Annotated in this window: 53 protein-coding genes and 1 tRNA gene (2 of these 54 running past the window's edge); 3 read left to right on the forward strand and 51 right to left on the reverse strand. The window is 70.2% G+C overall.

What is annotated here, in order from left to right; all coding sequences use genetic code 11:
• Both FY549_RS12540 and polA read right to left on the reverse strand, forming a co-directional pair.
• Positions 1-461, reverse strand: partial view of a DUF885 domain-containing protein gene (locus tag FY549_RS12540; RefSeq protein ID WP_149085314.1) — the 5' end (the start) only. It extends 1,216 nt beyond the left edge of the window; 461 of the gene's 1,677 nt are visible here — the first part of the coding sequence; it begins with the start codon at positions 459-461; the stop codon falls past the left edge of the window.
• 39 nt (positions 462-500) lie between these two features.
• Positions 501-3,134 (reverse strand): DNA polymerase I, encoded by a 2,634-nt coding sequence (polA, locus tag FY549_RS12545; protein ID WP_187614866.1) that lies wholly within the window; start codon positions 3,132-3,134, stop codon positions 501-503.
• Between the two features lie 45 nt (positions 3,135-3,179).
• On the opposite strand from polA, the gene FY549_RS12550 reads away from it, so the two are divergent.
• Positions 3,180-3,608, forward strand: a complete 429-nt coding sequence (locus tag FY549_RS12550) for a hotdog fold thioesterase (protein WP_149085315.1) — start codon at positions 3,180-3,182, stop codon at positions 3,606-3,608.
• Here the strand turns inward: FY549_RS12550 and FY549_RS12555 are convergent.
• Together FY549_RS12555 and FY549_RS12560 are read right to left on the reverse strand one after the other, a co-directional pair.
• Positions 3,583-4,146 (reverse strand): GNAT family N-acetyltransferase, encoded by a 564-nt coding sequence (locus FY549_RS12555; RefSeq protein ID WP_149085316.1) that lies wholly within the window; start codon positions 4,144-4,146, stop codon positions 3,583-3,585. The two genes, FY549_RS12550 and FY549_RS12555, sit on opposite strands and share 26 nt — an antisense overlap.
• 11 nt (positions 4,147-4,157) lie before the next feature.
• The gene (locus tag FY549_RS12560; protein WP_025103469.1) at positions 4,158-4,775 is read right to left on the reverse strand and encodes an ANTAR domain-containing response regulator; all 618 of its coding nucleotides are present in this window, start codon (positions 4,773-4,775) and stop codon (positions 4,158-4,160) included.
• Positions 4,776-4,875: 100 nt separating this feature from the next.
• On the opposite strand from FY549_RS12560, the gene FY549_RS12565 reads away from it, so the two are divergent.
• A tRNA-Leu gene (locus FY549_RS12565) sits at positions 4,876-4,961 on the forward strand.
• 22 nt (positions 4,962-4,983) lie between these two features.
• Here FY549_RS12565 and FY549_RS12570 read toward each other — a convergent pair.
• The 33 genes from FY549_RS12570 to efp form a co-directional block, all read right to left on the reverse strand.
• Positions 4,984-5,628, reverse strand: a complete 645-nt coding sequence (locus FY549_RS12570) for an esterase/lipase family protein (protein WP_200838594.1) — start codon at positions 5,626-5,628, stop codon at positions 4,984-4,986.
• A gap of 5 nt (positions 5,629-5,633) precedes the next feature.
• Complete coding sequence (locus tag FY549_RS12575) at positions 5,634-6,440, reverse strand: alpha/beta fold hydrolase (protein WP_149085318.1); 807 nt, start codon at positions 6,438-6,440, stop codon at positions 5,634-5,636.
• Between the two features lie 111 nt (positions 6,441-6,551).
• Complete coding sequence (gene pyk / locus FY549_RS12580; RefSeq protein ID WP_025103472.1) at positions 6,552-8,000, reverse strand: pyruvate kinase; 1,449 nt, start codon at positions 7,998-8,000, stop codon at positions 6,552-6,554.
• A 56-nt stretch (positions 8,001-8,056) separates the two neighbouring features.
• The gene (locus tag FY549_RS12585; protein ID WP_149085319.1) at positions 8,057-9,523 is read right to left on the reverse strand and encodes a glutamate synthase subunit beta; all 1,467 of its coding nucleotides are present in this window, start codon (positions 9,521-9,523) and stop codon (positions 8,057-8,059) included.
• Positions 9,516-14,039, reverse strand: coding sequence for a glutamate synthase large subunit (gene gltB, locus FY549_RS12590; RefSeq protein WP_149086108.1), 4,524 nt, complete (start codon positions 14,037-14,039; stop codon positions 9,516-9,518). Before gltB ends, FY549_RS12585 begins: the two co-directional genes overlap by 8 nt.
• 142 nt (positions 14,040-14,181) lie before the next feature.
• Positions 14,182-15,207 carry a prolipoprotein diacylglyceryl transferase gene (lgt, locus tag FY549_RS12595; protein ID WP_149085320.1) on the reverse strand — a complete coding sequence of 342 codons (1,026 nt, stop codon included), beginning with the start codon at positions 15,205-15,207 and terminating at the stop codon, positions 14,182-14,184.
• A 10-nt stretch (positions 15,208-15,217) separates the two neighbouring features.
• Positions 15,218-16,021 (reverse strand): tryptophan synthase subunit alpha, encoded by an 804-nt coding sequence (gene trpA / locus FY549_RS12600; RefSeq protein WP_149085321.1) that lies wholly within the window; start codon positions 16,019-16,021, stop codon positions 15,218-15,220.
• Positions 16,018-17,286 carry a tryptophan synthase subunit beta gene (trpB, locus tag FY549_RS12605; protein ID WP_149085322.1) on the reverse strand — a complete coding sequence of 423 codons (1,269 nt, stop codon included), beginning with the start codon at positions 17,284-17,286 and terminating at the stop codon, positions 16,018-16,020. Before trpB ends, trpA begins: the two co-directional genes overlap by 4 nt.
• Entirely contained in the window at positions 17,283-18,059 is a 777-nt protein-coding gene (gene trpC / locus FY549_RS12610; protein WP_149085323.1) for an indole-3-glycerol phosphate synthase TrpC, read from the reverse strand. The genes trpB and trpC overlap by 4 nt, the downstream gene beginning before the upstream one ends.
• The gene (locus FY549_RS12615) at positions 18,059-18,289 is read right to left on the reverse strand and encodes an HGxxPAAW family protein (RefSeq protein WP_149085324.1); all 231 of its coding nucleotides are present in this window, start codon (positions 18,287-18,289) and stop codon (positions 18,059-18,061) included. The genes trpC and FY549_RS12615 overlap by 1 nt, the downstream gene beginning before the upstream one ends.
• 46 nt (positions 18,290-18,335) lie before the next feature.
• Positions 18,336-18,926, reverse strand: a complete 591-nt coding sequence (locus tag FY549_RS12620) for a Trp biosynthesis-associated membrane protein (RefSeq protein ID WP_149085325.1) — start codon at positions 18,924-18,926, stop codon at positions 18,336-18,338.
• Positions 18,923-19,306 (reverse strand): phosphoribosyl-AMP cyclohydrolase, encoded by a 384-nt coding sequence (gene hisI, locus FY549_RS12625; protein WP_149085326.1) that lies wholly within the window; start codon positions 19,304-19,306, stop codon positions 18,923-18,925. The genes FY549_RS12620 and hisI overlap by 4 nt, the downstream gene beginning before the upstream one ends.
• Entirely contained in the window at positions 19,303-20,064 is a 762-nt protein-coding gene (gene hisF, locus FY549_RS12630; protein ID WP_149085327.1) for an imidazole glycerol phosphate synthase subunit HisF, read from the reverse strand. The genes hisI and hisF overlap by 4 nt, the downstream gene beginning before the upstream one ends.
• The gene (hisG, locus tag FY549_RS12635) at positions 20,064-20,903 is read right to left on the reverse strand and encodes an ATP phosphoribosyltransferase (RefSeq protein WP_149085328.1); all 840 of its coding nucleotides are present in this window, start codon (positions 20,901-20,903) and stop codon (positions 20,064-20,066) included. Before hisG ends, hisF begins: the two co-directional genes overlap by 1 nt.
• Before the next feature lie 38 nt (positions 20,904-20,941).
• Positions 20,942-21,205, reverse strand: a complete 264-nt coding sequence (locus FY549_RS12640) for a phosphoribosyl-ATP diphosphatase (protein ID WP_149085329.1) — start codon at positions 21,203-21,205, stop codon at positions 20,942-20,944.
• Positions 21,202-21,882, reverse strand: coding sequence for a ribulose-phosphate 3-epimerase (rpe, locus tag FY549_RS12645; RefSeq protein WP_149085330.1), 681 nt, complete (start codon positions 21,880-21,882; stop codon positions 21,202-21,204). Before rpe ends, FY549_RS12640 begins: the two co-directional genes overlap by 4 nt.
• 4 nt (positions 21,883-21,886) lie before the next feature.
• Positions 21,887-23,344 carry an RsmB/NOP family class I SAM-dependent RNA methyltransferase gene (locus FY549_RS12650; protein WP_149085331.1) on the reverse strand — a complete coding sequence of 486 codons (1,458 nt, stop codon included), beginning with the start codon at positions 23,342-23,344 and terminating at the stop codon, positions 21,887-21,889.
• The gene (fmt, locus tag FY549_RS12655) at positions 23,341-24,264 is read right to left on the reverse strand and encodes a methionyl-tRNA formyltransferase (RefSeq protein WP_149085332.1); all 924 of its coding nucleotides are present in this window, start codon (positions 24,262-24,264) and stop codon (positions 23,341-23,343) included. Before fmt ends, FY549_RS12650 begins: the two co-directional genes overlap by 4 nt.
• An 18-nt stretch (positions 24,265-24,282) precedes the next feature.
• Positions 24,283-26,241 (reverse strand): primosomal protein N', encoded by a 1,959-nt coding sequence (locus tag FY549_RS12660; RefSeq protein WP_149085333.1) that lies wholly within the window; start codon positions 26,239-26,241, stop codon positions 24,283-24,285.
• Between the two features lie 16 nt (positions 26,242-26,257).
• Positions 26,258-27,451, reverse strand: coding sequence for a methionine adenosyltransferase (gene metK, locus FY549_RS12665; RefSeq protein ID WP_149085334.1), 1,194 nt, complete (start codon positions 27,449-27,451; stop codon positions 26,258-26,260).
• Positions 27,452-27,539: 88 nt separating this feature from the next.
• Positions 27,540-27,794 carry a DNA-directed RNA polymerase subunit omega gene (gene rpoZ / locus FY549_RS12670; RefSeq protein WP_025103490.1) on the reverse strand — a complete coding sequence of 85 codons (255 nt, stop codon included), beginning with the start codon at positions 27,792-27,794 and terminating at the stop codon, positions 27,540-27,542.
• 109 nt (positions 27,795-27,903) lie between these two features.
• Complete coding sequence (gene gmk, locus FY549_RS12675; protein ID WP_149085335.1) at positions 27,904-28,815, reverse strand: guanylate kinase; 912 nt, start codon at positions 28,813-28,815, stop codon at positions 27,904-27,906.
• The gene (pyrF, locus tag FY549_RS12680; RefSeq protein ID WP_149085336.1) at positions 28,808-29,653 is read right to left on the reverse strand and encodes an orotidine-5'-phosphate decarboxylase; all 846 of its coding nucleotides are present in this window, start codon (positions 29,651-29,653) and stop codon (positions 28,808-28,810) included. The genes gmk and pyrF overlap by 8 nt, the downstream gene beginning before the upstream one ends.
• Positions 29,650-32,937, reverse strand: coding sequence for a carbamoyl-phosphate synthase large subunit (gene carB, locus FY549_RS12685; protein WP_149085337.1), 3,288 nt, complete (start codon positions 32,935-32,937; stop codon positions 29,650-29,652). The genes pyrF and carB overlap by 4 nt, the downstream gene beginning before the upstream one ends.
• Positions 32,937-34,115 (reverse strand): glutamine-hydrolyzing carbamoyl-phosphate synthase small subunit, encoded by a 1,179-nt coding sequence (carA, locus tag FY549_RS12690; RefSeq protein WP_149085338.1) that lies wholly within the window; start codon positions 34,113-34,115, stop codon positions 32,937-32,939. Before carA ends, carB begins: the two co-directional genes overlap by 1 nt.
• Positions 34,112-34,624: a hypothetical protein gene (locus FY549_RS12695; protein WP_149085339.1), complete on the reverse strand. Its 513-nt coding sequence runs from the start codon at positions 34,622-34,624 to the stop codon at positions 34,112-34,114. Before FY549_RS12695 ends, carA begins: the two co-directional genes overlap by 4 nt.
• Positions 34,621-35,925 (reverse strand): dihydroorotase, encoded by a 1,305-nt coding sequence (locus FY549_RS12700; protein ID WP_149085340.1) that lies wholly within the window; start codon positions 35,923-35,925, stop codon positions 34,621-34,623. The genes FY549_RS12695 and FY549_RS12700 overlap by 4 nt, the downstream gene beginning before the upstream one ends.
• Positions 35,922-36,887 carry an aspartate carbamoyltransferase catalytic subunit gene (locus FY549_RS12705; RefSeq protein ID WP_149085341.1) on the reverse strand — a complete coding sequence of 322 codons (966 nt, stop codon included), beginning with the start codon at positions 36,885-36,887 and terminating at the stop codon, positions 35,922-35,924. The genes FY549_RS12700 and FY549_RS12705 overlap by 4 nt, the downstream gene beginning before the upstream one ends.
• Positions 36,884-37,414: a bifunctional pyr operon transcriptional regulator/uracil phosphoribosyltransferase PyrR gene (gene pyrR / locus FY549_RS12710; RefSeq protein WP_149085342.1), complete on the reverse strand. Its 531-nt coding sequence runs from the start codon at positions 37,412-37,414 to the stop codon at positions 36,884-36,886. The genes FY549_RS12705 and pyrR overlap by 4 nt, the downstream gene beginning before the upstream one ends.
• 85 nt (positions 37,415-37,499) lie before the next feature.
• The gene (locus FY549_RS12715; RefSeq protein WP_149085343.1) at positions 37,500-39,077 is read right to left on the reverse strand and encodes a Rieske 2Fe-2S domain-containing protein; all 1,578 of its coding nucleotides are present in this window, start codon (positions 39,075-39,077) and stop codon (positions 37,500-37,502) included.
• An 80-nt stretch (positions 39,078-39,157) separates the two neighbouring features.
• Positions 39,158-42,118, reverse strand: a complete 2,961-nt coding sequence (locus FY549_RS12720) for a DEAD/DEAH box helicase (RefSeq protein WP_149085344.1) — start codon at positions 42,116-42,118, stop codon at positions 39,158-39,160.
• A gap of 43 nt (positions 42,119-42,161) precedes the next feature.
• Positions 42,162-42,572, reverse strand: a complete 411-nt coding sequence (nusB, locus tag FY549_RS12725; RefSeq protein ID WP_060922157.1) for a transcription antitermination factor NusB — start codon at positions 42,570-42,572, stop codon at positions 42,162-42,164.
• Positions 42,573-42,575: 3 nt separating this feature from the next.
• Positions 42,576-43,136: an elongation factor P gene (efp, locus tag FY549_RS12730; RefSeq protein WP_149085345.1), complete on the reverse strand. Its 561-nt coding sequence runs from the start codon at positions 43,134-43,136 to the stop codon at positions 42,576-42,578.
• A 175-nt stretch (positions 43,137-43,311) separates the two neighbouring features.
• Here efp and FY549_RS12735 point away from each other — a divergent pair, with 175 nt between their 5' ends.
• Positions 43,312-43,650, forward strand: a complete 339-nt coding sequence (locus FY549_RS12735; protein WP_149085346.1) for a hypothetical protein — start codon at positions 43,312-43,314, stop codon at positions 43,648-43,650.
• A 10-nt stretch (positions 43,651-43,660) separates the two neighbouring features.
• On the opposite strand, the gene aroQ is transcribed toward FY549_RS12735, so the two are convergent.
• The 14 genes from aroQ to FY549_RS12810 all read right to left on the reverse strand — a co-directional run.
• The gene (aroQ, locus tag FY549_RS12740; RefSeq protein ID WP_149085347.1) at positions 43,661-44,101 is read right to left on the reverse strand and encodes a type II 3-dehydroquinate dehydratase; all 441 of its coding nucleotides are present in this window, start codon (positions 44,099-44,101) and stop codon (positions 43,661-43,663) included.
• Positions 44,098-44,622 carry a GNAT family N-acetyltransferase gene (locus tag FY549_RS12745; protein ID WP_149085348.1) on the reverse strand — a complete coding sequence of 175 codons (525 nt, stop codon included), beginning with the start codon at positions 44,620-44,622 and terminating at the stop codon, positions 44,098-44,100. The genes aroQ and FY549_RS12745 overlap by 4 nt, the downstream gene beginning before the upstream one ends.
• Positions 44,619-45,707, reverse strand: a complete 1,089-nt coding sequence (gene aroB / locus FY549_RS12750; protein ID WP_149085349.1) for a 3-dehydroquinate synthase — start codon at positions 45,705-45,707, stop codon at positions 44,619-44,621. Before aroB ends, FY549_RS12745 begins: the two co-directional genes overlap by 4 nt.
• Entirely contained in the window at positions 45,704-46,222 is a 519-nt protein-coding gene (locus tag FY549_RS12755; protein ID WP_149085350.1) for a shikimate kinase, read from the reverse strand. Before FY549_RS12755 ends, aroB begins: the two co-directional genes overlap by 4 nt.
• Complete coding sequence (aroC, locus tag FY549_RS12760) at positions 46,206-47,435, reverse strand: chorismate synthase (RefSeq protein WP_149085351.1); 1,230 nt, start codon at positions 47,433-47,435, stop codon at positions 46,206-46,208. The genes FY549_RS12755 and aroC overlap by 17 nt, the downstream gene beginning before the upstream one ends.
• Positions 47,436-47,493: 58 nt before the next feature.
• A complete protein-coding gene (locus FY549_RS12765) occupies positions 47,494-48,306 on the reverse strand; it encodes a shikimate dehydrogenase (RefSeq protein WP_149085352.1) in 813 nt (270 codons plus the stop codon).
• A 4-nt stretch (positions 48,307-48,310) separates the two neighbouring features.
• Positions 48,311-49,843 (reverse strand): endolytic transglycosylase MltG, encoded by a 1,533-nt coding sequence (mltG, locus tag FY549_RS12770; protein ID WP_149085353.1) that lies wholly within the window; start codon positions 49,841-49,843, stop codon positions 48,311-48,313.
• A 2-nt stretch (positions 49,844-49,845) separates the two neighbouring features.
• Positions 49,846-50,319 carry a Holliday junction resolvase RuvX gene (gene ruvX / locus FY549_RS12775; RefSeq protein WP_149085354.1) on the reverse strand — a complete coding sequence of 158 codons (474 nt, stop codon included), beginning with the start codon at positions 50,317-50,319 and terminating at the stop codon, positions 49,846-49,848.
• Positions 50,316-52,976, reverse strand: a complete 2,661-nt coding sequence (gene alaS, locus FY549_RS12780) for an alanine--tRNA ligase (protein ID WP_149085355.1) — start codon at positions 52,974-52,976, stop codon at positions 50,316-50,318. Before alaS ends, ruvX begins: the two co-directional genes overlap by 4 nt.
• Before the next feature lie 55 nt (positions 52,977-53,031).
• The gene (locus FY549_RS12785; protein WP_149085356.1) at positions 53,032-53,220 is read right to left on the reverse strand and encodes a hypothetical protein; all 189 of its coding nucleotides are present in this window, start codon (positions 53,218-53,220) and stop codon (positions 53,032-53,034) included.
• Positions 53,221-53,330: 110 nt separating this feature from the next.
• Positions 53,331-53,960, reverse strand: a complete 630-nt coding sequence (gene rpsD, locus FY549_RS12790; protein ID WP_025103514.1) for a 30S ribosomal protein S4 — start codon at positions 53,958-53,960, stop codon at positions 53,331-53,333.
• 181 nt (positions 53,961-54,141) lie between these two features.
• The gene (locus tag FY549_RS12795; protein ID WP_149085357.1) at positions 54,142-55,506 is read right to left on the reverse strand and encodes a replication-associated recombination protein A; all 1,365 of its coding nucleotides are present in this window, start codon (positions 55,504-55,506) and stop codon (positions 54,142-54,144) included.
• Positions 55,507-55,920: 414 nt separating this feature from the next.
• Positions 55,921-56,679, reverse strand: a complete 759-nt coding sequence (locus tag FY549_RS12805) for a winged helix-turn-helix domain-containing protein (RefSeq protein ID WP_149085358.1) — start codon at positions 56,677-56,679, stop codon at positions 55,921-55,923.
• Positions 56,676-57,671, reverse strand: the 3' portion of a protein-coding gene (locus tag FY549_RS12810) for an FAD-dependent oxidoreductase (RefSeq protein WP_159463128.1). Its footprint extends 810 nt past the window's final position; only the last 996 of its 1,806 coding nucleotides appear in the window; the start codon falls outside the window, past its right edge; the stop codon is at positions 56,676-56,678. Before FY549_RS12810 ends, FY549_RS12805 begins: the two co-directional genes overlap by 4 nt.

The raw sequence follows: 57,671 nt of genomic DNA on the forward strand, positions 1-57,671 counted from the left end.
CCCTCGGCGATGCCCAGACGAAGCGTCTCGACGTACCCGCGGAGCGCCGCCGGCACCGTGGCGAGCCGGGTGGAGATGACCTCCCAGTCTTCGACCGTCGCGGTGGGCATCAGGTCGAACGCGGAGCGGACATCCTGTGCCGCGGACGCGATGACGTTCAGATCCCGCAGGTGCCACTTCGCCTCGTGGAGTTCGAGGTCGAGACGCAGCTCGGCGCTGAGATCGGTCTTGGTCACCTCGTCGACCGCATCGACGGGCTCGAGGGCGGAGAGCTTGTCGAGGGTCGCCCGCGTCGCCGCGGCGATCTCCTCATGGCCCTCAGGGCTCAGATCGCCGAACCGGTCATTGACTTCGGAACGGCCGATATACGTGCCGAGCGTCGGTGCCAGGACAGCGATCGTGTCGACCCATTCGTCAGCGACCCTGTCGATGGCGGAGGGGGTGCGGGGTGCAGAAGTCATGCCTTCCAGCCTAATCCCCGCCCCCTCCGGCCACCGGGATCAGTGCGCCGCTTCGTTCCAGTCCCGGCCGCGGCCGACCTGCACGTCGAGCGGAACGGAGAGCTGCGCGGCATCACCCATCCGGGTCCGGACGATCTGCTCCACGGTGTCCCACTCCCCTGCCGAGACCTCGACGACGAGCTCGTCGTGGATCTGCAGCAGCACGCGGGACTTCAACTCCGCCGCGTGGAGATCGTCGTGGATGTGGAACAGGGCGATCTTCATGATGTCGGCCGCACTGCCCTGGATCGGGGCGTTGAGCGCGGCACGCTCGGCGTTCTCGCGCAGCACGCGGTTGGGGCTCGCGAGGTCGGGGAACGGCCGCCGACGCCCGAAGATCGTCTCGGTGTACCCGACCTCCTTGGCCTTCATGACCGACGCCCGCAGGTAGTCTCGCACGGCGCCGAAACGCGCGAAGTACTCGACCATGAGCTGCTTGGCCTCGGACTGTTCGATGCGCAGCTGCTTGGACAGCCCGAACGCCGAGAGCCCGTAGACGAGCCCGTACGACATCGCCTTCACCTTGGTGCGCATGGCCGGCGTCACCTCGGCGGGGTCGACGCCGAACACCCGAGCGCCGACGAAGCGATGCAGGTCCTCGCCGCTGTTGAAGGCCTCGATCAGCCCCTCGTCGCCCGAGAGGTGCGCCATGATCCGCATCTCGATCTGCGAGTAGTCGGCCGTGAGCAGGGTCTCGTACCCCTCCCCGACCTCGAAGGCGCTGCGGATGCGCCGCGACTCCTCGGTACGGACGGGGATGTTCTGGAGGTTCGGGTCGGTGCTGGACAGGCGCCCGGTCTGGCTTCCCGTCTGAACGTACGTGGTGTGGACACGGTGGTCGTCGCCGATCGCGGTGTCGAGGGACTCGATGATCTGGCGTAGCTTCGTGGCCTCGCGGTGCTGCAGCAGCAGGCTGAGGAACGGGTGCGGGTGCGACTCCTGCAGGTCGGCGAGCACCGCGGCATCGGTCGAGTACCCGGTCTTCGTCTTGCGCGTTTTCGGGAGCTGCAGGTCCTCGAACAGGACCTCCTGAAGCTGCTTCGGCGAGCCGAGGTTGAACTCGCGGCCGACGACGGAGAACGCCTCCTGAGCCAGGGAATCAGCGCGGGTCGCGAGTTCGCCGGAGAACGTCGAGAGCACCTCGTGCGATACGGCGACGCCGGCGAGCTCCATGTCGGCGAGCGTGCGCAGCGTGGGGAGCTCGATGTCGCGGAGGACGGCGTCGACCGGCTCGGGCAGGTCGCTCCGCAGCGCCTCGGCCACTCGGAGGACGAACCAGGCTTCCTGCGAGGGCGTGGCACCCTCGATCTCCGGTACGAGCTGCGACGGGTCCGCTTCGGGCAGTTTCTCACCGAGGTAGCGCTGGACCAGATCCGACAGTGTCTTGTCCGGGAAGCTCGGGCGCAGCAGCCAGCCGGCGAGACTCGTGTCGTAGGCGAGCCCGCCGAGGCGGACCCCCTGGCGGAGCAGAGCCTTCACCTGCGGCTTGGCGTCGTGCAGCACCTTCGGGGCATCGGACTCCAGCCATGCGTGCAGCTCCTCGCCGCTGACAGCGGACCAGTCCATCTCACGCAGCTCGGTGACGGTCGCGGCCCCGATGCGGACAGGCACCCCGCCTTGGACGACGATACGGAGGGCGACGTCGCCGTCCTGCGCCGTCGCCCAAGCGGCGAGCTCCGCCGCGGACACCTGTGCAGGAGTCGGCATGTCGACGGTCGCGGCCGGATCGTCTGCCACCTCGCCGGCACCGACGGCCTCGAACACGCGCGGCAGAAGCGTGCGGAACTCGAGGCGGGCGAAGATGTCGCGGACGGCCTCGGCGTCGATCGGAGCGACCGCGAGATCCGCCGGTGCGACCGGCAGCTCCACATCGGTCAGGAGCCGGTTGAGCTTACGGTTGCGGCGGACGTCTTCGATGTGGTCCCGAAGGTTGCCACCGACGACGCCCTTGATCTCCCCGGCCCGGTCGAGCAGCTCGTCGAGGGACCCGAACTGCGTGAGCCACTTGACCGCCGTCTTCTCCCCTACCTTCGGCACGCCCGGGAGGTTGTCGCTGGTCTCGCCGACGAGCGCGGCGATGTCGGGATACTGCTCGGGACGGACACCGTACCGCTCCTGCACGGTCGTCGGGTCGTAGCGCTTGAGCTGGGAGACCCCCTGCACAGACGGATAGAGCAGCGTGATGTCGTCCGTGACGAGCTGGATGGTGTCGCGGTCGCCGGAGACGACGAGCACGTCGTACCCCTGGGCGGCGCCCTGGGTGGAGAGTGTGGCGAGGATGTCGTCGGCCTCGATACCCTCCTGCGTCAGCACCGGGATCGACATGGCCGCGAGGCAGTCCTGCAGCAGCGGGATCTGACCCTTGAATTCCTGCGGCGTCTCGGACCGCGTCGCCTTGTACTCGGGGTACTCGTCGGTGCGGAACGAATGGCGCGAGGTGTCGAACGCGATCGCGAGGTGCGTGGGCTGCTCGGCCTTGATGAGGTTGACCAGCATCGACAGGAAGCCGTAGATCGCGTTCGTGTGCTGGTTGTCCTTGGTGGTGAAGTTGTCGACCGGAAGGGCGAAGAAGGCCCGGTAGGCGAGCGAGTGGCCGTCGACGACCATGAGGGTAGGCTTTGCGGAGTCCGTCACCCTGTCAGCCTAACGAGGAGCACGGACACCCGCAGAGGAGGATGCATGAGCGAGGTCGCCACCAGCGAAGGACTCGAGTGGGCGGCCGCCCGCGGCATGGGAGCCCTGGCGGAAAAGATGGGCATGGAGTTCGTCAAGTTCGGGATCGAGCGCTGCGTGGCGACGATGCCGGTGGCGGGCAACACCCAGCCCGTCGGCCTGATGCACGGCGGAGCGTACGTGGTGCTCGGCGAATCGCTCGGCTCGATGGCGGCCAATCTGCATGCGGGAGCGGGCCGCCTGGCCGTCGGCGTCGACATCAACGCGACTCACACCCGCTCGGCCACCTCGGGCATCGTCACCGGCGTCTGCACGCCCGTGCATCTGGGCCGCAGCATCACCGTGCACGAGATCGTCGTGACCGACGATCAGGGCCGGCGCTGCTCGACGATCCGCATCACGAACATGATCAAGGACGCTCCCGCCGGGCGCTGAGCGGCTCTTCCAGCAGCAGCTGGAACAGGACGTGGTCCTGCCACTCCCCCGCGATCTGCAGATACTTCGGGGCCATGCCGATGCGCTCGAAGCCGGTGGCGGCGAGGACTCGCTGGGAGGCGGTGTTGTGCAGCAGCGTCGCCGCCTGCAGGCGGTGCAGTCGCAACTCGTCCCGCGCGTGCTCCGCGACGAGGGTCACGGCACGCGTCGCGAGACCGCGCCGCACCCGGCTGGAATCGATCCAGTACCCGAGATCGGCGCTCCAGAACGCGCCACGCACGATCGAGTTCAGGTTGACGCGGCCGCGGATCTCCCCGTCATCCGAGAGGATCACGAATCGTGAGCTGCGCCCGAGAGCGGCCTCGGCGACACACTGCTGCGCGTTCTGCTCCTGCCACTCCTCGGTGAAGAACGCCGCAGAGCGCGCGGGCTCCCAGGGGGCGAGGTGCTCCCTGTTCGCGAGGTACGCGCGCGCGAGCGCGGCACCGTCGCCCGTGCGGACCGGCCGCAGAACATGCTCGGCGTCGAGCCGGAGCACGGGGAGGCGCCCTACTTCTTGGGAGCGAGCTGCTCGATGATCGCCTTGGCGACGTCCTGCATCGTCAGGCGGCGATCCATCGACGCCTTCTGGATCCAGCGGAACGCCTCGGGCTCGCTCAGGCCCATCTTCTCGTTGAGCAGGCCCTTGGCCCGGTCGACGAGCTTGCGGGTCTCGAAGCGCTCGACCATGTCGGCGACCTCGGCCTCGAGCGTGATGATCTGCTCGTGGCGGGCAAGCGCGATCTCGATCGCGGGAAGGAGGTCGTTTGGAGTGAAGGGCTTCACCACGTAGGCCAGGGCTCCGGCCTCGCTCGCCCGCTCCACGAGCTCCTTCTGGCTGAACGCGGTCAGCAGCACGACAGGGGCGATGTTGCCCTTGTGGAGCTTCTCGGCCGCGCTGATGCCGTCGAGCTGGGGCATCTTCACGTCCATGATGACGAGGTCGGGACGCAGCTCGGTCGCGAGGGCGACCGCCGTCTCTCCGTCCCCGGCTTCACCGACGACATCGAAGCCGTTGTCGCGAAGGATCTCGACGATGTCGAGACGGATCAGCGATTCGTCTTCGGCGACGACGACGCGTCGGGGTGCGGATGCCGTGGGCTGCTCAGCCTGTTCTTGCTCGGTCACGCTTCCATCCTAACGGAGAGGTCCTCGGCACCGGCTGAAGACCGCGCGTGCGCAGGGAACCCTGTGTCGTCTGCGCTACAGTCGAAGTCGCGATACACGGGCCGGCGTGGCGGAATGGCAGACGCGGAGCACTCAAAATGCTTTGTCCGAGAGGGCGTGTGGGTTCGAGTCCCACCGCCGGCACCAGTTTCGCGAACGCTTCACCCGCTCACTCCGCGAGAGCGGCGACTTCGGCCATCACGCGCGGATGGGCGAGGACACGGAAGTGCCCGCCCGTCTCCAACACGACGTTCTTGGCGCCGGGTAGCTCGCTCCCCTCGGGGATGTGCGGGTCGAACGCGGCGTAGACCGAGACGATCCGCGCGTTCACATCGAGCTCATGGCTCAGCGCGACGATCGACGGGTCGTCGGGTGAGAACGCCCGCAGCACCCGGCCTGGAAGCAGCCGGGCGTAGCGGGAGCCGCCGAACGGCGTCGCGATGGCGAGCATGCCACGGATCCTTCGACCTTCCGGGCCCGTCATCACGAGCTTGCCGGCGAGACCCCCCTTGCTATGGGCGACGAGGACGACCCCGGACAGGTCGTGGGTGCGCAGGTAGTCCGCCACCTGGTGGGCTTCGTCCTGAACCGGGAACTGGTTGCGGCGCAGGGCGTCAACGACGTGCACCGGATGTCCGCGGCGGTGCAGCGCCGCGATGAGCGGCTCCAGGAACCGCCAGGTCTCGTAGACCCCGGCGAGGACGACGATCGGCGCGGCCTGTCCGCTGGCGAAGTCGTCGGCCTGATCGCGGCCGAAGAAGGACCGGACCTGCCAGAACCCCGCGTACGCGTAGTCCGCAGCCCACCAACCCAACTTCCTCAGGACGCCGATGCTGCCCTCCCCCGTCGGTTCGCCGTCGCCGGCACCGTCGTCGGCCAGACACCGGTGGTGTGGGCGAGGATGGCCGAAGCGACCGCTCGTGGCGAGGACTGCTGCGCGACGTGATGGTGACCGGGGATCTCCACGAGGCGGGACACGACCGCCGCGTCACGCAGGCGGCGACACCAGGCCCGCCCGGCGATCGGATCCTCGCTCCCCCGCACGATCAGCACCGGCATCGTGAGGGCGGCGACCTTCTCCTCCAGCGGATACGCGAGCATGTGCCGCACCTGTCGGAGATACCAGCGCACGCCGCAGCGGAGGTAGTCCGTGAAGACGACCGCGTTGATCGCCGGCGTCTCCCCCAGCGTGTCGACGGCCAGTGCCCGGGCTTGTGCCCCCAGCGTGCGGTGGGCGTCGTCCGTGACGGGCCCGATGGCGACGACGGCCCGGATGTACTCGGGATGGTGCAGGGCCGTCTCCACGGCCCACTGCACCCCCATCGAATGCCCGACGAGCACGACCCGGTCATCGTCCAGACTCGCCACCACCTGCGCGAGGCCCGCGGCCATCTGCGGGATCGTCACGTCGAACCGCGGTTTGGGAAGGCCCCCGAAGCCCGGCAGGTCCACGGAGACCACGCGGGTCGTGGCGGCCAGCTCGGCGTGCAGCCGAGACAGATACCGATGAGACATCCCGATCCCGTGCACGAGGACCACGGTCGGCGCGGTGGAGCCGGCCGGCCGAGGAGTCTCCAGGATCCGGAACGTCAGCCCGGACGTGAGGACGTGGCGTCGGAGGACCATGTCAGCACGCTATCCGAGGTGGTCGGCGCGACCGAGAGGCTTGACGCGTCGGCCCGGAGATGACAGAGAGGGGCGCAGCCGAAGCTCCGCCCCTCTCCGAAACGCCCTGCGTCAGACGCCGGCCTTGTAGATCGGAGCCGCACCGCGCAGCGCGTCGCCGACCTTGTGCACGCGCAGGTCGTTCGTGGAACCGATGATCCCGGGAGGGGAACCGGAGATCACGACGACCTTGTCGCCCTCGACGGCCAGACCGTTCCCGAGGAGATACTCGTCGACCTGGTGGTACATGAGGTCGGTGTGCTGCACCATGTCCACGAGCGTGGAGCGCAGGCCCCAGGTGAGCGCCATGCGGCGGCGGATACCCGGCTCCGGCGTGAAGGCCAGCATCGGGATGCGCGAGCGCAGCCGGGACAGCCGGCGGGCCGAGTCTCCGGACTGCGTGAAGACGCAGAGGAACTTCGCGTCGACGAACTCCGCGACCTCGAGGGCGGCGAGCGTGATGGCACCGCCCTGCGTGCGCGGCTTCGTGGTGAGCGGCAGGATCCGCTCCAGGCCGTGCTCCTCGGTCGACTCGATGATCCGGGCCATCGTCTCGACGACGACGACCGGGTAGTCGCCCACGCTGGTCTCGCCCGAGAGCATGACCGCGTCGGCGCCGTCGAGGACGGCGTTGGCGACGTCGGAGGTCTCGGCGCGGGTCGGCACCGGGCTGTTGATCATCGACTCGAGCATCTGCGTGGCCACGATGACGGGCTTCGCGTTGCGACGAGCCAGCTCGACGGCGCGCTTCTGGACGATGGGGACGGCCTCGAGCGGCAGCTCGACCCCGAGATCACCGCGAGCGACCATGATGCCGTCGAACGCGTCGACGATCTCCTCGAGCGCGTCAACAGCCTGCGGCTTCTCGATCTTGGCGATGACGGGGACGCGGACGCCCTCCTCCGCCATGATCTCGTGGACGCGGGTCACGTCGGAGGCGTTGCGGACGAACGAGAGCGCGATGAGGTCGGCACCCGTCCGGAGGCCCCAGCGGAGGTCCTCCTCGTCCTTCTCGCTGAGCGCGGGGACGTTGACGGCGACGCCGGGCAGGTTGATGCCCTTGTTGTTCGAGACGGCGCCGGCGACGACGACACGCGTGGTGACGGTCACGCCGTCGGTCTCAACGACCTCGACGCGCACCTTGCCGTCATCGATCAGCAGGAAGTCGCCGGGCTTGACGTCCTGAGGAAGGCCCTTGAACGTCGTGCCGCAGATCTCCTTGTTGCCGATGATGTCCTCGGTGGTGATCTTGAAGATGTCGCCCTTGGCGAGCTCGTACGGTCCGTCCTCGAAGCGGCCCAGACGGATCTTCGGGCCCTGGAGGTCGACGAGGATGGCGACGGCACGACCGGAGTCCTCCGCCGCACGGCGCACGTTCGCGTAGTTGTTCTCATGCACGGAGTAGTCACCGTGGCTGAGGTTCAGTCGGGCGACGTCCACACCCGCATCGATCAGTGCGCGCACCGTCTCATACGTGGAAGTGGCGGGGCCCAGGGTGGCGACGATTTTCGCGCGTCTCAACATGTCTCCAGGGTAGAAGTGGGGGATTACGAACAGGCGACACTGCCGGCCTCAGCCTACGCGGGCTGGAGGCCGATCGCGACATCGCTCGGGCGCACCGGCTCAGGCAACACGGTGGTGCCCATGAGGAACCGGTCGACGTTCGCCGCCGCCGCACGGCCCTCCGCGATCGCCCACACGATGAGCGACTGTCCGCGCCCTGCATCGCCGGCGACGAAGACGCCGGGGATCGACGACTCGTAGTTCGCGGCACGACGGAAGGCACCGCGCTCGCTCACCTCCGGTCGCGTATCCTCGGTGTAGCCGTCCTGCTCCGGCCCGGTGAAGCCCATCGCGATGAGCACCAGGTCGGCCGGGATCTCCCGCTCGGTCCCGCTCTTGGGTACGCGGCGGCCGTCGATGTACTCGGTCTCGGCCACACGCAGCGCCCGGACCTCGCCGACCTCGTTCGACAGGAACTCGACGGTGGAGGCGAGGAACACCCGCTCCCCACCCTCCTCGTGCGCGGAGGCGACCTCGAAGATCGTGGGCATCATCGGCCAGGGCTGGTGGTCCGGACGCGTCGCGCTCGGCTGCTTGCCGATGGCGAGGTTCGTCACGCTGAGCGCTCCCTGGCGGTGCGCGGTCCCGATGCAGTCGGCGCCGGTGTCGCCGCCGCCGATGACGATGACGTGCTTGCCCTCGGCCGTGATCTGGCCGGGGACGGTGTCTCCGGCGACCGCGTGGTTCGACTCGACGAGGTACTCCATGGCGAAGTGGACGCCGTCGAGGTCTCGGCCGGGGATCGGCAGGTCGCGCGGGACCGTAGCGCCGGTGGCGATCACGACCGCGTCGTACCGGGCGCGCAGGTCGGCCCAGGAGATGTCCTTGCCGATCTCCACGCCCGCGCGGAAGCGCGTGCCTTCCTCCTGCATCTGCCGCAGGCGGGCCTCGAGCTGGCTCTTCTCCATCTTGAAGTCCGGGATGCCGTAGCGCAGGAGCCCCCCGATGCGGTCGTCGCGCTCGAAGACGGCGACGGTGTGACCCGCGCGCGTGAGCTGCTGGGCGGCCGCCAAACCGGCGGGGCCCGAGCCCACGACCGCCACGGTCTTGCCCGTCAGGCGCTCCGGCGGCTCCGGCTCGACCCAGCCCTTCGCGAAGGCCTCATCGATGATGGAGACCTCGATCTGCTTGATGGTCACCGCAGGCTGATTGATGCCGAGGACGCACGAGCTCTCGCACGGCGCCGGGCAGAGACGACCGGTGAACTCCGGGAAGTTGTTCGTCGCGTGCAGCCGCTCGATCGCGGCGCGGCCCTCGCCGCGCCAGGTGAGATCGTTCCACTCGGGGATGAGGTTTCCGAGCGGGCAGCCGGAGTGGCAGAACGGCACACCGCAGTCCATGCACCGACTGGCCTGGCGGCGGAGGACGGCTTTGTCGCCGGGCTCGTACACCTCTTTCCAGTCCATGATGCGCACGGGCACCGGACGGCGAGCGGGAAGTTCCCGCTCGGTCACCTTCAGAAAGCCTTTGGGGTCAGCCACCGGTCACCTCCAGGATGCGGTTCCAGACGATGTCGCCGTCGGGGTCGATCCCCTCGGCCAGTGCCTCCTCGCGCATGCTGCGCACGGCGGCGAAGTCACGCGGGAGCACCTTCACGAACTCCGCCGCGGATGCGTCGAAGTCCTCCAGCAGGGCCGCCGCGCGAGGCGACGCCGTGCGCTCCCGGTGCTCGACGAGCAGACCGCGCAGCACTTCGAGGTCGGCGCGGTCCAGCGGCTCGAGCCGTAGCTCGCCGCTGCTGAGGGACTGCGCGTTCACCTTGCCCGTGTCGAGAGCGTGCACGTAAGCCACTCCCCCGGACATCCCGGCGCCGAAGTTCCGGCCGGTCGACCCGAGGATCACCGCGAGGCCGCCGGTCATGTACTCGAGCGCGTGATCCCCGACACCCTCGACCACCGCGGTGGCTCCTGAGTTCCGGACGAGGAAACGCTCGCCCACCACGCCCGAGATGAACATCGTGCCGGAGGTCGCACCATACCCGATGACGTTCCCGGCGATCACGTTCTCGTGCGGAGCGATCGCGGAACCACGCGGCGGACGGATCGTGATGTCCCCGCCGGAGAGGCCCTTGCCGACGTAGTCGTTCGCGTCGCCCTCCAACCGCAGGATGACGCCCGGCGGCAGGAAAGCGCCGAGCGACTGCCCCGCGGTACCGGTGAGCGTGACGTCGATGGTCTCCTTCGGCAGGCCGGTGGCCCCGTGGCGTGAGGTCACCTGATGCCCGAGCATCGTGCCGACCGCGCGCTCCGTGTTGGCGATCGGCAGCTCCACGACGACGGGCTCGCCGTTGAGCAGAGCCGCCTTCGCGATGTCGATGAGCTGCACGTCGAAGTGCTTGTCGAGCTCGTGGTCCTGAGGACGGCCACTCCGACGCGGCTCCCCGGCGGGGAATGCCGGACCCTCCAGCACCGGGCTGAGATCGAGTCCCTCCGCCTTCCAGTGCTCGATCGCCGCGTTGGTCTCGAGGAGCTCGGTGCGCCCGACGATCTCATCGATCGAACGGTAACCGAGCTCGGCGAGCAGCTCGCGAACCTCTTCCGCGATGAACTCCATGAAGTTCACGACGAACTCGGGCTTGCCGGTGAAGCGATCGCGCAGGACGGGGTTCTGGGTCGCGACGCCGACCGGGCAGGTGTCCAGGTGGCAGACGCGCATCATGATGCAGCCGCTGACGACGAGCGGTGCGGTGGCGAAGCCGAACTCCTCGGCCCCGAGCAGAGCGCCGATGATCACGTCACGGCCCGTCTTGAGCTGGCCGTCGACCTGGACGACGACGCGGTCGCGCATGCCGTTGAGCATGAGCGTCTGCTGCGTCTCGGCGAGTCCGAGCTCCCACGGCGTGCCGGCGTGCTTGAGCGAGTTCAGGGGGCTCGCGCCCGTCCCGCCGTCGTGACCGGACACGAGGATCACGTCGCTGAGCGCCTTGGCGACGCCGGCCGAGACCGCGCCGATGCCGGACTGGCTCACGAGCTTCGTGTGGATCCGCGCCTCGGGATTCGCACGCTTCAGATCGAAGATGAGCTGCTTGAGGTCTTCGATCGAGTAGATGTCGTGATGCGGGGGCGGCGAGATGAGGCCGACGCCCGCCGTGGCGTGCCGCGTACGCGCGACCCAGGGGTACACCTTCGTCGGCGGGAGCTGGCCGCCCTCACCGGGCTTCGCACCCTGGGCGAGCTTGATCTGGATATCGTCGGCCTCGGTGAGGTAAAGGCTCGTGACGCCGAAACGACCCGAGGCCACCTGCTTGATGGCGCTGCGTCGTTCGGGGTCGACGAGGCGATCCGGGTCCTCGCCGCCCTCACCCGTGTTGGACTTGCCGCCGATACGGTTCATCGCGATCGCGAGCGTCTCGTGCGCTTCCTTCGAGATGGACCCGTAGCTCATCGCCCCGGTGGAGAACCGCTTGACGATCGCGGACACGGGCTCGACCTCGTCCAGCGGCACGGGCTTGCGCGTCCCGGTCCGCAGGGTGAACAGGCCGCGCAGGGTCTTCAGCTCCGCGGCCTGATCGTCGACGAGCTTCGTGTACTCGCGGAAGATGTCGTACCGGCGGGTCCGTGTCGAGTGCTGCAGCTTGAACACCGTCTCCGGGTTGAACAGGTGTGGCGACCCGTCGCGACGCCACTGGTACTCACCCCCGGTCCACAGGCGCTCGTGCGCACGGGCCGCGGCATCCTCCGGGTAGGCGTAGTCGTGGCGGGCCTGGTTCTCGGCGAAGATCTGCTCGATCCCGATGCCGCCGAGCTTCGACTCCGTGCGGGTGAAGTAGGCGTCGATGAACTCCTGGCTCAAGCCGACGGCCTCGAACACCTGTGCACCGGCGTAGGACGAGACCGTGGAGATGCCCATCTTGGACATGATCTTCAGCACACCCTTGCCGAGCGCGTAGATGAGGTTCTTGACCGCCTTCTCCGGGGAGATGCCCGTGATGTAGCCGGTGCGGACGAGGTGCTCGACCGTCTCCATGGCCAGATACGGGTTGATGGCGGACGCGCCGTAGCCGATGAGCGTCGCGACGTGGTGCACCTCGCGCACGTCTCCGGCTTCGACGATCAGACCGACCTTCATACGGTTCTCGCGACGGATGAGGTGGTGGTGGATCGCCGACACCATGAGCAGCGACGGGATCGGGACGAGGTCCTTGTTCGAGTCGCGGTCGGACAGGATGATGAACTCCGCGCCGTCCTCGATCGCCTGGTCGACCTCGGCGCACATCTCGGTGAGGCGCTCGGCGAGCGAGTGGGGACCCGCATCGAAGTGGTAGAGACCCCGGATCGTGGCGCTCGATCGTCCCGGCAGCGCCTTGTCGATGTGCCGGATCTTCGCGAGCTCGTCGTTGTCGATGACGGGGAAGTCGAGCGACACCGTACGGGTGTGCTCGGGACCCCAGGTCAGGAGGTTGGACTCCGGCCCGAGCCCGAGCCGGAGGCTGGTGACGACCTCTTCGCGGATCGAGTCCAGCGGCGGGTTCGTCACCTGCGCGAACTGCTGGGTGAAGTAGTCGAACAGCAGACGCGGTCGCTTGCTGAGCACGGCGATCGGCGTGTCCGATCCCATGGCTCCCAGCGGTTCGACGCCGGTCTGCCCCATCGGGGTGAGGAGGATTCGCACCTCCTCCTCCGTGTAGCCGAAGGTCCGCTGCCGACGGGTGATCGAGGCCGGCGGGTGCACGATGTGCTCGCGCTCGGGCAGGTCGGCCAACCGGACGGAACCGGCGTCGAGCCATTCCTGCCACGGATGCATCGTCGCGAGTTCCTGCTTGATCTCGCGATCCTCGACGATTCGGCGCTGGGCGGTGTCGACCAGGAACATCTTGCCGGGCTGGAGCCGGCCCCGACGCTTGATGCGCTCGGGTTCGAAGTGCAGGACACCCGTTTCGGAGCCGATGACGACGAGACCGTCGGTCGTCTCGGTCCAGCGCCCTGGTCGCAGGCCGTTGCGGTCGAGCGTCGCCCCCACGAGAGTGCCGTCGGTGAAGATGAGCGCGGCCGGACCGTCCCACGGCTCCATCTGGTTGGAGTGGTACTCGTAGAACGCACGCAGCTCCGGGGAGATGTCCGCCTGCTTCTCGTACGCCTCCGGCACCATCATCATGATCGCGTGCGGCAGGCTGCGCCCCGTCAGGGTGAGCAGCTCCAGCACCTCGTCGAACGACGCGGAGTCGCTCGCGCCGTCGGTGCAGATGGGCAGCAGGGGCGAGATGTCGCCGAGGAGCTCGGACTCGAGCTGCGACTGGCGGGCGCGCATCCAGTTGCGGTTGCCGCCCACCGTGTTGATCTCGCCATTGTGGGCGAGCATCCGCAGCGGCTGCGCGAGCGGCCACGACGGGAAGGTATTGGTCGAGTACCTCGAGTGCACCACGGCGAGCTCCGACGCGAAGCGCTCGTCCTGCAGGTCCGGGTAGAACGGCTCGAGCTGGAGCGTGGTGACCATTCCCTTGTAGCCGAGCGTGCGGCTGGACAGGGAGACGAAGTAGGCGCCGAGCTCGTGACCGGCACGCTTGCGCAGGCGGTAGGCGACGCGGTCGAGCGCGATGCCCGTGAGCGGCGCATCGGCGAGGGTGGCGCCTCCGGCGCTCACGAAGAGCTGCTCGAAGGCGGGACGAGCCTCGTCGGCGAGCTTGCCGAGGTTCTCGTTGGCCGTGGGGACTTCGCGCCAGCCGAGGACGCGGAGGCCCTCGGCACGGGCGATGTTCTCGATCCCGGCCTTCTGCTGGCGGCGCTGGCTCGAATCCCGGGGAAGGAAGGCCAGTCCGGCCGCGTACTCCCCCACGGGCGGCAGTTCGAAGCCGGTGACCGCGCGGAGGAAGGCGTCCGGCATCTGGGTGAGGATGCCGGCTCCGTCGCCGGTGCCCGCGTCCGACCCGATGGCCCCGCGGTGCTCCAGGTTGCGCAGGGCCTCGAGGGCCAGCGCGATGATGTCGTGCCCGGCCTCGCCGCGCAACGTTGCGACCATGGCCAGGCCGCAGGCGTCCTTCTCGAACGCCGGGTTGTACATGCCCTGCTTCGGGGGGTATGCGCCGGAGGCGCCGTAAGGGGGCTGGAAGTACACCAGTTACCGTCCTCAGATCTTCAGTGAAACCCGGGGACGTCGTCGGCCCGCTCGTTCAGTGCAATGGTTCTCCCGCCGCGAGGCGGCGTTATCGGGAGCCGTCCCCGCTCGAGGGAGCAGCGCTTGTGGCAGTGGCTCCGGCGGCGACTTCTTCGGCCGGAGGCTCGCTCACGTCCACGAAATCAGAGGGATTGTCCTGCGATTGTACATCAGCGTCCACGTCCTTCCGTCCGCGGCCCGGCTGGTACGGCGACGGCTCGAGACCGGGGTGACGGCGGGTCTGCACAACGAGGATGACGAGACCGACGACGACGCCGATGATGGCGGCCCAGACGTTGCTGCGCAGGCCGAGGATGATCTCGCTCGGGTCGATGCGGATCGACTCCCACAGGATGCGCCCGGCGCTGTACCAGATGAGGTAGATCGCGAAGAGGCGACCCCACTGGAAGAACAGCTTCCGGCCGAGCCACAGCAACACGAGGACGCCGAGGCCGTTCCAGATGACCTCGTAGAGGAAGGTGGGGTGGAAGAGCGTGCCCTCGGGCAGTCCCGGAGGGAAGGCCGAGTTCGTGGATTCGATCTCCAGGCCCCACGGAAGGGAGGTCGGCAGACCGAACAGCTCGTGGTTGAACCAGTTGCCGAAGCGGCCCATCGCCTGGGCGAGCAGCAGACCGGGGGCGAGCGCATCCGCGAACGTCCAGAAGCGGATGCCTGTCCAGCGGCACCCGAGGTAGGCGCCCAGCGCGCCGCCGATGAGCGCGCCGAAGATCGCGATGCCGCCCTCCCAGATCGCCCAGACGGAGCCGGGCTCGAAGGGGTTCCAGGTGTTCTTCCCCTCGCCGAAGTAGAAGTTCGGGTGGGTGAGGACGTGGAAGATGCGCGCACCGATGATCGCGAGCGGCACGGCGAGGATCGCGATGTCGATGACCACCCACGGCTCCGCGCCCCGCTTGGTGAGACGGTGGTTCGTCATCAGCACCGCGACGATGATTCCGGCGATGATGCACAGCGCGTAGAAGTGGATCCGGAGCGGACCGAGATCGAAGTACGACACGGGCGGGCTCGGGATGCTGGCGAGCACGCCGGCGGTGGTGCTGTGGAGCGCGAAGGACATGAGTGCGATCCTACTTCTCTGAGACGAAGCGCGCCGACGCGGTGCCGGCGGCCAGGGTACGGGTGATCTCGGCGAGGGCGGGGACGCCGCCGTCACGGAGGGCGCGGACGAGGGCGGTGCCGACGATGGCGCCGTCGGCGTACTCGGAGACCCCGGCGATCTGATCCGGGGTCGAGATGCCGATGCCCACGCAGGCACGGCGGGCACCATGGTCGCGGAGCCGCGACACGAGGGTACGCGCGGCGCGGTCGAGCTCTGCCCGCTCCCCCGTGATCCCCATGGTGGAGACCGTGTAGACGAAGCCCGTCGAGGACCTCACGACGAGGTCGAGGCGCTCGTCGGATGAGGTCGGGGCCGCGAGGAAGACCCGGTCGAGACCGAGGCGCTCGCTGGCCGCGATCCACTCGCCTGCGGCCTCCGGAGTGATGTCCGGCGTGATGAGGCCGGCTCCGCCTGCCGCGAGCAGCTCCTCGGCATAGCGATCGACGCCGAACTGCAGGACGGGGTTCCAGTAGGTCATCACGAGCACCGGAACATCGGTCGCTGCCGTGATCGCCCGGATGGCGGTGAAGAGGTCCCTCATCCGGAAGCCGGCGGCGAGGGCCTTGGTCGTCGCCTCCTGGATGATGGCGCCGTCCATGACGGGATCGCTGTACGGCGGACCGAGCTCGATGATGTCCACGCCGTTCTCGGCGAGGGCGATCGCCGCCTGGATACTCGTCTCCAGGTCGGGGAAGCCGACGGGCAGGTAGCCGACGAACGCGCTGCGGCCCGCATCGTGCGCGCGCTGGATGGCCTGTTCGACGCGGCTCACAGCTGCGGCTCTCCCTTCGATGCCGCCTCTTCCTCGGCGCTCTCCGCGGACGGGTCGTGGGCCAGGGCTTCGTCGTCGTAGAGCTCGAAGTAGCGCGCGGCGGTATCCATATCCTTGTCGCCACGGCCGGACAGGCAGATCGCGATCAGACCGTCAGGGCCCAGCTCGCGGCCGATCCGCAGCGCCCCGGCGAGGGCGTGAGCGGACTCGATGGCGGGGATGATCCCCTCCGTCCGGCTGAGCAGCCGCAGGGCCTGCATCGCCTCGTCATCCGTCGCGGGGATGTACTCCGCGCGACCGATGTCCGCCAGCCAGGAGTGCTCCGGACCGACCCCGGGATAGTCGAGACCGGCGGAGATCGAGTGTGATTCGACGGTCTGGCCGTCCTCGTCCTGCAGCACGTACGTCTTCGCGCCGTGCAGGACCCCGGGGCGCCCCCGCTCGATCGATGCGGCGTGCTTGTCGGTGTCGACGCCGTCGCCGGCCGCCTCCACGCCGTACAGCCGCACGCCCTCGTCGTCCAGGAACGCATCGAACATGCCGATCGCGTTGGATCCACCGCCGACGCAGGCGACGACGGCATCCGGGAGCCGTCCGACCTCGTCGAGGAGCTGGGCGCGGGCCTCTTCGCCGATGATCTTCTGGAAGTCGCGGACCATCGCGGGGAACGGATGCGGTCCCGCGGCGGTGCCGAAGATGTAGTTCGTCGTCTCGACCGAGGCGACCCAGTCGCGGTACGCGTCGTTGATCGCGTCCTTCAGGGTGCGCGACCCCGAGGTCACTGCGACGACCTCGGCGCCGAGCAGCCGCATCCGGGCGACGTTCAGCGCCTGCCGCTCCGTGTCGACCTCGCCCATGTAGATCGTGCAGTCGAGGCCGAACAGGGCCGCAGCGGTCGCCGTCGCGACACCGTGCTGACCGGCACCGGTCTCGGCGATGACGCGCGTCTTGCCGAGGCGCTTGGTCAACAACGCCTGACCCAGCACGTTGTTGATCTTGTGCGACCCGGTGTGGTTGAGGTCCTCGCGCTTGAGGAAGACCCGCGCGCCGCCCGCGTGCTCGGCGAACCGGGGCACCTCGGTGAGGGCGGAGGGCCGGCCGGCATAGGAGGACAAGAGGTGCGACAGCTCGGCCCGGAACGCCGGGTCGGCGATGGCGTCCTCGTATGCGGTCGTCAGCTCGTCGATCGCGGCGACCAGCGACTCGGGCATGTACCGCCCGCCGAAGTCGCCGAAGAACGGACCATGCTGGTCACGCAGACTCACTTCGCCTCCAGGAAGCTCTCGAGAGTGGCGACCGGGTCTCCGGTCACCAGGGCCTCACCGATCAGCACCACGTCGGCACCGGCCGAACGGTAGTGTGCGACGTCGGCGGGCGTGAGCACCGCGGACTCCGCGATCTTGATCGCTGCGTCGGGAATGCGATCGACGAGGCGGCCGAACAGATCACGGTCGAGCTCGAGGGTCTTCAGGTCGCGAGCGTTCACCCCGATGAGGTCGGCGCCGAGGTCGATCGCGGCCTCCAGCTCCTCGGCCGAGTGGGTCTCCACGAGCGGCGTCATGCCGAGTTCGAGAACGAACCCGTACAGATCGCGGAGAACGTCGGGCTCCAGCCCTGCCACGATGAGCAGGACGAGGTCGGCTCCTGCGGCACGCGCCTCGAGCACCTGATAGCGCGTGGCGATGAAGTCCTTGCGCAGCACCGGCAGGGAGACGCGGGCCGTGACGGCCTCCAGGTCGGCGAGACTGCCGCCGAAACGGCGCTCCTCGGTCAGGACGCTGATCGCAGAGGCGCCTCCGGTCTCATACAGCGCCGCTTGGTGAGCGGGATCGGGGATCTCGGCGAGGGCACCTCGCGACGGGCTGGCCCGCTTCACCTCGGCGATGATCTTGACCCGCTCAGCCGGGGCGAGGAACGCCAGTGCGTCCTTCGCCGCAGGGCGCGCCAGAGCCTCACGCTCGACCACGGCGAGTGGACGGGAGAGGGCACGACCCTCGGCGTCTGCGACAGCGCCGGCCGTCAGGTCGGCGAGGACCACTAGTGCGCCTTCGGGGCGTACTTGGGACCCTTCACGCCGTATCCCGCCTTCGCGAGCAGCCAGCCGACGATCGCCCCGATCGGGATCAACGCGGCCGAGATCCACACCAGGGTCGGCTGCTCGAAGCAGAACGCGACCGTCGCGGCGGCGAAGCCGACGAGCATGATCACGACGGCGGTCCAGGCCGCAGGCGAGTGTCCGTGGCCGGGGTCAGCGATCGGGTTGGTCATGTTCTCCTCCGGGGACGACGTGGGATCTGGGTTCAGTCTATCGGGGTCAACGCGTGGGATCGGACCCGCGGGACAGCTCGTCCCACGAATCGACGGCGTCGACGGGACCGTCGTGCGACGCGCCGCTGGGCGCGTCGGTACGGTAGCGGCGACCGCCGACCTTCCAACGCCGCCAGGTGGACAGCACGACGACGGCGGCGACCAGCAGGATCACCCAGCCCCCGAGAGCAAGGAAGGGCCAGGCCGACGGCACGATGCTCGCGGCGACCTCATGCACCGCGCCGCTCCCGGCGAGTCCCGTCGTCTCGGTGACGGTGGCGGCGACCGCGCCGTACGCATCGCCGACGAGGAGCTGCACCGTGGACCAGCCGAGGAACAGGGCCGCGGCCGCCGCGAGCACGCCGAACACGAGGCGCACGGCTCGCCCGGCGATCGCGAGAGCCGCGCCCAGTGCGAGCACGGCGAGGCTCAGCGGTGCCAGCAGTACCAGGGCGGAGGCGCCGGGGACGAGGATGTCCTCCCCTGCGTCGGCGCGCTGCACGGTGAACCACGTCTGCGTGGAGGAGATGATGCCGATGGCCCCGGCCAGGAGGAACCCGGTCACGGAGAGCGACCGGCCACGCTGGGCGAGCGTCACGATCCGCTCACCCCGTCGACGGCGCCCAGGTCGGTCGTGTCGAAGCACGACCGCGTCCCGGTGTGGCACGCGGGCCCGGTCTGGTCGACGAGGAGGAGGAGGGCGTCGCCGTCGCAGTCGAGGCGGGCCTCCCGCACGACCTGGATATGCCCGGACGTGTCTCCCTTGCGCCAGTACTCGCGGCGCGAGCGCGACCAGTACGTCGCGCGCCCCGACGTGAGCGTGCGGCGCAGGGCCTCGGCATCCACCCACGCGAGCATCAGCACCTCGCGCGTGTCCCACTGCTGCACGATGATCGGGGCGAGGCCGTCGGCGTTGAACGCGACCTGCGCGATGCGGTCGTCCACGGACGACTCTCCCTGATTCGGCGCGTCGGTCATCGGACGAGCACTCCTTCCGCGCGCAGCGCGTCCTTCACGTCTCCGACCGTCAGCGCACCGGTGTGGAAGACGCTGGCCGCGAGCACCGCATCGGCGCCCGCTTTGATCGCCGGAGCGAAGTCGGTCGCCCGTCCGGCGCCACCGGAGGCGATCACCGGAATCGGCGCGGCCTCGCGCATGAGCCGGACGAGCTCCAGATCGAAGCCGTCCCGGGTGCCGTCGGCGTCGATCGAGTTGACCAGCAGCTCCCCCGCACCGCGTTCCGATGCCTCGCGCGCCCAGTCGAGCGCGTCCAGCGTCGTCTGTGTGCGCCCGCCGTGCGTCGTCACCACGAAACCGGAGCGCGTGGTGTCCGCGCGCTTGACGTCGAGCGAGAGCACGAGCACCTGGGCACCGAACCGATCCGCGATCTCGCCGATGAGCTCGGGACGGGCGATCGCCGCGGAGTTCACGCCGACCTTGTCCGCACCCACCGAGAGGAGCCGCGCGACGTCGTCGACGCTGCGCACGCCGCCGCCGACGGTCAGCGGCACGAAGACCTGCTCCGCGGTGCGCTGGACGACGTCGTACGTCGTCGCCCGCGCGTCCACCGTCGCCGTGACGTCCAGGAACGTGATCTCGTCTGCTCCCTGCGCCGCATAGTGCCTGGCCAGCTCCACCGGGTCACCCATGTCGCGGAGGTTCTCGAAGTTGACTCCCTTGACGACGCGCCCGTCGGCGACGTCGAGACACGGGATGACGCGACAAGCGAGGGCCATCAGAGCCTCGCCGCGTGGATCGCGGTGACGAGGATGGCCCGCGCGCCCAGGGCGTAGAGGTCATCCATCACCTGATTGACACGACGCCGCGGGATCATGACCCGGACCGCGACCCAGGCCGGGTCGCGGAGAGGCGAGATCGTCGCGGACTCGCGACCGGGCGCGATGGCCACGGCCTGATCGACGAGCTCGGTGGGGAGGTCGTAGTCGAGCAGCACGTAGCGGCGCGCGACCATCACGCCGCGGAGCCGGCGCAGCAGTGTGTCAACGCCTTCGGCCTCACCGGGACGGCTGATCAGCACGGCCTCGGACTCGAGGATCACGGGGCCGAAAATCTCCAGCCCGGCCTGACGGAGCGTGGTGCCGGTGGACACGACGTCGGCGACCGCATCGGCGACACCGAGGCGCACCGCGGACTCCACCGCGCCGTCGAGCTGCACGAGTTCGGCGCTGACGCCCTGGTCGCGAAGGAAGGAGCCGACCAGACCCGGGTACGCGGAGGCGACGCGGACGCCGTCGAGGTCTTCGATGGACGTGAAGCGTCCGGGAGGACCGGCGAAACGGAACGTGGACGCCCCGAACCCGAGCTGCTCGATCTCGCGTGCCGGCTGCTGCACGTCGAGGAGGAGGTCACGGCCGGTGATGCCGACGTCGAGGGCCCCGGAGGCGACGTACGTCGCGATGTCACGGGGCCGGAGGAAGAAGAACTCGACGTCGTTCTCGGCGTCGATGACATGCAGGGTCTTGGGGTCGCGGCGGCCGGCATAGCCCGCCTCCGCGAGCATCTCGGCGGCGGTCTCGGAGAGCGAGCCCTTGTTGGGAACGGCGATGCGCAGCATGAACGGCTTTCAGTTCGAAGGGGTGGGACCGGAGCGCATCAGAGATGTCGGTAGACGTCCTGCAGGGTGAGGCCCTTCGCGAGCATCATGACCTGCAGGTGGTAGAGGAGCTGCGAGATCTCCTCCGCTGCCGCGGCGTCCGATTCGTACTCCGCCGCCATCCAGACCTCGGCGGCCTCTTCGACGATCTTCTTGCCGATCGTGTGCACGCCACCGTCGAGCTCCGCCACGGTCCCCGATCCTTCAGGACGGGTCTCGGCCTTGACGCTGAGCTCGGCGAACAGCTCGTCGAAAGTCTTCACCCCTCCAGGCTACCGGCTCGCGCGAGGTCCCTGAGCCGGGTGACCGCCGCCTCCACGTCGTCCGCACCGTAGACCGCGGATCCCGCGACGAACGTGTCCGCCCCGGCCTCGGCCGCCTGTGCGATCGTCGCGTCCGAGATACCCCCGTCGACCTGCAGCCACACCGACGAGCCCCGCCGCCGCGCCTCTGTGGAGAGCGCCTGCAGCTTGGGCATCGTCTCGGGCATGAAGCCCTGTCCACCGAATCCGGGCTCCACCGTCATCACCAGGATCTGATCGAACTCGTCCAACAGCTCGAAGAGTCCCTCCACCGGAGTCGCGGGCTTGACCGCCACGCCCGCCCGAGCACCGATGTCGCGCAGCCGGCGAGCGAGAACCACCGGCTCCCCCGCCGCCTCGAGGTGGAAGGTCACGCTCGCCGCGCCGAGTTCGGCGTACCCGGGAGCCCAGCGATCCGGGTCCGTGATCATGAGGTGCACGTCGAGCGGGACCGGGCTGGTCTCCTGGATGCGCTGCACCATCTGCGGACCGAAGGTGAGGTTCGGGACGAAGTGGTTGTCCATGACGTCGACGTGCGCGAAGTCGGCCGTCGCGATGCGAGCGAGCTCCGCCTGCATGTTCACGAAGTCGGCGGCGAGGATGCTGGGGTTGATACGCGGTGCGCGGGGCAGGTCCATGATCTCAGCCTTCCTTCGGGGCGTCTGTTGCGAGAGGGCGCTGCAGGAGCGCGAGGAACATCGCGTCGGTGCCGTGGCGATGCGGCCAGAGCTGGACACTGCCGGTCTGCGAGCGCCCGTCGTCGGCGAGGTCGATCGGCGACCGTGCCACGCCGCGCAGCACGGCACGGGCATCGAGTTCGACGAGCTCAGGACGCAGGCGCCGCACCTCCTCGACCACCGCGGTCGTCTCCGCGAGGTGGGGTGAGCAGGTGACGTAGGCGACGACGCCTCCTGGCGCCAGCGCGTCCACGGCCGCCGCGAGCAGCCCGACCTGCAGCGGCACGAGTTCGGCGACGTCAGCCGGCGACTTCCGCCAGCGCGCCTCCGGTCGCCGGCGCAGCGCGCCGAGGCCGGTGCAGGGGGCGTCCACGAGGATCCGGTCGAACACCCCCGGCCGCTCGGCCGCGAGTTCCCGCCCATCACGCTCGTGCACGGTGACCTCTCCCGGAACGGCGCGCAGCGCGTTGCGCACGAGCCGGGCGCGGGTCGGCACCACCTCGTTCGCCTCCAGGACCGCGCCGTTCTGCCGGGCGACGGCAGCGAGCAGCGCTGTCTTCCCGCCGGGGCCGGCGCACAGGTCGAGCCATCGCTCTCCCGCTCGCACAGGTGTCACCGCCGTCAGGGCGAGAGCGACGAGCTGCGAGCCCTCGTCCTGTACCCGGACGGTCCCCTCGGACGCCCCCATCGCGAGGCGCGGATCCCCGCCGGGAGAGCCGAAAGCGGTGGGGGCATACGGCCGTCGCGGCTCCCCGGGATCGGCCAGACCGGGGAGGGCGACCAGCGTGACCTCGGGCGAGACGTTGTCGGCCTCCAGCAGTGCGTCCAGCTCCTCCACCCGCTCCTCGGCAGCGAGGGCGCGCCGCAGCGCCCGGATGACCCACACGGGGTGCGCGGCTCGGAGCGCCAGACGCTCGTCGTCTGACCGGGCGGCCTGCTCGATGCGGGCCAGCCACTGCTCGGGTGATTCGCGGGCGATCCTTCGGAGCACCGCGTTGGCGAAGCTGGACGCGCCGCGACCCGCGGCGAGTGCCACCAGGTTCACGGACTCGTTCACCGCGGCGTGCGGAGCCACCCGTGTCGCGACGAGCTGATGGACTGCGAGCCGGAGCGCGTCGAGCACCGCGGGGTCGACCGCGTCGGCAGGGCGATCGGCGGCGGCGGCGACGATCGCGTCGTAGGTCCCGCGGCGACGCAGCGTTCCGTAGGTCAGTTCGGTCGCCAGCGCGGCGTCCTGCGGTTCCAGGCCTGCCTCGGCGATCGCGGTCGGGAGGAGGAGGTTGGCATAGGCGTCGGAGTCCGACACGGCCCGGAGCACGTCGTAGGCCACTCGCCGCGCGGGCTGCACGGTCCGGCTCGGGCCACGACCGCCGCTGGCGCGCGGCTCACGTTGTGGGGCGTTGCGGCGCCGTCCGTCGCTCATGAGCCGGCCACCGGAGTCGTGCCCTGGAGACCCCGCCACCAGTCGGCAGCGTTCATCGCCCCCTTGCCCGCGGGCTGCAGCCGGGTCACCGCCAGGGGCGAGGTGGCCGTGCCGATCAGCACCTCCGAGCGGGTCCCCGCCACGGTCCCGGGCGGGAGGTCATCGCGCTCTCCCCCGTCGTCCGGCCGCGCAGCGAGGATCTTCAGCCGTTGACCATCGATGGTCGTGTGCGCCCCGGGCTCCGGTGTGACCCCGCGGAAGCGGGCGTACACGACGTCCAGCGGCTCCTGGAAATCCAGCAGACCGTCCTCGAGGTTCAGTTTGCCGGCGAAGGTCGGCTCGCCTTCCTGGGGAACGGCGCGGGCACTGCCGTCGGCGATCGCCGTCACCACCTCGGCGGTGAGGGCAGCCCCGTCGATCGCCAGGGTCTCCAGTGCGTCGCCGGCCGTCGCCGTCTCCGAGATCTCGACGGCGCGGGACGCGAACACGTCGCCGGCGTCGAGTTCGGGGACGAGTCGGAAGACGCTCGCACCGAGGACGGAGTCCCCGGCGATCAGCGCGCGCTGGACCGGAGCCGCGCCGCGCCACGCCGGCAGGAGCGAGAAATGGAGGTTGATCCAGCCGGCGTCGGGCGTGGACAGGAGGGGTTCGCGGACGAGGCCGCCGTACGCGACGATCACGCCGAGCTCGGGTCGCAGGGCCGCGATCTCCGCCGTCGCGGCCTCGTCGAGCCGCGCCGCCTGGATGACAGGCAACCCGAGCTCGGCGGCGACCTGGGCGACCGGCGAGGGAGTGAGCACGCGTTTCCGTCCGAGCGGGGCGTCGGGCCGTGTCACGACGGCGGCGATGTCGTGCTCGGCGGCGAGACGTCGCAGAGTGGGGACCGCGGCGGCGGGAGTGCCGGCGAAGACGAGGCGCATGAAGGTTCTCCGGATGGGTCAGAGTTCTGGATCGAGGATATCGAGGCGGACCGAGAGCGTGCTGCGGGCGGCCTTCACCCGGCCTCGGCGACCGCTCACCGCCTCGGCGACGACGGCGGCGCGGAGCGTGGTCGCGACGCGGCTTCCCGCGCTGTAGTCGAAGCGCACGAGTGCGCGGACCCGCGGGGGGACGTCGTCCGAGTCGACGGGGACGGGACCGAGCACCGCGTCCGCGGGCAGGGAGAGCTCGGAGAGCGCCTCCAGCGCGCGGGCGACGGCGGCCGCGGATCCCTCCACGAGCGCGACGCGCGCGGTCGGCGGCATGTGCAGCGGCGCCCGCTGTTCCAGCTCGGTGCGCGCGTAGGCCGCGTGGTTCCAGGTGGCCAGGGCCTTGGCTACTGCGCCGTCCACGCCGACGAGGTGGATGGGAGCGCCAGGGGCAGCCAGAGCGGCGGCGTTCGACCACCACCGCAGACAGGCTTCGCTGATGCGAAGGTCCGGGGCCTGCAGCATGCGCGGGCCGTCGAGCAGGACCACCGCCCGGTACCCGCCGTCGGCGAGCGGCTCCGCGCCGCGGGTGGCGACCACCAGCGCCGGCCGCTCGTCGACACGCTCGACCGGATGCCCCCCGTCCGCCACGACCACCCGGACCCCCGGGAAGGCTCGCCCCAGCTCGTCGGCCGTCCGTTCGCTCCCCGAGGATGCCAGCCGGAGCCGGGTGGAGGAGCACACGGGGCAGGTCCATGCCCTCGCACCGCGGCCGCACCAGCCGCACACGGGGACGGCGCCCCGCTGACGAGCGCCGAGGGGGCCGCCGCAGTGCGGGCATCGGGCGGGCGCCCGGCAATCCGCGCAGACCAAAGACGGCGCGAAGCCGGGACGCGAGACCTGGATGAGCACGGGCCCTTCCGCGGTGGCTCGACGGGCAGCCAGGAAGGCGGACGACGGCATCCGCTGCGCCGTCGGCTGCTCCATCTCCTGCGGCGTGCTCAGCACGACCCGCGGCAGGACCCGCCGGGCGGCGCGGATGTCCTGCAACCAGCCGTGGGCGACGAGACGTTCGACCTCGGTCGTGCGTGTGTGGCCTGCGAAGAGCAGGGCCGACCCCTCCGCCTCCTGCCGCAACAGCGCGGCATCGCGCGCATGGACATAGGGCGCGAGCGGCTCGCCCAGCAGGCTGTCGCCGTCGTCCCACAGCGCCACGAGGCCGGCGACGACAGGGGCGTACACGGCGGACCTGTTCCCCACCACGATGCACGGAGCGTCCTCGAGCGTGCGCAAGAACGAGCGGTAGCGATCCGGGTTCGACTGTCGGGAGTCGTACCGCGCGATCGCCTCCGCCGGGACGAACGCAGGGAGGGCGGCCAGCAGCCGATCGAGGTCACGGTGGTCGGGCACGACGAGGATGCTCGACTTCCCCGCCCCGAGCATCGTCGCGGCGGCGGCGGCCAGCATCCGCGCCCACCCGGGGGTGTCATCGGTCAGTCGCGGGATGGCCTCGACCGCCGCACGCCCGCTCCCGTCGAGGGCGGCCTGCAGGCCGTCGTACAGCCCGACGACGGACGCGGCCTCGTCCCGGGCCTCCGGCTCCAGGTCCGGCGTCGGAGAGTCCGCGGTCCAGGCCTTCTCGACGCGCACCTGACGCTTCGGAATGACCAGACGCAGGACGTCGGAGGCGGAACCCGCGGCGCGGTCCGCCACCCGCCGAGCCAGGCGATACAGGCGGTCGGGCAGCACAGGAACAGAGGACACGACGCTCTCGACCTCGGAGAGCGGGCGATCCGCGTCGTCTTCGACGTCCAGCTCCACGACGAAACCGTCCACCACTCGTCCGGCGGTGCGCAGCGGGACGCGTACGCGCACTCCCGGGATCACCTCGCCGAGTTCGGCCGGCAGGGCGTAGTCGAACAGACGGTCGAGTTGTGGCAGCGGTGATTCGAGGAGCACCCGGGCGATGCGCCGGCTCTCCGGAGACATCAGGACCGCGGCTCCGTCAGAGCCCGGCAGCGCGCCGCAGCTCCTCGGCCCGGTCCGTCCGCTCCCAGGTGAAGTCGGGCAGTTCACGGCCGAAGTGCCCGTAGGCCGCCGTCTGGGCGTAGATCGGTCGCAGCAGGTCGAGCTGCTCGATGATGGCCTGCGGCCGCAGATCGAAGACCTCGTCGATGGCCCGGGTGATGGCCTCGTCGGACACCCGCCCGGTGCCGAAGGTCTCCACGTACAGGCCGACCGGGCGCGCGACGCCGATCGCGTAGGCGACCTGCACCTCGAGGCGATCGGCGAGCCCCGCGGCGACGGCGTTCTTGGCGACCCAGCGGGTCGCGTAGGCGCCCGAGCGGTCGACCTTGGAGGGGTCCTTCCCGCTGAAGGCTCCGCCACCGTGCCGCGCGGCACCGCCGTACGTGTCGATGATGATCTTGCGGCCGGTGAGCCCGGCATCGCCCTTGGGACCGCCCGTGACGAACGGGCCCGCGGGGTTGATGTAGTAGGTGACGTCGTCGAGGTCGAGGCCGGTCGTGGCGAGGACCGGGTCGATCACGTGTTCGCGGATCTGCGCCTTCAGATCGTCCTGGGCGATGTCCGGGTTGTGCTGCGTCGACAGCACGACGGCATCGACGGTCTTCGGAGTGAAGCCGTCGTACCCGAGGGTCACCTGCGTCTTTCCGTCCGGACGCAGGAAGGGCAGCAGCCCGCTGCGACGCACCTCCGTGAGCCGCTCCGCGATGCGGTGCGCGGTCCATGCGGCCATCGGCATGAGCTGCGGGGTCTCGTTCGTCGCGAAGCCGAACATGATGCCCTGGTCCCCGGCGCCGAGGCCGTCGAGCGGGTCCACGGACGAGCCGTCGCGGTGCTCCTGCGCGTTGTCGACGCCGTGCGCGATGTCGGTAGACTGCTCGCCGACCGAGACGCTGACACCGCACGAGTCACCGTCGAAGCCCGTGTCGGACGACGTGTAGCCGATGCCGTTCACGACCTGCCGAACGATCGTCGGGATGTCGACGTAGGCGTCCGTCCGGATCTCCCCCGCGACGTGGACGAGACCGGTGGTCACCAGCGTCTCCACGGCGACCCGGGAACCCGGATCCTTCTCGAGAAGCCCGTCGAGGATGCTGTCCGAGATCTGATCGCAGATCTTGTCCGGATGCCCTTCGGTGACGGACTCGGACGTGAACAGACGCAGCGCGCTCATCGATGCTCCAGAACGGGGACGGACGGTGGAAGGGTTTGGCACCCATTCTGGACCGCGCCACCGACGTCGCGGCGGCGCGGTCGTCGAGTCACTCCGCGTGACGCAGGCGGAGCTTGTCCTCGTTGATCTCGTGCAGAGCGATGGTGAGCGGCTTGTCCTCGACGGAGGAGTCGACGAGCGGGCCCACGTTGTCGAAGAGGTTCCCCTCGTGCAGGTCGGAGTAGTAGTCGTTGATCTGACGGGCGCGCTTGGCGGCGTAGATCACGAGCTCGTACTTGGAGTCGACGCGCTCCAGCAGGTTGTCGATGGGGGGATCGATGATGCCGTTGTTGCGTCCGGCCATGGGTGGACCTCCTGATCAGGCGACGGGATTCGCCGCGAAGACGGTGCTGCGGGCGCGCGACCCTTCGACGAGCTCAGGGACCGGCGTGGTGCTCGACCCTGGAATCAGGTCAGCGCGCAGAGCTTGTAGACAAGTCTACGACCTCGCGAGCGGCGGTGGCGACGTCCTCGTTCACGACGAGGTGGTCGAACTCGTTCTGCGCCGCCAGCTCGACCTTCGCCGTGCGCAGGCGACGAGCCCGTTCCTCGGCGTCCTCGGTGCCGCGGCCGACCAGCCGGTGCACGAGCTCGTCCCAGCTCGGCGGCAGCAGGAAGATGAGGGTTGCCGACGGCTCGGCGTCGCGGACCTGGCGCGCACCCTGGAGGTCGATCTCCAGCAGCACGGTCTTTCCTTCGGCCAGCGCGGCGTCGATGGGCGCCCGCGGCGTGCCGTACCGCGAACGGTTGTGCACCACCGCGTACTCCAGCAGCTCGCCGTCGGCGATCAGGCGGTCGAACTCGGCATCGTCCACGAAGTAGTAGTGCACGCCGTCGATCTCACCGGGGCGCGGGGGTCGCGTAGTCGCGGAGACCGACAGATGGATCTCGGGATTGTTCTCCCGGATGTGCGCCGCCACGGTGCCCTTGCCGACGGCCGTGGGGCCCGCGAGGACGAGCAGTCGGCTGCGCGCATCGCGGGGGGCCGGCACCGGGAAACGGTCGTCCAGCCATTCCTCGAGAACGCGGCGCTGGCGCGCGCCCAGACCACCCAACCGCTTGACCGGCGAGATGTGGAGCTGCTCCAGCACCCGGTCGCGCTTACCCGCGCCGATCGCCGGCAGGGCCAGGAGGAAGTCGGTGATGCGCATGGAACCCTCGACCGAGTCCGGGTCTTCCGTCGCACGATGCAGCACGGCTTGCGGGGTGACGACGCGCATCGTGAGATCCCGCTTGAGCGACGCCCTCGCGCGCCGTCGCTCGACCGCGCGGCGCGCCGCGGCAGCCCTGTCGACCTCGGGGACGGTGCGGCGTTCCTCAGCCACGGCTGACCTCTCGATACTGGGCGGCGCGGTCGGCGATCGTCTCGGCGAGGGCCGCCGGGCCCGCGGAGAGGAGGCTGCGGCTCTCGCTCGCGATCACCGAGGCGGCCATCGGGCCGAAACGGCGGGCGAGGTCCGCGGGGGTGGCGCCTTGGGCGCCGAAGCCGGGCGCGAGGATCGGGGCGAAGGGTGCGAACGGCGCGAGCCCGGCCTGCACCGCGTCCACCGTGGCGCCGATGACGAAGCCGAAGCTCCCCCACTCCCCCTGGGGCGTCGCGGCAGCGTTCCGGCGCGACACCTCGGCGACCACCGCGGCGGACACCGTCTCGCCGTCCGCGGTCTGCGCGCGCTGCAGCGCGGTGGCTTCGGGGTTGCTCGTCGCCGCGAGGACGAAGAGCCCCTTGCCGTGTTCCTCGGCCAGCGCGAACGCGCCATCGAGCGCGCCGACGCCGAGGTACGGGTTGACCGTCAGCGCGTCCGCCTCCAGCGGCGCGCCGGCGGGCAGCCAGGCCTGGGCGTAGTCCGCCATGGTGGATCCGATGTCACCGCGCTTGGCGTCGGCGATCACGAGGAGTCCAGCCGCACGCGCAGCGGCGAGCACGTCCTCCAGCGCGGCGAACCCGGCCGCGCCGTGCCGCTCGAAGAACGACACCTGCGGCTTCACGATGCCGACGCGACCGGCGGCCGCGTCGACGGCACGGAGACCGAACTCCCGGACTCCGACGGCATCGGCGGCCAACCCCCACGCCGCCAGGCGCGCGGCGTGGGGGTCGATGCCGACGCAGAGCGGGCCGTACGTCTCGAGAGCCGCCCTGGCCCGCTCGCCGAAGCGTGCCGTCATACCGCGACCTTCCGGTCCTGCGCATACTCCTGCAGGCTCTTGACCTGGAAGCCCTCGTGCGCGGCGTCCATCCCGCTCACCGCGGCGCCGAGCACCGCGATGGTCGTGAAGAGCGCCTTGTCCGCAGCGACGGCCGCTGCACGGATCTCGTAGCCGTCGGCCCTCGCCGCCCCTCCGGACGGGGTGTTCACGACGATGTCGATCTCCCCGTCGTTGATGAGGTCCACGATGTTGCGGGCTCCGGACTCCTGCGTCTCGCTGTACTTCTCGACCACTGTGACCGCGATGCCATTGCGCGACAGGATCTCCGCCGTGCCCTCCGTCGCCACGATGGTGAAGCCGAGCTGCTGCAGGCGGTGGGCCGGAAGGATCACCGCGCGCTTGTCGGAGTCGGCGACCGAGATGAACACCGTTCCCGAGGTCGGCATGCCCCCGTAGGCCGCGGCCTGCGACTTCGCGAAGGCGGTCGGGAAGTCCCGGTCGATGCCCATGACCTCGCCGGTCGAGCGCATCTCCGGGCCGAGGACCGAGTCGACCGTCTTGCCGTCGGCGGTGCGGAACCGCTTGAAGGGCAGCACCGCCTCCTTGACGGAGACCGGAGCGTCCAGCGGCACCCTCGAGCCGTCCTGCTCGGGCAGCATGCCCTCCGCGCGGAGCTCGGCGATCGTCGCACCGGCCATGATGCGGCTGGCCGCCTTCGCCATCGGGATGCCCAGGGCCTTGGACACGAACGGCACCGTGCGGCTGGCGCGCGGGTTGGCCTCGATGACGTAGAGCACGCCGGCGCTGATCGCGAACTGGACGTTCAGGAGTCCGCGCACGCCCACGCCCTGAGCGATGGCCAGGGTGGCCTCGCGGACGCGGTCGACGTCGCTGCGGCCGAGGGAGACGGGCGGCAACGTGCAGCTCGAGTCGCCGGAGTGGATGCCGGCTTCCTCCAGATGCTCCATGACGCCGCCGATGAAGAGGTCGGTGCCGTCGTACAGCGCGTCGACGTCGAGCTCGATCGCGTCGTCCAGGAAGCGGTCGACCAGGAGCGGCTTGCCCTCCTCGATGACGACCTCGCCGGCGGTCCGCACGAAGTACTCGCGCAGCGCGTCGGTGCCGTAGACGATCTCCATACCGCGGCCGCCCAGCACGAAGCTCGGACGCACGAGCACGGGGTAGCCGATCTCCTCGGCGATGCGGACCGCGCCCTCCACGTCGATCGCCGTCCCGTTGCGCGGTGCGAGCAGCCCGGCTTCGTCGAGCAGTCGCGAGAACAGCTCGCGCTCCTCGGCCAGGTCGATGGCCTCCGGGCTCGTGCCCAGGACCGTGTACCCGGCCGCCTCGATGCCCTTGGCGAGCCCGAGCGGGGTCTGGCCGCCGAGCTGGCAGACGACGCCGAGGATGGTACCGCTCGCGGCTTCGGCGTCGAGGACCTCCAGCACGTCCTCGAGCGTCAGGGGCTCGAAGTACAGCCGGTCGGACGTGTCGTAGTCGGTCGACACCGTCTCCGGGTTGCAGTTGATCATGACGGTCTCGAAGCCGGCGTCGGACAGCGCGAACGAGGCGTGCACGCACGAGTAGTCGAACTCGACGCCCTGGCCGATGCGGTTCGGGCCGGAACCGATGATGACGACCTTGGTGCGCTCGGACGGCGCGACCTCGGTCTCGGCGTCGTAGCTCGAGTAGTGATAGGGCGTCAGAGCGGGGAACTCGCCAGCGCACGTGTCGACCGTCTTGTAGACGGGACGGATCCCGAGGCCGTGGCGCACGCCGCGGATCTCGGCCTCGCTCTCGCCCCGGAGCTGTGCGATCTGCGCGTCCGAGAAGCCGTGCTCCTTGGCGTAGCGCAGTGTCGCGTCGTCCAGCTCGCCGGCGGTGCGGATGACCTCGGCGACCTCGTTGATGAGGACAATCTGGTCGAGGAACCACGGGTCCATGGCAGTCGCCTCGAACGCCTGCTCGACGGTCGCCCCCTTGCGCAGCGCCTGCTGCAGGGTGACGATCCGGCCGTCCGTCGGGGTCTTCGCGACCTCGAGCAGCTCCTCGACGCTGCGCGGCTCCTCACCCCAGTGGAAGCTGGAGCCCCGCTTCTCGAGCGAGCGGAGGGCCTTCTGCAGCGCGGTGGCGTAGTTGCGGCCGATCGCCATCGCCTCGCCGACCGACTTCATGGTGGTCGTGAGGGTGGCGTCGGCGGCCGGGAACTTCTCGAACGCGAAGCGCGGGACCTTCACGACGACGTAGTCGAGCGTCGGCTCGAAGCTCGCCGGGGTCACACCGGTGATGTCGTTCGGGATCTCGTCAAGGCGGTAGCCGAGGGCGAGCTTCGCCGCGAGCTTGGCGATCGGGAAGCCGGTGGCCTTCGACGCCAGCGCACTCGACCGGGAGACGCGCGGGTTCATCTCGATGACGATGATCCGGCCGTTCTCGGGGTTGACCGCGAACTGGATGTTGCAGCCCCCGGTGTCCACGCCGACGGCACGGATGATGTCGATCCCGATGTCGCGCATCTTCTGGTACTCGCGGTCGGTCAGCGTGAGGGCGGGCGCTACGGTGATCGAGTCGCCCGTGTGCACTCCGACCGGGTCCACGTTCTCGATCGAGCAGACGACGACCGTGTTGTCCGCGGTGTCGCGCATCAGCTCGAGCTCGTACTCCTTCCAGCCGAGGATCGACTCCTCCAGGAGCACCTCGGTGGTGGGCGAGTCGCGGAGGCCGGCGCCGCCGATGCGGCGCAGGTCCTCCTCGTCGTAGGCGAAGCCGGAACCCAGACCGCCCATGGTGAAGGAGGGGCGCACGACCAGCGGGTAACCGAGCTCGGCCGCCCCCGCGAGCAGGTCGTCCATCGTGTGCGCGATCACGCTGCGCGCGACGTCCGCACCCGACTCGATCACGAGCTCCTTGAAGACCTGGCGATCCTCGCCCTTCTTGATGGCGTCCACCTTCGCGCCGATGAGCTCGACGCCGTACTTCTCGAGGATCCCCTGTTCGTGCAGCGACATCGCGGCGTTGAGCGCCGTCTGGCCGCCGAGGGTGGGCAGGATCGCGTCGGGCTTCTCCTTGGCGATGATCGTCTCGATCACCGCGGGGGTGATCGGCTCGATGTACGTCGCATCGGCGAAGTCCGGGTCAGTCATGATCGTCGCCGGGTTCGAGTTGACGAGGATGACGCGGACGCCCTCCTCGCGGAGGACACGGCACGCCTGGGTGCCGGAATAGTCGAACTCGCAGGCCTGGCCGATGACGATCGGGCCGGAGCCGATGACGAGGACGGAGCTGATGTCGTCGCGCTTGGGCATTACTTTGCGTCCTTCTTGTTCGCGATGACCATGTCGCGGAAGCGGTCGAAGAGATAGTTGGCGTCGTGCGGTCCGGCCGCGGCCTCGGGGTGGTACTGCACCGAGAAGGCGGGGATGTCGAGGGCGCGCAGTCCCTCCACGACGTTGTCGTTGAGGCCGACGTGGCTGACCTCGACCTTGCCGTAGCCGTGCGGGCTGTCGAAGGAGCCCTCCAGGGGCGCCTCGACGGCGAAGCCGTGGTTGTGGGCGGTGATCTCGACCTTGCCCGTCTGCTTGTCCAGCACGGGTTGGTTGATACCGCGGTGGCCGAACGGCAACTTGTACGTGCCGAGGCCCAGGGCCCGGCCGAGGAGCTGGTTGCCGAAGCAGATGCCGAAGAAGGGCAGGCCGTCGTCGAGGACCGCGCGCAGCAGCTCGACGTGGTCGTCCGAGGCCGCGGGGTCACCGGGGCCGTTCGAGTAGAAGACGGCGACGGGCTCGATCGCGCGGATCTCGTCGATGCTCACGTCCTGCGGGAGCACATGGACGTCGAAGCCGCGGGCGGCGAGGTTGTCGATCGTGGCCTGCTTCACCCCGAGGTCGAGCACGGCCAGGTTGCCGATGCGCTCCCCCACCGCCGGGGTCACGATCGCGCTCTCCACCGAGACCTGCGCGGACAGGTTGAGGCCGGTCATCTCCGGGGCCTCGCGGACGATCCGCAGCTGCTCCTCCGGGTCGAGCTCGGCGTCGGCCCCCGAGAAGATGCCGCCGCGCATGGAACCGGCCGAGCGGATGTGGCGCGTGACCGCACGCGTGTCGATGCCGCTGATGCCGACGATGCCGTCCTGGACGAGGACGTCATCCAGGGAGGCGTTCGCGCGCCAGTTCGAGACGACACGTGAGGGGTCGCGCACGATGTAGCCGGCGACCCAGATGCGGCGCGACTCCGTGTCCTCGTCGTTCATGCCGGTGTTGCCGATGTGCGGGGCGGTCTGGAGGACGATCTGTCCGGCGTAGGAGGGATCGGTGATCGTCTCCTGGTATCCCGACATGCCGGTGGCGAACACGACCTCGCCGAGGGTGCGTCCGCGCGCGCCGTAGGCACGTCCGCGGTGTCGGGTGCCGTCCTCCAGGACGAGAACGGCGGGATCAGGGAGGCGGACCGAGGCGGTCTGCGGGGAGGAAGTCGAGAGGGTCATGACGTTGCTCCTGTGTCAGGGGCGGCGGGGATCAGCCGCTGCAGGTCGGAGATGAGGGTCGGGAGGTCACCGCCGGTGAGGCGAACGTAACTGTCGACGACGGTCGCGTCGTCGACGCGCCACGAGATGCGCACCAGCCCCCCGGGCTCCACGACGCGATCGATGGTGACGGTCGCGCGGTCGACGGAGACGAGGCGGTCGGCGGCGAGGAAGACGGTGGGGGCACCGTCCAGCGCCAGCGCGATGCCGCGGTCGGTCACAGCCAGCTCGCCCCGTGCGCGGAACGCCAGCGGAGTGATCGCGAGCCGTTCGAGGGGCTGCTCGTGCCGCGTGGTGGACACGTAGAGCACCTCGTCGCGACGCATCACCTCCGCGTGCTCCGGCACGCCGAGCGGGGCCGTGTACGCGGCATCGCGCCGCACTCGTCGTCGCCAGGCGAACAGCATCGAGAGCAGGATCAGCAGCGCGACGACGATGATGATCGCGACCGCGAGGTCCCGTGCGCTCATGCGCCGAGCTCCTCGACGACCGCGCCGCCGTCGACCGTGAGGAGGCCGCCGTGCACCGTGAACTCCACGCGTCCAGGGAGCTCACGGCCGAGGTAGGGCGAGTTCACGCTGCGCCCGTGCAGGTCCGCGGCCGTGAACACGCCGTCCACCGAAGGGTCGTACAGCGTGATGTGCGCGGGCTGCCCTGCCGCGAGCGGCGTGCCGTGGCCGGAGAGCCGTCCGATCCGTGCGGGGGTCCCGCTCATGACGCGGGCGACGTCGGCCCAGGAGAGCAGACCGGTCTGCACCATCGACTGGTGCACGACCCGGAGGGCGCTCTCCAGCCCGACCATGCCGTTCGCAGCGGCCTGCCACTCGCACGCCTTGTGCTCCGCGGGGTGCGGCGCGTGGTCGGTCGCGACGATGTCAATCGTGCCGTCGGCCAGGCCTTCGCGGACGGCGAGGACGTCCTCCTCGCGGCGCAGGGGCGGGTTCACCTTGAACCGTGCGTCGTAGCCGCGGACCAGTTCATCGGTGAGCAGCAGGTGGTGCGGCGTGACCTCCGCCGTGACGTTGACCCCGCGCTTCTTGGCCCAGCGGACGATGTCGACCGAGCCCGCCGTCGAGAGATGGCACACATGCAGCCGCGAACCGACATGCTCGGCGAGAAGGACGTCACGCGCGATGATCGACTCCTCGGCGACGGCCGGCCACCCGGCGAGCCCGAGCTCCGCCGAGACGGTGCCCTCGTTCATCTGAGCACCCTCGGTGAGCCGCGGGTCCTGCGCGTGCTGGGCGATGACGCCGTCGAACGACTTCACGTACTCCAGCGCGCGGCGCATGATCAGCGGGTCCCACACGCAGAAACCGTCGTCGCTGAATACGCGCACCCGGGCGCGCGAGGAGGCCATGGCGCCGAGCTCGGCGAGCCGCTCGCCCTTCTGCCCCACCGTGACGGCACCGATCGGCTGCACCGTGGCGTAGCCCGCCGCTTCGCCGAGGGCGAGTTCCTGCTCGACCACACCCGCGGTGTCCGCGACCGGGGAGGTGTTCGGCATCGCGAACACAGCGGTGAAGCCGCCGGCTGCGGCGGCCCTCGTGCCGGTGAGGATCGTCTCCGATGCTTCGTAGCCCGGCTCGCGGAGGTGGGTGTGCAGATCCACGAGGCCCGGCAGAGCGACGAGGCCGGCGGCGTCGATCACCCGTGCGCCGGTGCGGCTGAGCCCCGTTCCGATCTCGGCGATGACACCGTTCTCGATGATGATGTCGGCGCTGTCCGCGCCGAGCAACTGTGCACCGGTGATGACGAGGGTCTCGCTCACAGGTCTCCCCCTCGTTCGTCGTCTCGTTCCCCTGCCAGCAGCAGGTACAGCACAGCCATGCGCACGGAGACCCCGTTGGACACCTGTTCCAGCACCGTCGAGCGGGGGGAATCGGCTGCTTCGGAGGAGATCTCCAGTCCCCGGTTCATGGGTCCGGGGTGCAGGACAATGCTACCGTCCGGCAGCGCCGCCACGCGCCGCGCGTCCAGGCCCCATCGGCGCGAATACTCCCGCTCAGTCGGGAAATACGCCGCGCTCATCCGCTCGAGCTGGATGCGCAGCATCATCACGGCGTCCGGCCCTTCCGCGAGGGCCTCGTCCAGGTCGTAGACCACGCGGACCGGCCACAGTGACACATTCTGCGGCACCAGGGTGGGCGGCGAGACGAGCGTGACCGCGGCGCCGAGCGTCGTGAGCAGCCAGACGTTGGAGCGCGCCACCCGGGAGTGCAGCACGTCGCCGACGATCGTCACGCGGACGCCGGACAGATCCCGTCCCCGGCTGTCCGCCCCGAAACGGCGCTTGCGGATGGTGAACGCGTCCAGGAGCGCCTGCGTGGGGTGCTCGTGCGTGCCGTCGCCGGCGTTGACGACCCCGGCGGAGATCCAGCCGCTCGTCGCCAGCGTCTGCGGGGCGCCGGAGCCGGGGTGCCGCACGACGACGGCGTCGGCGCCGATGGCCTCCAGCGTCTGCGCGGTGTCCTTCAGGCTCTCGCCCTTGGAGACGCTGGAGCCCTTGGCCGCGAAGTTGATGACATCGGCGGACAGGCGCTTGGCGGCGGCCTCGAACGAGATGCGGGTACGGGTGGAGTCCTCGAAGAAGAGGTTCACGACGGTCTTGCCGCGCAGAGTGGGGAGCTTCTTGACCTCGCGGGACTGCGTGTCGGCCATGTCCTCGGCGACGTCGAGGATACGAAGAGCGGAAGCCCTGTCGAGCGTGCGGGTGTCGAGGAGATGCCTCATTCGCCGATCGTCACCTCCTCGGCTCCGTCGTTCTCGAACAGACGGACGTTGACACGCTCGGTGCGCGCCGAGGGGATGTTCTTGCCCACGAAGTCAGGACGGATGGGCAGCTCGCGGTGACCGCGGTCGATGAGGATCGCGAGACGGACGACGGCGGGGCGTCCGATCGACTGCAGGGCGTCGAGAGCGGCGCGGATGCTCCGGCCGGAGAACAGCACGTCGTCGACGAGGACGACGGTCTTGCCGTCGATGCCCCCCGGGGGGATCTCGGTCGGCTGCGGCGACCGCGTCGGGTGCTTGGCGAGGTCGTCGCGGAAGAGCGTCACATCGAGGGATCCGACGGGGACGGAGACCTGCGCGATGTCGCTGATCAGAGCGGCGAGCCTGTGGCCCAGCGTGACACCGCGGGTCGGGATGCCCAGGAGGACGAGGTTCTCCGCACCGCGGTTGGACTCGAGGATCTCGTGCGCGATCCGGGTCAGCGCTCGTGAGATGTCGGCTTGGTGCAGCACAGTGCGCACTCCCATCAGCCGCTCCCTTCTCCGCCTCACAGGACGGTGTTAAAGGTTGCTTCGTGGTGCCAGTGTATCGGACCCGCGATGCTCCGCCCGGTCAGCTCGCCTCGCGGAGCACCGGGTCCGTCACGTCGTCGATCTTGGAGGAGCGGATCGGGTGACCGCTCGTCGAGAGGCAGCGTCCGGTGTTCAGGTCCCACTTCCAGTCGTGCATGCTGCACGTCAGGATGCCGTCCTCGTCGACCTTCCCGGTCTTGGTGAGATCGGCGCGCAGGTGCGGGCAGCGCCGCTGGACGACCCAGTCACCGATCTCGGCGTCCTCGGTCTGGTCCGTCTGCTCCTGGTACCAGTTCTCGACGTACTCGATCCGGTCGACCGAGAGACACTTGAGGAACGTGGTGAGGAACTCGTTGAACTTGCCGCTGCGCCCGACGGAGAACTGCATCGACAGGAAGATCGAGTTGGACCAGTCGATCTCGTGGTCACGGATGTTCGTCGACACGAGGTCGGCTGGGATCGTGTACCAGTACACGCACTCCTCCCCCGCATACTCGCGGACCTTGGCACGGGGGAAGTCCACGACCATATCGAGGTCCCCGATGCGGAAACGGACGTGGCCACCGACGCCGAGGCGGATGGTGCGCGACTTCTTCAGCAGCGGCTCCCACCACTCCTTGATCGCCAGCAGCATCTCATCGGGAGGGATGATCTCGGCGCGGGAGGCCTCCTCGTCCCGGATCTCCTGCTGCCGTGTCGCGCGCTGCTCCTCCAGGTACTCCCACTTCTCGTCGAAGATGTGGTCGAGCTCGGCCTCGGTGTAGAGCGTCTGTTCCGTGGTCACCGCGCCGCCGTCGATCGTGACGAGAGTTCCGGGGACGAAGAGCTGTCCGTCGTACTTCGGCTCCAGCTCCTTCATGTGCGCGATGAACTGCTTCTGGTCCGTGAAGATGGACTCGCCGTTGCGGCCCATGCCGTTGAAGTCGAAGAGGTCGTCGCGGAGGAACATGGGCGGGCCCGCCATCGGGAAGACGTGCGGCGCGTCGACCTTCTCGATGTAGTACATCGCGCGCTTGTTCTGCGCCTCCCGCTTGAGACGGGCGAAGTTCTGCTTGGCGTCCAGAGGCAGGTCGTAGACCATGGGCCACCAGATCGCACCGGAGACCTGCGTGAAATAGGCGTCCGGCTTACCGAAGTGCAGGAGCTTCTCGAGGTCGAGCGGGTGCGAGTCGTTCTGGTTGAGCATCGACCCGGTGCCGTCGTCCACGCTGAGAGACGAGTCGCCGATCGGGCCGTCGCTGGGGGCGCGCAGCGGGGTGATCATCATCTTCAGCGCCCCGCGCTCGATGATCTCACCGGCCGGCGCGTAGGTGATGTTCGTGTACCCGAGCGCCCGGATGTCCTGCTCCAGGTCGTCGATCGGGTACTCCGGCAGGAGCACCTCGATGTCCTTGCGGATGTAGCGCTCGAGCAGCGCGGGGTCGAAGTGGTCGCGGTGCCGGTGCGAGATGTACAGGAAGTCGGCTTCGCGTCCGTATCGCTCCCAGTCGAGGGCGCGGTTGTCCGGGAACGGGAACCAGGACCCGAAGAAGGACGGGCCGAGCACAGGGTCGCAGATGATGTTGCCGCCCAGCGTCTCGATGAACATGCCGGCATGGCCGAGCCCCGTGATCCGCATTGCATTCCTCTCGAAGATGAACCGTTCGATTGTACCGGCGCCTCCCTGAGCGCCCGGCGGGACGGGCCGGGGAAAAGGGGCTAGTCGCCGAAGAGGCCGCGGATGTCCTCGGCGGTCAGCGTCTGGGCGAAGAGCGCGTCGTCGTCCAGCACGGCCGTGAACAATCGCGCCTTGCGGCGTTGCAGCGCGAGGACCTTCTCCTCGATCGTGCCGGTCGCGATCATCCGGTAGACGAACACCTGACTGCGCTGGCCGATGCGGTGCGTGCGGTCGACGGCCTGGGCCTCGGCGGCCGGGTTCCACCACGGGTCGAGGAGGAAGACGTAGTCGGCCTCGGTCAGCGTGAGCCCGAACCCGCCGGCCTTCAGGCTGATGAGGAACACGGGCTGCTCCCCCGCGGTGAAGTCGGCGACGACTCCCTCACGGCGCCGCGTGGAACCGTCGAGGTGCGCGTAGGGGATCCCGGCGGCGTCCAGGCGCGCGGCCGCCATGTCCAGGTAGGACGTGAACTGACTGAAGACGAGCGCCCTGTGCCCTTCCGCCTGCAGTTCGACGATCCGCTCCAGGAGCACGTCGAGCTTGCGGGAACCGAGCCGTGCATCGGCGGCGTCGATCAACGCCGGAGCGAGGCTGAGCAGACGCAACAGGGTCAGCGAGCGGAACACGATGAAGCGGTTGCGGTCCAGGTCTTCCAGCAGGCCGAGCACCTTCTGTCGCTCGCGCTGCAGCACGGTCTCGTAGAGCTCCCGGTGCCCGGGACTCAGCTCGACCTCCAGCACCTGCTCCTGCTTCGGCGGCAGCTCGGGGGCGACGAGCTCCTTGGTACGGCGGAGGACCAGCGGGCGGATCCGCCGTCGGAGCTGGGCGAGGCGACGCTGCCGATACGGCCCGCCTTCCGCGTTCTCCGGGACCTTGCCCTGCTCGATCGGTTGGATGTACTGCTCGCGGAACTTCCGGGCCGAGGCGAACAGGCCGGGCGCGGTGAGCTTCAGCAGCGCCCACAGTTCCGAGAGACTGTTCTCCAGCGGCGTGCCCGTCACCGCGATCGTCACGTCGGCGGGAAAACGTGCGATCGAACGGTGGAGCTTCGTCTCCGGATTCTTGACGAACTGGGCCTCGTCGAGGATGAGCCCAGCCCAGGCGACGCCCGCGTACGCCTCCTCGTCGAGACGGGCGACGGCGTAGGTCGTGAGCACGACGTCGGCGTCGCCCGCCGTGACGCCCACGGATGGACCGGCGGTCGACCCGCGACTGATCACGCGCAGCCCGGGCGCGAATCGAGCCGCCTCGGTGCGCCAGGTGGACAGCACGGACGTCGGTACGACCACGAGAAAAGGCCGGTCCTCCCCTGCCGCACGGGCATGCAGGATGAGCGCGAGGAGCTGCACGGTCTTTCCGAGCCCCATGTCGTCGGCGAGGATGCCGCCGAGGCGGTGCGCCCAGAGGAACGCAAGCCAATCGAGGCCCTCCTTCTGGTACGGCCGGAGCTGCGCGGTGAGCCCGGGCGGGATCGGCACCGGAGGCACCGTCGACGCAGTGCGCAGCCCCTCGGCGGTGGCGCGCCAGCTCACGGCGGGATGGGCCTCATCCGCCAGATCCTCGAACTCCTCCCAGAGGTCCGTCTGATGACGGCTGATCCGCGGACCCGTCTCCCACTCATCAAGATCCCCGGCCTCGTCGAGCAGGTCGCGCAGCCGGTCCAGAGCCGGGTGATTCAGCGAGAAGTAGCTGCCGTCGACGAGCAGGAGCTTGCGCCGCCCCGCGCTGAGGGCCGCGAACAACGGCTCGAACGGGATGTTCCTTCCATCGATGCGCACGATCACGCCGAGGTCGAACCAGTCCGGGTCCGTGCTCTCCACGGTCGAGACGGTGATCTCCGGCTCGCCGGCGAGTTCGCGATACGTCTTGCGACGGCCGGACACCTCCACCGCGACGCCTTCGGCCTCCAGCGCGGGGACGACACGGGTCATGAACTCCGCAGCCTCGACGTCGTGAAAGGCGCCCGCGGGAGCGAACTCCAGGCCGCGCTCCCGCCAGATGTTTCGGAGCGTGTCCGCTCCGCCGGCTTCGGCCGCCGGGTCCCTCACGGCTTCCGGCCCCGGGGCGAACGGCACCCTCCCGAAGCCGCGATAGTCCCACTCGAACGCGTACTCCACGGTGTCCCCTCGGCGGAACGCCACCTGCAGCACCGGGCGAGGCGGCGGGAGGGCGGGCAGCGCGACGCGGCCGACCGCGCGGACGGGGATACGGCGCGCGAGGAGCGGATACGCCTCGTGGAGGAAAGCCGCCTCCTCCTCCGCGGGGACCAGGAGCGTCTCGGCTCGGAGCAGCGACTCGCCCGGACCGGCGAGCGGAAGCTCTGCGAGGGTCACGTGCAGCCGTGACCCGCTCTGCGCGATCTCGTACACGCCGGACCGCCCGAGAGCCCGGACGCTGCCCGGCGCCGTCTCGCGCCCGTCGAGGGTCACGACCGGACGGACGACGAGGACGCCGTCGTCATCGCGGGACACGTCAGCCGTCAGTTCCGCGGTGTCCGCGAGGGCGAGCGTCGTCGACCGCTGGGCGGCCACGAGCGGGATGCCGAGCTCGGTCGCCGAGCGGAGGTGCCCCCAGAGCAGTCGCGACTCGATCAGGTCGGCGACGAGCCAGTCCCCCGCTGTACCGGAGAGCAGCGCGTCGCGCGCGATGCTGAGCAGATCGGCGAACCACCGCGACCGTTCACGACCGTACTGGTCGGGGGCGCGGCGCACCGCGTCCCAGGTCGCGGAACCGAGCACCCAGGCCCCGGTCGCCGCGCTCCGCTCCAGGGGACGGATGCCGAGCAGGATCTCGCCTGTCGCCCTCGCGACGTCGCGCGGAGTCGCGGTGCGCTGCGGACGCGACGCCCACGGATTGGCACCACGGGCGTCTCGGACTCGCAGCTCGAATCCGAGAGCCAGGGGTGTCGTCGCCGCCGGAGCTGCGCCCGCCTCGAACAGGGCCCGCCAGTCGCGCGCCCCGTCTCCCGGGGTGCCGGAGGAGGCGGGCTGCGGGTGGATCATGGGACGATCCTGCCCGCCGCCGCCGACACCGCTGCTGCGGCGCTCAGGCCGAGCGGGCGACGCGGGCGAGCACGCCGTGCACGAAGGCGCCCGACTCGTCGGTGGAGAACTCCTTCGCGAGCTCCACCGCCTCGTCGATCGCGACCGCGGTCGGAACCTCGTCGTTGTAGAGGATCTCCCACGCGCCGATGCGCAGCAGGGCGCGGTCGACAGCGGGCATCCGCTCGAGCTTCCAGTCACGGCTGTGCGTCGTGATCTGCTCGTCGATCTCGTCGCGCTGGTCGATGATGCCGTCGACGATCTCGCGGGCGTACAGCCACGACGCCTCGCGTGCGGGCTCGTTCGCCGCGCGCTTCGCCTCGGCGGCGAGGGCCACCGCGACCTCGTCGCCGCGGACGTCGGCGGAGAATAGGATGTCGAGCGCGCGCTTGCGCGCCTTCGTGCGGGCGCTCACGCCTTACTTCTCGCGGCCGAGGTACTCGCCCGTGCGGGTGTCGACCTTGACCTTCGTGCCGGTCTCCAGGAACAGCGGCACCTGGATCTCGTAGCCGGTCTCCAGCGTTGCCGGCTTGGTGCCGGCGGACGACCGGTCGCCCTGCAGGCCGGGCTCGGTGTACGTCACCTCGAGGATGACCGACGCCGGGAGGTCGATGTAGAGCGGGTTGCCGTTGTTGAGGGCGATCGTGACCTGCTGGTTCTCGAGCAGGAAGTTCTTCGCGTCGCCGACCGTGGCGGCAGGCAGCGTGATCTGGTCGAAGTCGGTCTGGTCCATGAACACGAACCCGTCACCGTCGGTGTACAGGTAGGTGTAGTCGCGGCGGTCGACGTTCTCGATGTCGATCTTCGCGCCGGCGTTGTACGTGCGGTCGACGACCTTGCCGGAGACGACGTTCTTCAGCTTCGTGCGGACGAACGCGCCACCCTTGCCGGGCTTGACGTGCTGGAACTCGATGACGCTCCAGAGCTGCCCGTCGATGCTGAGGACGACGCCGTTCTTGATGTCTGCGGTGGATGCCATGTGCGAGGAGTTCCGTTCCTGAGTCCGTGGGGCCGGGGTCGGCCGACAGTCGATTCTACGGGATGCCCGGTGCGGGACGCCGCGTGGGCACGATAGACGCTCCTCCGCGGGAGGGGAACCCCCGTGACGCCGGTGTCCTCCCTCGGCAGCGTGGACCTGGACAGGAGGAATCGAGATGAGCGAGAACGACCGCGACCGCGACCCGACCAGGATGGCGAATCAGCCGGCGCTGAGAACGTCCTCCGGGGCGGTCTGGCTGATCGTCGCCGCGATCTTCACCGCAGTCAGCCTCGTACCGCTGATCGGCATCGTCGGCAGTGGCGGCGCGGCAGGAACGGTCGGCCTCATCACGGCGATCGTCCTGGTGCTGGGCCTGGCGGCGATGGTGGTCGTCCGCCTCACCGTGACGAGCGTGCGCCCTCGGCTGCGGGCGCTCGCCGGCTGCTTCCTCGCCATGGCTCTGCTGACCCTGGTCGGCATCACCGTCTGCGTGCTGCTCGTCGGTCTCCCCTGACCCCGCGTCGTCAGAGGCGCGCGATGAGCTCCCGCACCGCGTCCGCATAGCCGTCGACGCCGCGTCCGATGACACGGACCGCGGCGACGTCGTGCAGGAACGAATGGTGACGGAACTCCTCTCGGGCGTACACGTCGGAGATGTGCACCTCCGCGAACGGCAGCGCGACGCCCGTGAGCGCGTCGCGCAGGGCGACCGAGGTGTGCGTGAGGCCGCCCGGGTTGATGACGATGCCCGCGCAGTCGGCGCGAGCCTCGTGGATCGCGTCGATGAGGACGCCCTCGTGGTTGCTCTGCAGCGCCCGCACCTCGTATCCGAGCGGGGCGGCGGCGTCTGCGGTGATCCGCTCGACATCGGCCAGAGTCGCCGTGCCGTAGACCGCCGGTTCGCGGGTGCCGAGCAGGTTCAGGTTGGGGCCGTTGACGAGCAGCAGCCGGCGCGGCGGCGTCATGCGGACACGCTCCCCGCATCGATCAGCTCACGGCGCATGACCCATTCCCGACCGAAGTCGGGCGTCTCGATCTCCCCGGTCCGGACGAACCCACGCCGACGATAGACCGCCTGCGCGCGCTCGTTGTCGACGTGGACCTCGAGCACGAGCGCGCGGAGACCGCGGTCGCGTGCCCAGGCGGCCGCGGCATCGAGGAGGGCATCGATGACTCCGGCGCCCCGGTGGTCATCCGCCACGTAGACCCCCACGACCAGTCCGGCGTCGTGCTGCTCGCGATGCGGGAGCACGGTCACGGTCCCGGTCCACGTGCCGTCGTCGGCGATCGCGACGAACTGCGCCGCGGCGGCGTCGCCCGCCGCGTTCGCCGCACGCTCCTGCCAGAAGCGGTCGGCCTGCGCCGTGGCGTGCTCGACGGTGTCGAGGAAGGCCATCGGCGCGGCCGGGTCGGCGAGGGCCTGCAGGCGCAGCGCCTTGACCTCCCGCCAGTCCTCCGCGGTGATGCGCCGGACGGCGAAGCTCATGCGCCGATCTCCTGGTACGCGGCGAACAGCAGCGACTCGTCCGGCGCCTGGAGCACGGTGGGCTTGGCGATGTCGTCGAGCAAGATGAAGCGGAGCATCCCGCCGCGGCTCTTCTTGTCGCGCTGCATCGTGGCGAGCAGCTGCGGCCAGGCCCCGGCCCGGTACGACGTCGGAAGGCCCAGCGACTCCAGGATCGTGCGGTGGCGCTCCGCCGCGGCGTCCGACAACCGCCCGGCGAGCCGCGACAGCTCCGCGGCGTACAGCATGCCGATCGAGATGGCCGCCCCGTGCCGCCAGCGGTACCGCTCGGCGTGCTCGATCGCGTGCCCGAGCGTGTGGCCGTAGTTCAGGATCTCGCGCTGTCCGGCCTCGCGGAAGTCGTCCGAGACGACCTGTGCCTTCATGTCGATCGCGAGCTCGACGGCCCGGCGGAACTCGTCCGTCGAGGTGTCGACCGCACGCGTGGGATCGGCCTCGACGATGTCGAGGATCTCCGGCGCCCAGATGAAGCCGGCCTTGACGACCTCCGCGAACCCGGCAGTGGCCTCGTTCGGACTCAGGCTGCCCAGTTCGTCGAGGTCGCCGATGACGGCGCGGGGCGCCCAGAAGGCACCGACGAGGTTCTTGCCCTCTGCGGTGTTGACCCCGGTCTTGCCCCCTACAGCGGCATCCACGAGGCCGAGCACGGTGGTCGGCACCTGGACGATCTGGATCCCGCGCAGCCAGGTCGCCGCGACGAAGCCGGCGAGGTCGGTCACCGCTCCCCCGCCGTAGCCGATGACGGCATCCGTTCGGGTGAAATCGGCCTGGCCCATGACCTGCCAGCAGAACGCGGCGACCTCGATGCGCTTGCCCTGCTCGGCGTCCGGGATCTCGGCGAGCAGCACCTCGCGCGGGCCGTCCGCGGTGTCGGCGAGCAGCCGGTCCCGGAGTTCGGCGGCGCGCGCCGCGAGGGTCGGCGGGTGCACGACGAGGATCTTGCGGACGCCCGGGGCCAGAGCCGCCGACACCTGTGCGAGGATCCCACGTCCGATCGTGATGTCGTAGGCGTCGTTCCCGGTGACGCTGATGGTCGTCGTGCTCATCGCTGTTCTCTCCTCCATGCCACGATCTCGTCCGCGATGCGCTGCATCGGACGCCGCGAGGTGTCGAACGTGGTCGACGCCACCTCGTCGTACCATCCTCGCCGTTCGGCGAAGATGCGCTTCCACTTCTCGACCGGGTCCTCGCCCGCCAGCAGCGGGCGCGTCCCGCCGCGCAGGCGGTCGGCCACCGCGGCCTCGCTCACGGTGAGGAAGACCACAGGATGGGCGTGCAGCAGCGCGCGCGTCTCCGGATCCGTGACGGCGCCGCCACCGAGGGAGATCACCCCGCCCTCGGCGAGGGCCTCGCGGACCGCCGCGCGCTCCAGGTCTCGGAAGTGCGCCTCGCCGTGCGCGGCGAAGATCTCCGGGATCGGGCCGTGCGCGGCGACGATGCGCTTGTCGGTGTCGATGAAGGCGACGCCCAGCCGCCGCGCGACCCGTCGCCCGACGCTGGTCTTGCCGGCCGCCATCGGTCCCACGAGGACCAGCGTCAGCGGCTCAGCCTCGTTCGTCATGCGCGATGAGCGCCGCCTCGGACGCGGGGGCCGTGCGCAGCTCCGCGGGGATGCCGTCGAGGTACCCCTCCAGGTTGCGGCGCGTCTCGCGGATACTGTCGCCGCCGAACTTCTCCAGCACGGCGCGCGCCAGCTCGATGGCGACCATGGCCTCCGCGACGACGCCCGCCGCGGGCACGGCACAGACGTCGGAACGCTGGTGATGCGCGGTCGCCTCGTCGCCGGTCGCGACGTCGATCGTGCGCAGCGCGTGCGGCACGGTCGCGATCGGCTTCATGCCGGCCCGCACGCGCAGCACGGTTCCGGTGGACATGCCGCCCTCGGTGCCGCCGGCCCGGTCCGTGCCGCGGGCGATGCCGTCGACGGTGGCGAAGAGCTCGTCGTGGGCGGCGGAGCCGCGGCGGCGCGTGGTTTCAAAGCCGTCGCCGACCTCCACGCCCTTGATCGCCTGGATGCTCATGAGCGCCTGGGCCAGCCGGGCGTCCAGGCGGCGATCCCAGTGCACGTGGGAGCCGAGCCCCGGCGGCAGGCCGTACGCGAGGACCTCGACGATGCCGCCGAGGGTGTCGCCGTCCTTCTTGGCGTCGTCGACCTCGGCGACCATGAGCGCCGAGGTCGCGGGGTCGAAGCACCGCAGCGGGTCGGCGTCCAGCGCGTCCACGTCGTCCGGGGTCGGCAGCGCCGCCCCGTCCGGCACACGCACTGGCCCGATGGAGAGCGTGTGGCTGACGAGCCGGATGCCGAGCTCGCCGAGGAAGGAGCGGGCGACGGCGCCGAGCGCCACGCGGGCGGCGGTCTCCCGCGCGCTCGCGCGCTCGAGGATCGGACGGGCCTCGTCGAAGTCGTACTTCTGCATGCCCACGAGGTCAGCATGCCCCGGCCGCGGCCGGGTCAGCGGGGCGCCACGACCGCGCGAGCGGTCGGTGAGCTCCACCGGCTCCGGGTTCATGACCTCGATCCACTTCGGCCACTCGGTGTTGCCGATGCGCAGCGCGATGGGGCTGCCCAGCGTCTTCCCGTGCCGGACGCCACCGGAGATCGTGAGCTCATCCTGTTCGAACTTCATCCGCGAGCCGCGTCCATAGCCGAGCTTGCGGCGGGCGAGGTCGGCCTGGATGGCCTCGGACGACACCGGGACGCCGGAGGGCAGACCCTCCATGACGGCGATGAGTTCTGGGCCGTGCGATTCGCCGGCCGTGAGCACGCGGAGCATGTGCTCTAGTCTCCCATGCGTTTCCCCCCGCGACGTGCCGCGTTTCGTCGGGCGGCGCTCAGAGGGTGGCGCGCATCGCGGCGAGGACCGCGTCCTCGTCCGGCAGCGGCGTGACAGGGTCGCCGTGCAGGAAGATCCGGATCTGCCGGACCGCCTGATGCAGCAGCATCCCGAGCCCGGAGACCACCGGTGCTGCACCCCACGCCGTCGCCAGCGCGGACGGCCAGGGGGCGTAGGCGGCGTCGAACAGCGTACCGCCGGTCTCGGTCAGGCGGGCGGCGGTCTCCGGCGGCAGCGTGGTGCCGGAGGGCAGGGTCGCCACCGTGAGGTCCACGGCGCCGTCCGCCTCGTCGAGCGAGCGCGGGGTGACTACGACGCCGCGTCGCTCCCCGATCCGGACGAGCCCCGCAGCGCGCTCCGGCCGACGGGCGGCGACCTCGACGCGTGTCGCCCCCAGGTCGGCGACAGCGACGAGGGCCGAGGCCGCCGTGGCTCCGGCGCCCAGGATCCGCGCCGTCCCGACCTCGCGGATGCCGGCGTCTCCGAGCGCATCGACGATCCCGCCGACGTCGGTGTTGAATCCCGCCGGGGTCTCGGAGAGCAGGAGCGTGTTGACCGCGCCGGTCAGCTCCGCGTGGGTGTCTCGGGTGGCGGCGTATCGGTACGCCTCCTCTTTGAGTGGCATCGTCAGCGACAGGCCGCGCCAGGTGTCGTCGAGCGCCTCGACCGCGTCAGCAAAGCCTTCCGCCCCGACCTGACGGCGCCCGTACTCCCAGTCCAGCCCGAGCACGCCGTACGCCGCGGCGTGCAGCTCCGGCGAACGGGAGTGCCCGATCGGGTCGCCCCAGACCGCCAGCCGTATCCGGCTCACCGCGTCAGCAACCGGCGTCGGGGTTCGCGCGGCACCAGTCCCGCCATTTCTCCACGCCCTGCTCGTGCTCCGCGAGGGTCTCCGAGAACTGCGTCTCGCCGGTCTCGAGGTTGACGGTGACGAAATAGATCCACGGCCCGTCCGCGGGGTGCATCGCGGCATCGATCGCGGCATCGTTCGGACTCGCGATCGGCGTGGCCGGAAGCCCCTTGTTCACGTAAGTGTTCCACTCGTTGGGGTCTTCCAGAGCCTCGGCCGAGCTCGAGACCACGCCCTCGTGCAGGGAGCCGTATCCGTACTGCGCCGTCGAGTCCATCTGGAGCAGCATGTCGTCGGCGAGACGGTTCTGGATCACGCGGGACACCTTGGCGAAGTCGTCCGTGCGGCCTTCACGCTGGATGATCGAGGCGATCGTGAGGATCCGCTGCGCGTCCTCGTCCGGGACGCCGGCGGCGGCGAGCGATTCGCGCGTCCGGTCGACCATGCGCTGGATGACCTGCGTCGCGGTGACCTCGGGGTCGAACGTGTACACCGCGGGGAACAGCCAGCCCTCCAGGCTCTGCGCCTCCACCCCGTACGCGGACGGATCGGCGACGGCTGCCTCGAGGTCGGCCAGCGGCATCCCGAGAGTCTCCGCCATGGATGGCAGGGCCGATTCGATCGTCCCGCCCTCCGGCATGGAGACGGTGTTCTCGAGCTTGTTCTCCTCGTTGCGGAGGGCGGCCAGAGCGTCCTCCGCCGTCATCTTCTCCTGCAGGCGGTAGACGCCGGGATAGAAGGTCACCGCGATGTTCTCGTCGATGAGGTAGTCGTAGAAGACGTCCTCGGTCTTCGTGACGCCGGCTTCGTAGAGGGCCGTCGACACGGGGCCACCCGTGTCGCCCTCCTTGATCGTGACGAACACCTCACCAGTCGCCTGGCCGGGCTCCCAATCCTTCGGCTCCCCCCACCCCATGGCGTCCGCGATGCGGTCGCCGAAGGTGTTCGCGACCCAGACTCCGCCGGCGGCGATGCCGCCGAGGATGACGAGGACGATGATCAGCGCGATGAGACAGCCCTTGCGGCGCTTCTTCTTGGTCGGCGCACCGTGATCGCGGCCGTCGTCCTGAGCCGCGAAGATCTCGTCGAGTCCTCCGCCCAGCGCCGGTGCGGGGTCTTCGGCGCCGGTCGACCGGCGCGGGCCCGGAGCGCGGGTCTCATCCGCGCTCGTCGCGGCGACGGGCATCGCGCGTGTCACGACCGGTTCGGCATCCGCGTGGGGCACCGCCGGCCGGTGGTCGTCCGCCGGTGTCTCCGCGGTGGTGGCCGCCGACGCCGAGACCGGACGGGCGGGCACATCGGCACCGGGTGCGTCGGGAGCCGGCGGCGCCTGCTGCTCGCGCGCGGCGGCCTCCCTGGCCGCACGGCGGGATCCGGGTGCCGGCGTGTCATCCCCGGCCGTCGGGACCTGGGGGGACGGAGCGGGGAGGTTCTCGAACAGATCCCCCAACCGGGTGCTCTGCTCGTGCTCGGGCGCACGGCTCTCGCGTTCGGACATGTTCAGGCGGGCTCCTCGTCAACGGGGACCGGGGCACCGGCCGGGTTTCCGGTGCTCTTCTCCGTGTCGATCGCCTGCTGCAGCAGCACCACGGCGGCGACCTGATCCACAATGCTACGAGAGTTCTTCTGTGATCGCCCAGAACTCCGCAACGCCGCATGCGCGGAGACGGTGCTCAGACGCTCGTCCACGAGGCGTACCGGCACGCCGCTGCGCCCCTGGAGCGCGGCCGCGAACTCCCGCGCATCGACCGTCGACGGCGTATCCGCGCCCTGCATGTTCACCGGCAGACCGACGACGATCTCCAGCGGCTCGTACTCGGCAGCCAGCTCCGCGATGCGCGTGAGCGAGCGCTCGTCGCGCGGCACGGTCTCAACGGGGACGGCCAACATCCCGTCCGGGTCGGACCGGGCCACGCCCACGCGGGCCCGGCCGACGTCGATGCCGAGCCGGACCCCGCGGCGATAACCGCTCACGCGCCGAGCAGCTCCTGGGAGACGGCCTCGAGCGCGGCGGGCAGTGCCGCTGCGTCGGTACCGCCGCCCTGGGCCACGTCGTCCCGACCGCCGCCGCCTCCGCCGAGCACCCCGGCGGCGCGCTTCGCGAGCGCACCCGCCTTCGCACCGGCACCGCGCGCGGCCTCGTTCGTGGCGACGACGACGACGGGGCGTCCGTTGACGACCGCACCGAGCGCGACGACCGCGGGGTCGGAGCCGAGCCGGTCGCGCACGCCGTTGACGAGCTCGCGGACATCGTCCGCCGATGCCACATCACCCAGCGTCTGCGCCGCCACGCGGAAGTCTCCGACGCGCGTCGCGGCTTCGGCAATGGCGGGAATGCGCCCCGCCCGCTCCTTCGCCTCGAACTGGGCGATGCGCTTCTCCGCGGCCTTGAGGCTCGCGGCGAGATCGGCGATCCGCTCGGGGAGCTGCTCGCGCGGGGTCTTCAGGGAAGCGGTGAGCTGCGAGACGAGCGCCCGCTCCGCCGCCAGCTCACGGAACGCGTCCGCGCCGACGAGAGCCTCGATTCGGCGGTTGGAGGCGCCGACCGACGACTCCCCCACCACGCTGACCAGGCCGATCTCCGCGCTGGTCGACACGTGCGTGCCGGCGCAGAGCTCGCGCGACCACGGGCCGCCGATGTCGACCATCCGCACGACGTCGCCGTACTTCTCGCCGAAGAGCGCCATGGCGCCCGCTTCCTTGGCCTCGTCGAGCGTCACGATGCGGGTGGTGACCTCGAGGGCGTCCTGCACGGCACGGTTCGTGATCTCCTCGATCTCCGTGCGGGTGTCCATCGACAGCGCCTGCGACCAGGCGAAGTCGAATCGCATGTACCCGGCGCGGTTCAGCGACCCGGACTGCGTGGCCGTCGGGCCGAGCGTGTCGCGGAGGGCGGCGTGCACCAGGTGGGTGGCGGAATGCGCCTGACGCGCGGCGCGGCGGTTGGCGGCGTCGACGATCGTCGTCGCGATGTCGTCGACCGCGACCGTGCCGCGGGAGACCTCGACCGTGTGGCTGATCAGCCCGGGGACCGGACGCTGCACGTCGAGCACCTCGAGCTCGTAGCCCGGGCCCACGATGGTGCCCTTGTCGGCGACCTGACCACCGGACTCGGCGTACAGCGTCGTCTCGGCGAGCACGACCTCGGCGATCTGGCCCTCGGCGGCGCTGCGCACCGGCGCGCCGTCGACGAGCAGGCCGAGCACACGGGACTCCACCTCGAGGGCAGTGTAGCCGTCGAAGCCCGTCTCGCCCAGCGCGCGCAGGTCGCGGTACACCGAGACATCCGCGAGCTGGCGCTTGCGGTTGCGGGCGTCGTCCTTCGCGCGCTGACGCTGCTCCTGCATCAGCGAGTCGAACGCCGCGCGGTCGACGTCCAGCCCGGCCTCTTCGGCGACCTCCAGGGTGAGGTCGATCGGGAAGCCGTAGGTGTCGTGCAGCAGGAACGCCTCCGAACCGCTGAGAGTTTTTCCGCCGCCCTTCTTCGTCTCGTCCAGGGCGAGGTCGAGGATGGTCGACCCCTGCGCCAGCGTGCGCCGGAAGGTCTCTTCTTCGGCGAACGCCGCCGAGGAGAGCACCGACCAGTCGCGCTCCAGCTCCGGGTACGCCGACTTCATCGCGTCGCGGGAGGCGGCGAACAGCTCGGGGAACGCGGGCTCGTCGACCCCAAGCAGACGCATGGCGCGGACGGTCCGGCGCATCAGGCGCCGCAGGATGTAGCCGCGGCCCTCGTTCGACGGACGGACGCCGTCGGAGAGGAGCATGAGCGAGGAGCGCACGTGATCCGCGATCACGCGGAAGCGGACGTCGTCCTCGTGCACGGCGCCGTAGCGGCGGCCGGAGAGCTCGACGGCGCGGTCGAGGACCGGACGCACCTGGTCGGTCTCGTACATGTTCTCGACGCCCTGCTTGAGGAAGGCGACGCGCTCGAGACCCATGCCGGTGTCGATGTTCTTCATCGGCAGTTCGCCGACGATGTCGAACTCGGTCTTGCCGCGGATGTTCTCGATGAAGTCCTGCATGAACACGAGGTTCCAGATCTCCAGGAACCGCGAATCGTCGACAGCGGGGCCGCCGTCCCTGCCGTAGGCCGGGCCGCGGTCGAAGAAGATCTCGGAGTCAGGGCCACCGGGACCGGGCTGCCCGGTGTTCCAGTAGTTGTCCGCACGCCCAAGTCGCTGGATGCGCTCCGGCTTGAGCCCGATGATGTCGCGCCAGATCGCCTCGGCCTCGTCGTCGGTCTCGTAGACGGTGACCCAGAGGTCCTTCTCGTCGAAGCCGAGGCCGCCATCGGCCTCCGAGCTCGTGAGCAGCTCCCAGGCGTAGCGGATCGCGCCTTCCTTGAAGTAGTCGCCGAACGACCAGTTGCCGAGCATCTGGAAGAACGTGCCGTGACGCGCCGTGCGACCGACCTCTTCGATGTCGTTCGTCCGGATGCACTTCTGGAGATCGGCGATGCGCGGGTGCGGCGCCGGGACCACGCCCGTGAGGTACGGGATCATCGGGACCATGCCGGCGACCGTGAACAGCAGCGACGGGTCGTCGCTGACCAGCGATGCCGAGGGCACGATGAGGTGGTCGTTCTTCTCGAAGTAGGAGAGATAGCGCTGCGCGATTTCCGCAGTTTTCATAGGAGTGCCGGATGTCCTTGCGTGAGGGGGCGCGCCGAGGCGCAGATGCTGGTGGTCAGTTCTCGCCGGGCTCGGTCAGCCGAGCCTCCTGCTCGCGGTACGCGTCGCTGAGGATCGCGGCGAGGCCGTTGATGCGGGCGTCGACGTCGGCCAGGATGTCGTGGCCACGCGGGTCCTTGTTCATGAAGTGAGCTGCGACGAAGCCGCCGATCACGCCGATCAGGAACCACAGCACGTTCTTCATGTCGTCATCCTTGCCCTAGAGCCGCGAAGGCGCGGTCTCTCCATCGTAGGCGGAAACGACAGGAGGCGTCGGGAATCCCGACGCCTCCTGCCTGATGCTCTTCCGCTGGATCAGCGAGCCGCGTAGTACTCGACGACGAGCTGCACTTCACAGGTCACGGGGACCTCGGCGCGCTTCGGACGACGGACCAGGCGAGCCTGGAGCTTGTCGAGCTCGACCTCGAGGTAACCCGGAACGGCGGGCAGGACCTCGGCGTGACCGCCGGCGGCCGCCACCTGGAAGGGCTCGAGGCCCTCGCTCTTGGGCTTGACGTGGATGAGCTGACCCGGCTTCACGCGGAACGACGGGCGGTCGACGAGCTGGCCGTCGACGAGGATGTGACGGTGCACGACGAGCTGGCGCGCCTGTGCCGTGGTGCGGGCGAAGCCCGAACGCAGGACGAGGGCGTCGAGACGCATCTCGAGGAGCTCGACGAGGTTCTCACCGGTCAGGCCGTCCTGACGACGGGCCTCGTTGAACGCGATGCGCAGCTGCTTCTCGCGGATGCCGTACTGCTCGCGCAGACGCTGCTTCTCACGCAGACGGACGGCGTAGTCGCTGTCGGCCTTGCGCTTGGTGCGGCCGTGCTCGCCCGGAGCGTAGGGACGCTTCTCGAGGTAGCGGGCGGCCTTGGGGGTGAGGGCCACGCCGAGGGCGCGGCTGAGACGCACCTTGCGGCGGTCCTGGGACTTCGTGACCACGAAGTTATCCTTCCGATGACGTGGACGTGGATTTCACGTCCGACGGACGTATCACCGCGTTCTGCCTCGGGGCGCACGCCGGGGTGCCGTCGAGGTGGGGTGTGAACGAGGAGATGCCCGAAAACTCGGTTTCGAGCCGCTCAAGTCTAACAGACGGCGACGGACGCCCGAGGTCGTCGGCTCACCGGTCGCCGAGGATGCGCCGGATGCGCTCCAGCCGCGCGCTGATGTCACGCTCCGCGCCGAGGTTCTTCGGCTCGTAGTAGTGCCGCCCGTCGAGCTCGTCCGGCAGGTACTGCTGCGGCACGATGCCGTACTCGCTGTCGTGCGCGTAGCGATAGCCGCGGCCGTGCCCGAGGCGCTTCGCCCCGGGGTAGTGCGCGTCGCGGAGGTGAAGGGGCACGCGCCCGAATCCCCCCGCGCGGATGTCGGCGATGGCGGCGTCGATGCCGACGTAGGCCGCGTTCGACTTCGCGGTGGTGGCCAGATACACGGTGGCCTCCGCGAGCGGGATGCGCCCCTCCGGCATTCCGATGAAGGCCACGGCGTCGGCGGCGGCCACGGCGATGCCGAGCGCCTGAGGGTCGGCGAGACCGACATCTTCAGACGCCGAGATGACGAGCCGTCGGGCGATGAAGCGCGGATCCTCCCCCGCCTCGATCATGCGGGCCAGGTAGTGCAGCGCGGCATCCGGGTCGGAACCGCGGATCGACTTGATGAAGGCGCTGATGACGTCGTAGTGCTCGTCGCCCTGGCGGTCGTAGCGGAGCAGAGCCTTGTCGACGGCCTGCGCCACGTCGTCGGCGGTGACCTCGGGGACGACCGTCTCCCGGTCTTCGCCGTCGCCGTCGGCCTCGGCGGCCGCGACGTGCGAGAGCGCCACCGCAGCGGCGGCCTCCAACCCGGTGAGCGCGCGCCGGGCGTCCCCCGACGCGAGGCGGATGAGCGCCGACCGCGCCTCATCGCTGAGCGCGACCGCGCCGGCGAGTCCGCGCGCATCCGACACCGCCCGGTCCACCAGCACCCCGATGTCGTCATCGGTGAGCGGCTGCAGGGTGAGGAGCAGCGACCGGGACAGCAGCGGTGAGATCACCGAGAACGAGGGGTTCTCCGTCGTGGCGGCGATGAGGATGACCCACCCGTTCTCCACGCCGGGCAGCAGCGCGTCCTGCTGGGCTTTGGTGAAGCGGTGGATCTCGTCGAGGAAGAGGATCGTCGTCTGACCGTACAGGTCGCGTTGCGTGATGGCCTCCTGCATCACCTCTCGGACGTCTTTCACGCCGGCGGTGATGGCGGAGAGCTCGACGAACCGCCGACCCGAAGAGCGCGCGATGGCCTGAGCCAGTGTCGTCTTGCCGGTGCCGGGCGGGCCCCACAGGATGATCGACACCGCGCCGGGAGAGGTGGCTTCGGGGTCGGCGAGGGCCACGATGGGCGACCCCGCCCGCAGCAGGTGACGCTGTCCCGCGACCTCGTCCAGCGACACCGGACGCATGCGCACGGCGAGCGGTGTCTGCCCGGAGAGCAGGGCGGAGGGAGAGGACATTCCTCCAGGCTAACGGCGGCCGGGGACACCGGGCGAGGCCGGCGCCCGGGTAGGCTCTCAGGCGACGTCGCGGACCGGCGTCGGACGGGAGAAGCAGGGCATGGCCGCACGCGGTTCCAAGAAGACGCAGGCGCGTACCGAGGCCGAGCGCGCTCGGCTCCACGCCGCTCGCACGCGCTGGCACCAGGATCAGATCCGCCGGCGCACTCGGGACAACGTCATCGCCGTCACCGTGGGAAGCCTGATCGTGGTGGGAGCCATCGTCAGTCAAGCCGTTCACGCCCAGGTGACCGCCCCGGAGCCGACTCCCTCCCCTCCTCGACGATCGATCCCGCCCCGGTGCCGACAGAGACACCGGGCGACGCCCCCAGCACGGTCCCGACCGCGCCCGAGACGCCGTCGGAGTGATCCGGCTCAGCCCGCTCGTTCGTCGGTGACGGCGAGCCGGTAGCCCCTCTTGACCACGGTCTGCACCAGGTCGAGGTCGCCGAGGGACTCCCGGAGTCGCGCGACGGCGACCTCGACGGCCCGCGGGCTCCGGCGTCCGCCGGGCAGCACGTGGCCGATCTCCGCCCGGCTGAGCACCCGCCCGTCCGCGACGAACAGCGCCTCCACAAGACTCACCGCCCCGCGGGACAAGGGGAGGAACGCGCCGTCGATCAGCACGCCGCCGCTGCGCACCGCGACCCGGCCGACGTCCGTCCGCCGCTCCGGAGCCGTGTGGATGAAGTGGGCCGCGACCGTTTCGGCGAGACCGCCCGCGGTCGGACCGCACGCCGTCGAGGCGGGCAGCCCGCTCTCCGCCAGTCGTGCCGTCGCGGTGGCATCGGCCGTGGCCAACAGGAGGCGCGAGGCGAGAGCCCGGTCGCGCACGGCGTCGAGCATCTCCAGCCGCTCCACCGTCGACAGCCACCCGGGCACGCCCTCGGCGGCCGGGAACAGGACCGCGTCCACCTGACCGGACGCGATACGGTACGCCGTCCGCTTGGTTCCGGCCGGGATCGGGTGATCCTCGCGCAGCGGCGTCAACCGCACGACCTCCGACCCGATGGCGGCGAGAGCCCGCAGCAGCGTCTCGGCGTCGACGGACTCCGGGCGCACGGGCCGAGGAACCTCGGCGACGACGATCCGGCAGCCGACGAGCGCCGGCGCGGGGCGGGTCAGCGCGCTCACGCCGACCCCTCGACTGACCGCGCCCCGGCGGCCGACCGCACGACCCTGCCTCTCGTTTCCCGGGGGTGTCGCGCCGCGGCCGTCGGTCGTCCCGCCATCGCGGTCACCGGCTGCCCCGCCTCGTCGTCAACAAGCGGAGCGGCGGCGGCTCGGAGGTCGGCCAGGGCGCGCGACAGATCGTCGTCTCCGATGCCCTCCACGTCGATCGTTCCGGCGCCGATCCTCACCGCCGCGTCGTGGCGCGCGGCCAGACGAGCGATCACCAGGAGCAGTGACGCATCGACGACCGCGCCGACCCGCACCTCCACGACCGGTGCGGACGCCGTGCCTCGGAGGCGGACGTCAGCGGGATGACGACGGCTTCGTGGCGGAGCGGGTTCCGCCGCCGCCTCCGCGGTGTCGAGCAAAGCCACGGCGAGATGCCGGAGGCAGGGCCCGCAATCGCGGCTCTCGGGGGCCGCGGCCACTGCCTCGGGGAAGGTCCGGACACCGTGTCGACCCATGTGCACCCTCAGCCCGTCCGCGTCGAGGTGGCGGATCGCATGGCCGCACTGCTCCTCGTGATCCTCGGCCTCCTCCTCCGCCAGGAGCGCGCGGACCACCGCGTGGCTGCCGACGTCATCGTGCGAGAGACGCGTCAGCCAGGTGGGCGTTCGCTCACCGATCACCGTCGCCCCATGCACCCGGCTGGCGTCGGCGGAGATCACCACTTCGCCGAACGCGCGGCGATCGTGGGTCCGCAGAGGAATCGCGATGGCGCCGTCCTCCTCTCCCCCGACCCGCACGGTCGCGATGTCGACACCACCGGGAGCCCCGCGCCAGCCCCTCGGACCGGGATGCTGCCTCGCGCCGCAGAGGGCGTCCGCGGCACGGACAGCCGACAGCTCCGCCGCTTCGACACCCCGGCCGCGGTCGTCCGCCGCCACCGCGGCGTCGCCGATCGCAAGGATCTGCGGATCGTCGGTCACTCCGGCGGCATCGACGACGATGCC

This window comes from Microbacterium sp. 1S1, from assembly GCF_008271365.1.
Lineage (GTDB): Bacteria > Actinomycetota > Actinomycetes > Actinomycetales > Microbacteriaceae > Microbacterium.

Excerpts from the sequence above, each read along its gene's own strand:
- aroB (WP_149085349.1), bottom strand. The coding sequence starts at position 45,707 with ATGAGCACGACGACCATCAGCGTCACCGGGAACGACGCCTACGACATC.
- FY549_RS12720 (WP_149085344.1), bottom strand. The coding sequence starts at position 42,118 with ATGATCCACCCGCAGCCCGCCTCCTCCGGCACCCCGGGAGACGGGGCG.
- FY549_RS12755 (WP_149085350.1), bottom strand. The coding sequence starts at position 46,222 with ATGACGAACGAGGCTGAGCCGCTGACGCTGGTCCTCGTGGGACCGATG.
- hisF (WP_149085327.1), bottom strand. The coding sequence starts at position 20,064 with ATGGCCCTCGCTTGTCGCGTCATCCCGTGTCTCGACGTCGCCGACGGG.
- carA (WP_149085338.1), bottom strand. The coding sequence starts at position 34,115 with ATGACCCTCTCGACTTCCTCCCCGCAGACCGCCTCGGTCCGCCTCCCT.
- FY549_RS12615 (WP_149085324.1), bottom strand. The coding sequence starts at position 18,289 with ATGACCAACCCGATCGCTGACCCCGGCCACGGACACTCGCCTGCGGCC.
- FY549_RS12550 (WP_149085315.1), top strand. The coding sequence starts at position 3,180 with ATGAGCGAGGTCGCCACCAGCGAAGGACTCGAGTGGGCGGCCGCCCGC.
- FY549_RS12660 (WP_149085333.1), bottom strand. The coding sequence starts at position 26,241 with ATGTCTCCGGAGAGCCGGCGCATCGCCCGGGTGCTCCTCGAATCACCG.
- FY549_RS12695 (WP_149085339.1), bottom strand. The coding sequence starts at position 34,624 with ATGAGCGCACGGGACCTCGCGGTCGCGATCATCATCGTCGTCGCGCTG.
- FY549_RS12705 (WP_149085341.1), bottom strand. The coding sequence starts at position 36,887 with ATGAGGCATCTCCTCGACACCCGCACGCTCGACAGGGCTTCCGCTCTT.
- fmt (WP_149085332.1), bottom strand. The coding sequence starts at position 24,264 with ATGCGCCTCGTCTTCGCCGGCACTCCCGCCGCCGCGGTCCCCACTCTG.
- pyrR (WP_149085342.1), bottom strand. The coding sequence starts at position 37,414 with ATGGGAGTGCGCACTGTGCTGCACCAAGCCGACATCTCACGAGCGCTG.
- carB (WP_149085337.1), bottom strand. The coding sequence starts at position 32,937 with ATGCCCAAGCGCGACGACATCAGCTCCGTCCTCGTCATCGGCTCCGGC.
- FY549_RS12745 (WP_149085348.1), bottom strand. The coding sequence starts at position 44,622 with ATGAGCTTCGCCGTCCGGCGCATCACCGCGGAGGACTGGCGGGAGGTC.
- FY549_RS12650 (WP_149085331.1), bottom strand. The coding sequence starts at position 23,344 with ATGAGCGACGGACGGCGCCGCAACGCCCCACAACGTGAGCCGCGCGCC.
- metK (WP_149085334.1), bottom strand. The coding sequence starts at position 27,451 with ATGAGCGCGCTGCGTCTGTTCACGTCCGAGTCCGTCACCGAAGGGCAT.
- rpe (WP_149085330.1), bottom strand. The coding sequence starts at position 21,882 with ATGGACCTGCCCCGCGCACCGCGTATCAACCCCAGCATCCTCGCCGCC.
- pyrF (WP_149085336.1), bottom strand. The coding sequence starts at position 29,653 with ATGACGGCACGCTTCGGCGAGCGGGCCAGGGCGGCTCTCGAGACGTAC.
- rpoZ (WP_025103490.1), bottom strand. The coding sequence starts at position 27,794 with ATGGCCGGACGCAACAACGGCATCATCGATCCCCCCATCGACAACCTG.
- FY549_RS12785 (WP_149085356.1), bottom strand. The coding sequence starts at position 53,220 with ATGAAGAACGTGCTGTGGTTCCTGATCGGCGTGATCGGCGGCTTCGTC.
- FY549_RS12795 (WP_149085357.1), bottom strand. The coding sequence starts at position 55,506 with ATGTCCTCTCCCTCCGCCCTGCTCTCCGGGCAGACACCGCTCGCCGTG.
- FY549_RS12735 (WP_149085346.1), top strand. The coding sequence starts at position 43,312 with ATGAGCGAGAACGACCGCGACCGCGACCCGACCAGGATGGCGAATCAG.
- gltB (WP_149086108.1), bottom strand. The coding sequence starts at position 14,039 with ATGTACAACCCGGCGTTCGAGAAGGACGCCTGCGGCCTGGCCATGGTC.
- hisI (WP_149085326.1), bottom strand. The coding sequence starts at position 19,306 with ATGACCGACGCGCCGAATCAGGGAGAGTCGTCCGTGGACGACCGCATC.
- FY549_RS12715 (WP_149085343.1), bottom strand. The coding sequence starts at position 39,077 with ATGCGGATCACGGGGCTCGGCCATGCCGGCATGTTCATCGAGACGCTG.
- FY549_RS12575 (WP_149085318.1), bottom strand. The coding sequence starts at position 6,440 with ATGGTCCTCCGACGCCACGTCCTCACGTCCGGGCTGACGTTCCGGATC.
- alaS (WP_149085355.1), bottom strand. The coding sequence starts at position 52,976 with ATGAAAACTGCGGAAATCGCGCAGCGCTATCTCTCCTACTTCGAGAAG.
- aroQ (WP_149085347.1), bottom strand. The coding sequence starts at position 44,101 with ATGACGCCGCCGCGCCGGCTGCTGCTCGTCAACGGCCCCAACCTGAAC.
- lgt (WP_149085320.1), bottom strand. The coding sequence starts at position 15,207 with ATGTCCTTCGCGCTCCACAGCACCACCGCCGGCGTGCTCGCCAGCATC.
- hisG (WP_149085328.1), bottom strand. The coding sequence starts at position 20,903 with ATGCTGCGCATCGCCGTTCCCAACAAGGGCTCGCTCTCCGAGACCGCC.
- efp (WP_149085345.1), bottom strand. The coding sequence starts at position 43,136 with ATGGCATCCACCGCAGACATCAAGAACGGCGTCGTCCTCAGCATCGAC.
- aroC (WP_149085351.1), bottom strand. The coding sequence starts at position 47,435 with ATGCTCCGCGTGCTCACGGCCGGCGAATCGCACGGCCCAGAACTCATC.
- mltG (WP_149085353.1), bottom strand. The coding sequence starts at position 49,843 with ATGTCCGAACGCGAGAGCCGTGCGCCCGAGCACGAGCAGAGCACCCGG.